The organism is Pseudomonas sp. FSL R10-0056, from assembly GCF_009600105.1.
Taxonomy (GTDB): domain Bacteria; phylum Pseudomonadota; class Gammaproteobacteria; order Pseudomonadales; family Pseudomonadaceae; genus Aquipseudomonas; species Aquipseudomonas bubulae.
In genome coordinates this window covers 1-57671 of the sequence record NZ_WIWL01000033.1, presented here as the reverse complement: position 1 = coordinate 57671, position 57671 = coordinate 1, and the positions used below count along the sequence as shown (strand labels likewise).

Sequence of the window (57671 nt, the reverse complement as noted above, 5' to 3'; positions counted from 1 at the left end):
CAACTCTTTCGCATGCGCTAATCGTAACGAAGGACGCCAGCCAGTACCTTCAAATGCCTTTTCTAGATACACCTCAGAACATGAACCGGAAAAAGCAGGTACACCGCGCGCGACCATCTCGTTGAGAATGCGATCACGGGACCAACTAGTCTTAAGGGCTTGCGGACGTACAAATACATAGCACTTGTAGGCCGCGTGCACATCAGCGACCGGCAACACGGGTACACGAAGTGCAGGCAACTGCCGGGCCTGGGCCCAAATACGTGAAGCATTTTTCAGCCGAGCGGCATGCCACTCTTGCATCCGGCGCAACTGGATGCGTCCGATAACAGCCTGAACCTCAAGCATCCGCCAGTTCGTGCCGAAGCTTTCGTGCAGCCAGCGGAAACCTGGTGCATGCTCACGCTCGTAAACCGCTTCCCAGCTCTTGCCATGATCCTTGTAGGCCCACATGTCGGCCCACAGCTGGCGATCATTGGTGGTGACCATGCCGCCTTCACCGCCCGTGGTCATGATCTTGTCCTGGCAGAACGACCAGGCGGCGATATGACCGATGGAGCCGACAGGACGGCCTTTGTAATGAGCTCCATGAGCTTGGGCGCAATCTTCGATCACCTTCAGGTCATGCTCAGCCGCCAAATCCATGATCGGATCCATGTCACATGGCCATCCAGCCAGATGAACACAAATGAGGGCTTTGGTACGGGGCGTCAACACTGCACTAATGGTTTCAGCAGTGAAGTTCTGCGAGTCAAGGTCGACATCTGCAAATATCGGCACAGCCCCAGCATTAACAATGCTTGAAACCGAAGCCAGGAAGGTACGAGAAGTAACAACAACTTCATCACCCGGACCGATATCAAGTGCCTTCAACGCCACATCCAGTGCTACCGTACCATTGGCTAGGGCCACGGCATATTCCGTGCCTGACCAGGCGGCAAATTCTTTTTCAAAAGAGCGGGTTTCTTGTCCAGTCCAATAGTTGACCTTGTTCGACAAAATTACCGCACGGACAGCGTCGGCTTCTTCTTCCGTGAAGGAGGGCCAAGGAGAAAATGGTGTATTCAGCACGATTCAGTACCCATGATTTGAATGATAAAAAGTTTGTCCGTGCACGCAGGGTGTTCAAAATCTTATATAAATTAAAGATCACTATAAACCATTAATTTCCCAGAGTTTTAGCTGGAACACCCACAACTGTTGTGTCGTCGCCAATATCACTCACCACTGCAGCTCCTGCCCCGACTCGCACGTTGCAGCCAATATGGATCGACTGCTTTACAGACGCACCGATGCCGATCCAGCTTAACTGGCCCACACTGACTGTGCCCGCAAGCCTGGCCCCGGGACTGACATGGACACATTCGTCCAAAAGACAATCGTGATCGATGCTACACCCGGTATTGAGGATGACTCCATCACCAATGGTCGCTCCCGGATTGACCACAACACCCGCAAAGGCCACAACACCTTTGCCTACTTTGGCATGTCGGCTAATGGTGGCAGAAGGATGAATCAAGGTGATGAGCTTTGCCCCAGCGTTGGCCAAATCAGCCAGTTTCGAGCGTCGGATTTCATTATTGCCAATTGCAACTATGACGCCGTCAAATTCCTGCAAGCGCGCCAACAAGCCATTGGTGTCACCGACAACGGGCCAATGGCCAACCAGCCGTGCAGTGGGCCAGTGGTCATCAAACACCTCGATAGATTCCCAGTGGCAGCATTCAGCGGTGTCAGCAACGACCTTGGCATGACCTCCTGCGCCCAGAATTGCAAGCTTCTTGGTTGTGGGGAGACTGCCTGCGAACTTCGACATCGTCACTTCACCGGCAGCACTGATACCTTCACGTATAAAGACTTTCTTGACGGTCAGCGCGATGATCTTCAAATCCAACCAGAATGACTGGTTTTCGACATACCAAATATCATACTGAAATTTCTGCTCCCAGCTGATTGCATTACGGCCATTAACTTGCGCCCACCCTGTAATCCCGGGCTTGACATCATGTCGGCGCGCCTGCTCAGGGCTGTAAAGGGGCAGGTATTCCATCAATAGAGGTCGTGGACCCACCAGACTCATATCGCCTTTGAGCACGTTCCAGAGCCCTGGGAGTTCATCAAGACTGCTGGAGCGTAAAAAAGCGCCGAAGGGTGTCATGCGCTCCGAATCAGGCAAAGGATTGCCATGGGCATCAACAGCATCTTTCATTGTACGGAATTTATACATTTTGAAAGGTTTGCCATAAAGACCTGGGCGAACCTGGGAAAAAATAATAGGCCGTCCCAAACGGCGACTGACCATGTAAGAGACGATAACAATGACAGGCAACAATGCCAGGAGCCCAAAAAAAGACAAACACACGTCAACCACACGCTTAAACATTAAGCTCTTCCTTATAAAAATTCGCCATCCGTAACAAATGGTCTTTGCGGTTGAAACGACTGACAACACGCTGTCTGGCGTTTCTCCCCATACGAGAGAGTAGATCCGGAGGTGAACTTAATGATTCAAGCATGGCATCGGTCAGTCCCTGATGATCCTGGGGAGGTACCAGCCAGCCATTGAAGCCAGGCTCTATTATTTCATTACAACCGCTAATGTCCGTCACGATACAGGGAAGCCCCATCGCACCGCCTTGCAATACGACATTGGGAAAGCCTTCACGATAACTGGGAAGTACCAGAATATCAGAGCTGAGCAAGGCAGTGCGGATATCCTGTTGAAAACCCAACAAATGAACTCTTGGATGGGACTGAAAAAAATTCATTGATGCACCATCAATCGGTGCGGAGTCGTCCATATCCCCGACGATGATCAAATGTGCGTGGGCTGGCAAGGCAGAGAACGCCAAGGCCAATTCCTTTAGCCCTTTATCTTTATTGAGCCGTCCTACAAAACAGTACACAACGTCGCCGGAAGTGATGTTTAATGAAGACTTTAATGTCGATGAACTTTCTGCAAGGGATAGACTGCCTGGATCGAAGAAGGAAACGTCTACTCCAGCTATGTTTCCATGACCAATAACAGATAGTGGCCGACGGGTTATTTTGTACTGCACCAGGTCCTTCTTGACACCCTCTCCCTCAGGCACGACTCGTGTAGCACATGCGCAAATCAAGCGATCAATCCAGATCAATAACGACTTTTTGAATCCTTTTTGAGTTGGAAATATCAAACCTGTAAACGTGTGAATCCTGACCGGAACACGACAAATCCAGGCCGCCAACATAGTGACCAAACCCGCTTTTGGAGTGTAGGAATGTACGGCCAATGGACGTTCTCTGGAAAGCAGGAAAACCATTTTCAGAACAGACACAATATCCTTTAACGGATTAATCCCTCGTACCATTGGAACATAATGAACCTTAACCCCCTCATCAATACTCCGTGATTTAGCATCTGGCGAGGTAACAATTTCAACATTGTTCTGAATATTTAGATAATTCGGCTGCCCTTTAAGAATACTGGTAAAGGTCTCGGGTACAGTCGCCACTATCAATATTTTATTTCGCACGTTGGTAACCTTAATGAGGTAATATTTACAAAATGCGAAAGAAATCCGCAATATAATAGGGCATGAACGGCGCCCCTCCTTGGCCATATTCAAATGTGAAGTTCCTATACAAACTAAATGCGGATAAAAGCCCTGCACACACGAACGACATTTTTAATGGAAGATTAAACGCCTGCTTGCTTTTGCCGTGAAGAATCATAATTGAAACAGGCAAAGCAAATGACATCAAATCAAGAAAGCGCAAGCCCGCATAGGAAACACTGGAAAGTAACCAAAATAATACGATGCCACCTAACCCCATGAAACAAGACTTACTTTTATCGCCCCACTGCAAACCGGAAAAAAACAACCCTCCTAAAAAAACCAGACACACCACAACCTTACTAAGTCCCGACAGAATGTTAGGCGACTCTGCCCCCTGATACGACAAAAGTTTGACGTTAAAATAATCGATATTTATGTAAAGTAGAACCGGCACCAACATAGTAGCGAACAACGCGAAGGTCAGACTTCTCTTGTTGATTAAATCCGTGCTGGTCAGCCAAATATAGACGATTGAAAACAACGATGAATAGTGAAACATCACGGCCGAAAACAGATAAGCAAAACGGCTTTTACTCTGAGCCCTGACCATTTGGAATGCCAACAAAATAGCCATGGAAGCAAACCCTATCCGTACTGCATTCATGCTGTACGAGTAAATGAACGCCGGAATAAAATAAGACAACATGGCAAATCGCTCATTATCATCAGATTTCCATATAAACAACAATGCCATGGCGACGACAAGAAAGCTTATGATACGCATGACCAAAAATGGAGAATCCGTAATCTGAAACAATATCCAGCTGACACCTACAAATCCCGGCTCCATGCCTGAAAACTGGAAACCTTGCTGAAATAAACCGACGATGGACTCGTAATTTTCTGTGTCCGTGCCTACTGAACCTCGCATCACAGCCAAAAACAAAAAATAAACCAGTGCCAAACAAGCCGGTAGACGACTTTTGTGGTCGACAGCACTGGATATGATCAGCAAATAATAAACCACCCCCCAACCTATCAAGTACTCCATATTAAGAACCAGCCAGATATACTTTTATGCACCGACGAAAGTAACGCAACATCGACCAGGCAGAATAAAACATGTAATCAGGCAAACCAATTTTACTCTGCTTGTAAAGTTTACGATAAACAAGCAGTTCTCCTTGCTCCATCTTCCACAGATTACTACTTAGTCCAGAAACACCAAATATAGCTTTATGCGTATAAGTGAGTGCTTGATTCATGACGTGACACTGACCGCTGTCAAACGCAACATCACACCATAACTCATAATCTTCAGAGTAACTTCTGGAGTCAACAAAACGGTAGGCCAAAGCCACCTTGACCATCACCGACGAGGTGGAAAATTTATTAGACAGTAGCAGCTCTTTTCTCTGAATGATCCGAAAGCTTACCGTGCTGCATGGATTTGCAAATACGGGAGCTGGGTCCAGAGAATCATGGAGTGTGCTTTGTTGCCCGGTCAGTGAAACTTCAGTATTCTTTAGCATCCATGAGTACTGCTGCTCTGTTTTGCACGGATGCCAACTATCATCCGCGTCGAGAAATGCCACGTAATCCCCTTTGGCAGACGCCCATCCCATATTGCGTGCGTTACCTGGCCCACCATTGGTTTTAATTTCGACTATTCTGACCCAACCTTCTGGGTATTGCGCTTTAATCGCTTTTAATGCTTCCAGCGTTTGATCCGGGCTGCAATCATCAACCAGAATAACTTCCAGAGGACGCCATGTCTGTTTATAGACAGAGTCTACGGCTCTTCGAATGGTTTCCTCGCAACGGTAACATGGTATTACCACACTGACACTTGCACTGTGTAGATTGACATCTGTTTCGCTCATATACAGCCCCACGCAAACTCACGGTACAGGGCCATTATCTGGCCCTTATTTCAACCACTGCGACTGTTGATGTATTAGTTATCCTCAAGAGCGCCTTTAATATAATCCAACTTCAAAAGCAACTCTTTAATTTCCGGAACACTCAAACGGGCTGTATTGTGCGACGTGTAATCATCCATTAAAGAAACATTTTCCTCTCCATTGGAAGAATACTTCTCGTAGTTCAAGTCACGGTTATCTGCTGGAATTCTGTAGTACCGCCCCATGTCTTCGGACTTAGCCATCTCTTCGCGAGAAATAAGCGATTCGTATAATTTTTCACCGTGGCGCGTGCCGATTATCTTTATGCTTTGCTCGCTGGCAAACAACTCTTTGAGCGCCTCTGCCAAGTCAGCAACTGTCGATGCCGGCGCTTTCTGTACAAACACATCCCCTTGCTTGGAATGTTCAAAAGCATGTAAAACCAAGTCGACAGAGTCTTCTAATGACATCAAAAATCTTGTCATATTAGGATCCGTAACGGTCAACTGCTGCCCATTTTTCAATTGATTGACGAACAATGGAATGACCGACCCGCGAGAAGCCATCACATTCCCATAACGTGTAGAACAGATCACAGTATCCGACGTGGTGGGGATCATTCTTGATTTGGCAATTACCAATTTCTCTGCCATCGCCTTCGAAATGCCCATGGCATTGATAGGATAAACAGCCTTATCGGTGCTCAGTACCACCACGCGCTTTACACCTGCAGCGATAGCTGCATTCAATACGTTTTCAGTACCAATTACATTTGTTTTCACGGCTTCCATAGGGAAAAACTCACACGACGGAACTTGCTTAAGAGCCGCCGCATGGAAAACATAATCTACACCAACCATTGCCTGACTAATGCTTGCGTAGTCTCTTACATCACCGATATGGAATTTTACTTTGTCGTTAGACAGAAGGATACGCATGTCCTCCTGCTTTTTCTCATCACGACTGAAAATCCGGATTTCTTTAACTGCCGTATCCAAAAAACGGTTCAGAACTGTATTACCAAAAGAACCCGTACCGCCGGTGATCATTAAAACCTTATCATCAAACATTGCTGCGACCTCTAAATTATTTATTATCAAACATCTGCTTAATCAAAACATCCCAAGCGGGTGCTGTATACCCTGTTGCACGTTTGAATTTATTAGATATTAACGACCTATCAATAACCAATGAATCATCAGGTACTATATTGATTGTTTTCTCATATTGATTGGCCACGAGACGCAGCAACGCCTCCTTGTTAATTGGCTCTGAAGACACATGATAGAGACCGTGCAACTCAGGATTAGGCAAAACATAATCCATGATCACTCTGGCAAGCTCAACGGTCGGTAATCCGGAGAATACGGCTTTCGAGTATCCTTTGATACTGCCTTGCTGACTCAAGAACCAGTCTATCAGCGATTTATTACTCGACAATTCATGCCCAATAATGGAAGTTCTAAGGGTTATCGCCGACGACGACTCTATCACTTCACCAATGAATTTCGACTTCCCATAAAGATCCTCAGAGTCCGAAATAGAATCTTCCGTGTACCCACCAATATGACCTGAAAAAACGCAATCAGTGCTAATGTGGATCAGCCTGGCACCTATCAATTCACAGAGGTTACACAACCTGTGAGGAAGCAACGAATTTACTGGCAGCACTTTGAGCGGGTCATTCGCGGTTGCGACTTGCTTTATGAGCCCTACACAATTGATGACCACATCCGGCCTGACGTCATTCAACAACGACAACAAACTATCAGACTCTAATACATCAACCCCATATATTAACTTTGATAGCTCCTTGTCGTTGAAATACTTTTTCACGGCACTGCTTCGTACCGTCCCCGCCACATCATATCTAACATCAGTAACAAGCTGCTTATATAACATGCTACCTAACATGCCAGAAGCACCGAGCAGAAGCACTTTCATTGACAACCTCACCGACATTAATTTACTTGAAATTCATGATATCTTTTTTAATAAAATAGAGCCCAAAAAACAAGGTCAACATTATACTCAGCACTTGTAGCGATAGCGCCAGGTAGATATTTTCAACCTGCGCAGTCAACGAACTTACACCGTAGTGAACAACACATAGCATCGCCATAATACCTGCAACAGCGACTACTTTTCCAAGCAGCGCAGGCTTCAAGAACTCAAATCTTTGAGCCACATAGTAGAAGGTACAACCCAAAGAAACCATGTTATAACCCAACCAGATATAAGCCCCTCCATTCACCCCCCACTCACGTACCATAACAGGAAGCAAGCCTATAATAAGAGGGATGCACACCAGGTTGATACGCAGAGAAAGGGATGTCCACTTCGCGGCTAGTTGTAAGGCAAATGGCACTACCAAAAGGCACTGTATGCTTGTCGCTATCACCAGCACAGGCAAAATACTATTAACTTCATCCGCTATCGTCTTAGCAAAAATTAGCTCGACGACAGCAGGAGAGTAAAAATATACCGCCACGATGAAAAGCATCATGAGCAAAAAGATAATACTGACAGAAGATACAAATATTTTTGATACTCGCTCATTGTCACCTTTCGTAATATCTATTGAAAACCGGGGAAAGAGAACAGAACTAAAAGCGGATGAAAAAATATAGGGTAATCCTGCAAGTGTGCAGGCGAGGGTATATGAAGCATATGTGCTCAATGGCACGCTACCACTCAAATAGATTTTGTCATACTGAACAACCAACATAGAGGACAGCGATATAAACAATACCCCCCGACTGAACGCCACTCCCTTCTTAAGATACCAGACACGAAACAATTTAACCGCAGGAACGATCAATTGTTCTTTGTGCAAGGCATAAAAGAGCCCACACACATAGACAATCTGAACAACTAACTGCAATTCAAAATAAGCGACAACCGTTGCAATATTAAAAACGAACTTTAATAACAACCACGCCCCCATGGTCCTGATAAAAGCGTAGGGAAGGAAAAACACATTCAAAATTTTCTGACTCTCCCTCCCTACCAAAACGCCTTGCAGAGCCATGACTACAAAGTTCAGGCCTATAAACAATGCCATTAATTCAATACAGCGCGCTACTTCAGATTTAGTGACACTTTCGAACTGTAACCAATGGTCCGCTATATATCCCGACAACAAGAGAATAACAACAGCGACCACAACACCTATGACTACAAATATGGACACATACGTGAAGACAAGGCATTTGGTCGCCATTGCATAACGCTGATAGGCATGAACAGATCTTGACTTATAGCTGGCCAACTGCTGAATTAAATTACTCGTCAGTCCACCTTCCAACACCATCATGACCATCAATAAAGTTGTAAAAAAACCAATCAACCCGATTGATTCAGCTCCCAACAATTTTGTCAGCAACGGCAAAGAAACCAAACTCGATAAGGCATACACAATCTTTCCAGATACGCTTGCTGCCAGCAAAGACTTCAGACTTGCAAGCTTATTATTCTTCATTATAACGGCAAACCTTATAGGTTAATGTAAGGCAGGTTCAACGCTTTCAATTTTATGTCTAAATTATCATCCAGATTTTTTCTAGCCTCGTACACTGTAGGTGCTGTCGAGACCACTTCCCTCCCATTACTAGGACTTGGATTTGCCAGTCGCTTTATCCGAGAAAATATATGATTTGAAGCAACAGTGAGAAATTCTGTAGATAATTCAAACATACTGCTTTTCGCTTTATTTACTTCTCTTGAGGCGTTCCATGCCTGAAAAATATAACGCCGTGAGTCCCAATGATTGAATAAGCACTGCGCATATAACCTTGATAAACCAAAACGATTAAACTCATTTTGCGACGGGCTATTTCTCAATGTTTCCCAAGCAGCATGCGCCCACACGGTTTCGACACTAAAGAATTTGGGTATTTCATCGGCCCACACCAGATTTTTGAATGGCGCCAAATGCGGATCCGTTTTCAGATCACCCTTGTGCTTCCCAAGTGCACTACGGCCGCTGTTGCTGCCGGCACTCCCGCCCGGTATGGTGAAGGGAAAATCAATCATGCAGTAATTATCACCACCGACTAGACAGATAGACAGGGATGCGGAGATATCGGGGCTGGTGCCATAAAGCAACACACCGTTATTGACCTGCCTTATTTTTTCTATAACCGTTTTATGAACCAAGCCATGATAAAGTTTTGGTAGACGGTCCGTCCCCTGACAAGCTTGAGCCAGAGAAAGATTCAAGCGATCACTCAGATTTATGTAAGTCACCTCGCCGGAAAAGTTATCCAGATAGACTTTACCTGCGTGCTTGTCGCCGTAAAATTTCGTCCTAAAATCGGGCCAGTAGTAGGTTGCCTTGACAGGCGGGGTAATAATCTTAATATCGTTAGCTTGAGCAAATTTTGCTACATCCACAATTCTCTTTGAAACAGAATCATCATCTCCAATAAGGCAAATATATTCTCCATCAGCCAGCTTGAGCGCCTTCTCATGGTTCTCAGTCATTGACAGACGCTCGTTACTGTGAACATATTTCAGACGTGCATCATCTAGTCCGGCAGCCCAGTTTTTTAGTTCACAGCTATCATTGCTTGTGTCATGAACAGCAACTTGCAGATCAGAACCTGCAATCTCCAGGACACTTCGAAGACAATCAATTGCATACTTAGACCGGTTGTGAGTAGCGACCACCACACTGACCAAAAATTTTGAACCTACGCTCACACTGCCCCCTGACTTACTCATTTATTATAAATACCCTGACAAATAGCTGTACCGGGGTTGGATTATCAAAACTCAAGCTTTCACTTCATAGATAGCCGTGCCCTAAGACCTTTGACATCAATACCTTCATTGCTCATGTTGCAGCAGAGACAAGCAAGGAGCCTCTTGGTCTTTGGTATTTACTAGATACTTACTAAACATTGGCCACTTTACATCTATTATTGGGTCATTCCAAAAAACACTGCGTTCCGACGCCTGATGATAAAAATTCGTCGTCTTGTAACTAAATACCGTATTGTCTTCCAGCGCAAGAAAACCGTGCGCAAACCCAGCGGGTATCCACAGCATTTTTTTATTCTCTGCATTCAATTCAAGTCCGAACCATTTGCCATACGCCTGGGACTCTGGACGAATATCTACAGCAACATCAAACGCTGCCCCGCTGCTAACACTGACCAATTTCCCTTGTGCAAAAGGCTCGATTTGATAATGCAATCCACGTAGCACGCCCTTTCTGGAGCAAGACTGATTGTCTTGTACAAAGGGATCAGGAATCGGCAGCCCCAATTGCTGCAAGCCGTCTTCAAACTTGCGAGCATTGAAACTTTCCATGAACCAGCCGCGTTCATCTTCGTAAACGTCCGGCTCGATTATCACTACGCCAGGCAATGTTGATGGCATGAATTTCATGCACCGCTCCCCTCAGATAACAGCTTGCCCAGGTATTGTCCGTAACCGGTTTTTTTAAATCTTTCGGCCTGCTCAGCCAACACCTGAGAGGTTATCCAGCCATTGTTGAATGCAATTTCTTCCAGGCAAGCAACCTTCAATCCCTGGCGCTTCTCAATGGTATGGACAAAATGACTCGCCTCCAGCAGTGATTCATGGGTCCCAGTGTCAAGCCAGGCAAACCCGCGCCCCAATATTTCAACGCTCAGTTCTTTCTGTTCTAGATATGCCTGGTTGACATCGGTAATCTCAAGCTCGCCCCTTGCCGAAGGTTTGATCTTCTTCGCTATCTCAACAATCTGGTTGTCGTAGAAATACAGCCCGGTCACAGCATAGTTCGATTTGGGTTTAGGCGGTTTCTCCTCGATGCTAAGCGCCTGGCCAGAGCTGTCAAACTCCACGACGCCAAAACGCTCAGGGTCACTGACGTGATAACCAAAAACTGTAGCACCTACCGTCTTTGACATTGCTGAGCGCAAGTTGTCCGAGAAGTGCTGTCCATAGAAAATATTATCACCCAGAATCAGGCAGACCGGATCTTGACCAATAAAGGCCTCACCAATAATAAAGGCTTGTGCCAGTCCGTCGGGACTAGGTTGTTCGGCATAACTGAGCTCAATACCATAATGACCGCCATTACCTAGCAATTTTTCAAAACTTGGCAGATCTTCCGGAGTAGAAATAATCAGAATTTCCTGTATCCCCGCCAGCATCAAAACAGACAGCGGGTAAAAGATCATCGGCTTGTCGTAGATCGGCAGCATCTGTTTAGAGACTCCCAGCGTGAGCGGATGCAGGCGCGTACCTGAGCCACCAGCAAGAATGATGCCTTTACGCTTGATCGAGATCATGTTTCAAGCACTTCCTTAATTATTCGAATGCACCACTCGCAGCGCTGGCCGGTGATGAGATAAATTTGAGTTTTAAAAAAGTACGCTACCGCCCCAGGATTCTTCGTCGATTTCCTGAGAACGGTTGTAAGACTATTGATAGCCCCGGCTTCAGTCTGCGTTTATTCAACGATTGGCGATACTCGCCAAAGGCAAGCTGATCTGTTGCTGACGATTCATCAAGTTAATAAGCAGGATGACCCGCTCTTCGCCGTCCATTGTCATGAAAATGGACTCAATACCTGCGAAACCTTGATCAAGGATGGTGACTTTATCGCCAGGGCTAAATTTGGCGATAATATGAGTACTCGCGCGACTCTGCAGCTGCATAATCAGCTCGTGATCGACTGCCAGCGGCCGACCACCAAAGGCCACCACGCGAGCTACGCCACGGGTGGAACGTAGAGGAGCCCAGTTGGCACCTTCAGGCATATGTATAAACAAGTAGCCAGGAAACAGCGATTCCTCAGCGTAGTGCATCTGGCCACGCAGGGTTCGCTCACGCCTGCATGTGGGCCGTGAACACCCATAACCCTGGCGTATAAGGTTTTCTTCTGCACGCTCGTCCTGTCTGGGCTTGCATTGCACCAGATACCACTCGCCGGTTGTGGCCACTGTCGATTCCTGAGCTGCTGCGGTGCTGATCATGGGCATGGATAATTCATTTAGTAAGTTCTTCCGTGTTTTACCATCGTACAGTGCATGTGCCAATAACAGGGTGGCCTTCAGCTCGCCGGGATGACTGCCTCAACGAATCTGTTTTGAGTTTGATACAGGTTTGACAATTTCACTGCCACCACCCGTTCCGCCACTATTTCGCCATACCCCAAGCATATATCTCGGCCCAATGCTTCATACCTGAAACAAAGCCGAGCAAACCATGCTGATCGGCATGGGAAAATTGCCACCCAAGGTGCTGATGCCTGCGCGAATGATACAGCGCTTGCCCTCCAATTCAACATAACCGCTTGGGTGGCCGTACTTTTGTATCTGGTCTGCGTCTGCAGAGTGTCATTCTTGACTTATGCAGAACCACTGATGAGCAGGCATCTCGGTCATGTGCTGCTTCAGCCGTCTCAGACAAGGATCAATGTGTGCCGACTCTCTGCTCAATTCCAGGCGCAATTAGCCTTAAAGCACCAACGCCAATAATTTCGGCGAGGGAGCATCACTGCACACAATCGGATCCTTGAGACCTGCCGCCAAAAAATTATGGAATGCATCCGACATGATCAGCTTGGACATGGGTAAGCATCAGCACTTTGATACCGGCAAGTACAAAGTTTTCGCGGATGCAATGCACCGATGACACCGCTGACAGTGCGCTCATTGCCCTGAAACAGACCGCCGTCGATTAACAGATTACTCAGGGTGCCCATCTGCAACTGATGGTGCGAACCCATGACGCCGTTGACGGCGCCATGTTGAAACATGAGCTGATAAGGTACAGGTTGCTCTCAGTACAGCTCCATGAAGAAGCAATTAATCCATCAACTAGTGGCTTGCAATGTGTCAGCCCAGCCCCCTATCAGCGCAGATCCTTTTGTAAAAGGTTACCAGCACCCGTCGTTTCAGTCGGATCTCTTCGGCTTTGCACCGAGAGAGGCTGGTGAAGCCCGTCACGACGCTGAGCTACAAAGTACTTGGCGATAACGATCAAGATGCCAAACAGAGCGCCCAGCACCAACCCCAACAAGGTAATCAAGGCTTTTTTTGGCTTGATTGGAGCCACGGGTTCCAGAGCCTTGCGGTCAATGGATACCAGCTTCAAATTAGTAAAATCGAGATTGCTAACCCCACCCAAACGGACAATTTCTGCACGCAGTGGCTCGACACCACTTAAAAAGAGGTCTTCATTTTGACGCAGCTTAAGAACTTCGACTTCACGGTTGCTTTGCAACAACAACAGTTCACGAGCGATCTGGGCGATACGGTTTTCGGTAAAATCGTCGTTACTACGATTCTTCAAAGCAGCACGCTCTGCCTCTAGCGCCTCTACACCAAGAAAGTACAAGGGGATCTGTTGATTGTTTATTTCGGTGCGCATAAGACTGGAATCAGCCGGTCGCGCAGAATCGCCCAAAGCGGAGGGGGTTGTAGGCTTTTGTATACCCAGCGCCTTGGCAATGCCAATGGCCTCACTCAACTGGGCCATACGATCCATGCGTCCAGTCTTGAGCTGTTGACGCAAAGCCTTGAGTTCGTCCTGCAATTGCGCGCGCTTGAGATTATCCGTCTCGAGCAAGGTAGCAATCCGCGCCTGCTTTTCGGTCTCATAGTTGGAGCGAGCAGCGTCGATCTTACCCTTGAGCTCGGTTAAACGATTATTGACGATAACCTTCAGATCGGCGGAAATTTGATCACGCTCAGCTGTAATGGCGTGATCCACAAATCCGTTAAGAATTTGCACACCGTCCACACCCTTGGGGTAGTTCAGCTCCAAGCCTATGGAAACATTCAGCGAATCAGCTTTTGTTGGATCAGGCAGAATCAGCTTCAGCGAGTCACGATTGAAATCTTCAAAACTCTGTTCCAAGGTCCGGCCCGGACGCTTGAATTGGCTGAACAGAGCCTGATTAGCTTTGAAAAAGCTCAGGCGCGTCTCATAGGACTCAAGTGATGAACCGACTTTTAACAAAGCTTCTTTAGGCGGCAAGGTGTAAACACCCGAACGATTGAGGGCATCCAGTTCGTTGATCGCGGCAGGCCGCAAGATGCTGCTCACCTGGTACTCAGGCGTCACGAAATAGGCATAACCCAATGCTGCAATGCCACAAAGCGCGCTCGTTGCAATGATGATGGATTTTTTGTTCCAGACCGCCTGAAATAAAGTGAACAGGTCCACTTCAAACGACGGATTTCCAGCGGGGATACGGGATTTGCTATTCACAACCGGGGCCTGCCTTCTAAAAGAAACTGCGGGCTCGTTATGCAGGAATTCTTACATACGCTTAACTGGCTTTTATTGTTTTAATCATCAGGCTTGAGCATCAATGCGCACCTGATAAAGCATAAAAATCACTGGCAATCGAGAGCAGCCCGCATTTTGCCAGCATTCCAGAACATTTCAATATAAGAGTGGCACAATGATGTTATTTCCGGCTCAACGGAATGTTTGAGGCTTAAACCATTCTTTAAATACCAACTATCCAAACATTCCTTTCCCTGCCTAATGCGCCATCCATGGTGCAAATGGGATCCAGACGCGCCTAAATTGCTGGCTTGGCTTGCACCATCAGCTCGAGCTTCAGCTTGCGGGCTTTGCGACTGTAGGCTAGCCAACCCAGAACAGGGCCGATAGCCATACCTAGCAGCAGTGCGCAGATGATCAACAACGACCCAGGTAATTCGGGTGTGCGCCAGCCCAAAAACACCAATGCTACAGGCTGTTGATTTTCCAGGATAAAAATAAGCACCCCAAAAATGACAATCAGCCCAAATACCACTGACGCAGCACGCTTAAAGGTACGCATCGGCAACTCCTGTTCCCTGAAGGTTAAATGTCGTCTTCCTCATCCTCGTTCACCCGGTCTCGCAGCTCTTTGCCCGGTTTGAAATGAGGCACAAATTTTCCATCCAGGCTGACCGACTGGCCTGTCTTGGGGTTGCGGCCTACACGAGGGGCGCGGTAATGCAGGGAGAAGCTGCCAAAACCACGGATTTCAATACGATCCCCGGTCGCGAGGCATTGAGACATTTGTTCAAGCATGGTCTTGATGGCCAACTCCACATCCTTGGATGAGAGTAGCCCTTGATGGGTGACAATTCGTTCGATCAACTCCGACTTCGTCATATTTTTCCCTTCTTTTTCAAGCAGCTAGATCAGCGCTCCCAAGGTTTTAGCATGATCGAATGAATTTGAACAGCCCAGGGATTGACTTATCTTTACAACCCGCATAAGCACTGTAAAAAATTGATTCCACCACCCACCATCATAGCCATCAGGCCCAAACAGCCCATGATCGATCACAGGCCGCACAACGACAGCACTCACCCTGCCCCACAGCCAGCTCCCTGACGTGCAGCAAACCGACCTACACAAGATCTTGCCAAGCACCATCACAAATCGCAGGCACAAAAAAGGGCGACCTAAGTCGCCCTTTTTCTATGGTCAATCAGAACTTAGTTCTGTTTTTCCATTTGTGCACGCAGCAGGTCGCCCAAAGTGGTCGGACCAGCAGCAATGTCAGAGGTAGCTGGCTTGTCGCGCAGGCTCTGGATTGCTTCTTTCTCTTCAGCATCATCTTTCGACTTGATGGAGAGTTGGATTACGCGGCTCTTGCGATCAACGCTGATGATCTTGGCTTCTACTTCTTCGCCTTCTTTCAGAACGTTGCGCGCGTCTTCAACGCGGTCACGGCTGATTTCGGAGGCTTTCAGAGTCGCTTCGATATCGTTGGCCAGAGTGATGATGGCGCCTTTAGCGTCAACTTCTTTCACGATGCCCTTAACGATTGCGCCTTTGTCGTTCTCTTGTACGTACTCGGAGAACGGATCGCTTTCCAGCTGCTTGATACCCAGGGAGATGCGCTCGCGCTCTGGATCAACAGACAGGATAACGGTGTCCAGCTCGTCGCCCTTCTTGAAACGACGTACGGCTTCTTCGCCAACTTCGTTCCAGGAGATGTCGGACAGGTGAACCAGGCCGTCGATGCCGCCGTCCAGACCAATGAAGATACCGAAATCGGTGATCGACTTGATGGTGCCGGAGATTTTATCGCCCTTGTTGAACTGGCCAGAGAAATCTTCCCATGGGTTAGATTTGCACTGCTTGATGCCCAGGGAGATACGACGACGCTCTTCGTCGATGTCCAGAACCATAACTTCCACTTCGTCGCCGACTTGTACGACTTTCGAAGGGTGGATGTTTTTGTTGGTCCAGTCCATTTCCGAAACGTGTACCAGGCCTTCAACGCCTTCTTCCAGCTCTGCGAAGCAGCCGTAGTCAGTCAGGTTGGTTACACGAGCGGTAACGCGAGTGCTTTCTGGGTAACGGGCTTTGATAGCAACCCATGGATCTTCGCCCAGTTGCTTCAGGCCCAGGGAAACACGATTGCGTTCGCGATCATATTTCAGAACCTTGACATCGATCTCGTCGCCAACGTTGACGATTTCGGAAGGATGCTTGATACGCTTCCAAGCCATGTCAGTGATGTGCAGCAGGCCATCAACGCCACCCAGATCGACGAATGCGCCGTAATCGGTGAGGTTTTTGACGATACCTTTAACTTGCTGACCTTCTTGCAGCGATTCCAGCAGAGCTTCACGCTCGGCGGAGTTCTCTGCTTCCAGCACGCTGCGACGCGAAACAACTACGTTGTTGCGCTTCTGGTCCAGCTTGATGACCTTGAATTCCAGCTCTTTGCCTTCCAGGTGCGTAGTATCGCGCACTGGACGAACGTCAACCAGAGAACCTGGCAGGAACGCACGGATGCCGTTAACGTCGACAGTGAAGCCGCCTTTAACCTTACCGTTGATAACGCCCTTGACCACTTCTTCTGCTGCGAAGGCTGCTTCCAGAACGATCCAGCATTCAGCGCGCTTGGCTTTTTCACGGGACAGTTTGGTTTCGCCAAAGCCGTCTTCGACTGCGTCCAGCGCAACGTGAACTTCATCACCGATGTTGATGTTCAGTTCGCCAGCGTCGTTGTGGAACTGCTCCAGCGGGATGAGGCCTTCCGACTTCAAACCAGCGTGAACGGTAACCCAACCAGCTTGGTAATCGATATCAACGATGATAGCGGTGATGATCGAGCCAGCCTGAAGATTCAGGGTTTTTAGGCTTTCTTCAAAGAGTTCTGCAAAGCTTTCGCTCATTTTAATTCCTGTTGTTCAAGGGCGAAGGAATACGCCCATCAGCCACATTCCAGACAATGTGGGTTACGTTCATATAAAAGAAGGCATGCAGGACTATTTCTGGTCTCCTGCACGCTTTCTTGGTCATCCAGCGATATCGCGAAGTGCGATTTCGCTCATGATGCGTTCCAGCACCTGCTCGATGGACAACTCCGTGGAGTCCAGCTGTATGGCATCAGCCGCCGGCTTGAGCGGGGCTATTGCACGCTGCGTGTCACGCTCGTCGCGGGCACGAATCTCATCTAGCAGACCCGAGAGACTAACATCATCGCCCTTGGCCTTCAACTGCAAGTAACGGCGGCGGGCCCGTTCCTCAGCGCTAGCGGTCAGAAAAACCTTCAATGGCGCGTCAGGAAAGACCACGGTACCCATGTCCCGACCATCTGCAACCAGCCCCGGGAACTCAAGGAAAGCACGCTGACGCTGCAGCAACGCATCGCGAACAGCCGGCAAAGCCGCGACTTTCGAGGCTCCGGCCGCTACGGTCTCACTGCGGATGGCGTGAGTCACGTCATCACCTTCCAGAATGATCCGCGCCGGCTTACCGTCCGTCGCGCCGATGAACTGCACATCAAGATGCGCAGCCAGTTTTTCCAGCAACGCCTCGTTATCCAGGGCCACACCATGGTTACCTGCGGCAAACGCCAGCAGGCGGTACAGAGCACCGGAGTCGAGCAAATTCCACCCCAGGCGCTTGGCCAGGATGCCAGCAACCGTGCCTTTACCTGAACCGCTTGGGCCGTCGATGGTGATAACCGGTGCCGAAACCATCACGAGTTTGCCTCTTGAGCAACACGCATGCCCACTTGCTTGCACAGAGCAAGGAAGTTGGGGAAAGAAGTCGCCACGTTGGCGCAATCATGGATACGGATGGGTGCGGTTGCGCGCAACGAAGCCACACTGAAGGCCATTGCGATACGGTGATCGCCATGACCATGAACCTCACCACCGCCAATAGTGCCACCATCAATGATGATGCCATCCGGTGTCGGCTCGCACTTCACACCCAGGGTCAGCAAGCCATCTGCCATTACCTGGATCCGGTCGGACTCCTTGACCCGCAGCTCTTCAGCACCCCGAAGGATCGTACGACCCTCAGCCACGGCCGCGGCCACAAAGAGTACCGGGAACTCGTCAATCGCCAGCGGCACCAGCTCTTCAGGAATCTCGATACCCTTGAGTTTAGCAGCCCGCACGCGCAGGTCCGCCACCGGCTCACCGCCCACTTCACGTTGATTTTCCAGGGTGATATCCGCCCCCATCAGACGCAAGATGTCGATAACGCCGGTACGGGTCGGATTGATGCCCACATGCTCAAGCAGCAGGTCCGAGCCTTCTGCGATCGAAGCGGCGACCAGGAAGAACGCCGACGAGGAAATATCCCCCGGCACTTCGATATGGGTCGCCGTCAGCTTGTGGCCCGACTCAACCGAAGCAGTAGGACCATTAACAGTTACCGGGTATCCGAACCCTTGCAGCATGCGCTCGGTATGGTCACGAGTCGGTGCAGGCTCGGTTACCGAGGTCTTGCCTTCTGCATACAGGCCCGCCAGCAACAGGCAGGATTTAACCTGGGCACTGGCCATCGGCAAGGTGTAATCCATGCCCTTGAGCGCATGACCACCACGAATGGTCATCGGCGGGCGACCTTCGGCAGCGGTCTCAATCACGGCACCCATTTCACGCAATGGATTGGCCACACGGTTCATCGGGCGCTTGGTCAGGGACGCATCGCCGGTCAGGGTGGTGTCGAAGCTCTGAGCTGCCAGCAGGCCGGACAACAGGCGCATCGAAGTACCCGAGTTGCCCAGGTAGATCGGGCCAGGTGGCGCTTTCAGACCGTGCAGGCCAACGCCATGAATGGTCACGCGACCATGATGCGGGCCCTCAATCACCACGCCCATGTCACGGAACGCCTGCAGCGTCGCCAGGGCGTCTTCACCCTCAAGGAAACCTTCCACTTCGGTCGTACCTTCAGCCAGCGAGCCGAGCATGATCGAGCGGTGGGAAATGGATTTGTCGCCTGGTACGCGAATTCGGCCAGTTACTTGACCACCAGGATTTGCCAAAAAAATCAGATCGTTGGAATTCATAGCGTCCACATATGCCCGGCGGGCCAGGATTTTACTGAAATGCTCGCGGGCAACCCGGGCGCGAGTGAAAACGCCCAGCAATTGATGCCCATCCCCTGCATCGACCGCGTCGCGCAAAGCGTCGAGATCACTGCGAAATGTATCCAATGTGCGCAGCACTGCCTCGCGATTAGCGAGAAAAATGTCATGCCACATTACCGGGTCGCTGCCGGCGATTCTTGTGAAATCACGGAAGCCACCCGCTGCGTAACGGAAGATGTCCAGATTCTCGTTGCGCTTGGCAAGAGAGTCCACCAACCCGAAAGCCAGCAAATGAGGTAAATGGCTGGTTGCAGCCAGTACCTCGTCATGTCGCTCGACCTGCATATGCTCGACGTCTGCCCCCAGGGCGCGCCACATCGCATCAACCAGAGCCAGCGCATCGGCATCGGTCTGAGCCACAGGCGTCAAAATCACCTTGTGCCGCTCAAACAGACTGGCATTCGAAGCTTCTACACCACTCTGTTCAGACCCGGCAATCGGATGGCCAGGTACAAAGCGCGCAGGCATGCCACCAAAGGCTTGTGCCGCTGCCCGCACAACATTGCCTTTGGCACTGCCCACATCGGTCAGCACCGCGTTACCCAGATCCATGCCCGCCAGAAGGCCGAGCATTTTTTCCATGGCCAGAATCGGCACGGCCAACTGAATCACATCTGCGCCCACGCAAGCAGCGGCCAGATTTGCTTCACAGCGATCGACCACTCCCAGCTCAACGGCCAGAACACAGGATTCGGGATCGAGATCCACACCGACCACTTCGTCGCACAGACCGCTCTCACGCATGCCCTTGGCGAAAGACCCGCCAATCAGACCCAACCCGACAACGACCAGCCGCCCTATTACAGGCCTTACAGATTGCACAGACATTACATCAACCACGAGCAAGAACCTTGGACAGCGCTTCAAGCAGGCGAGTGTTTTCCGCCGGCAAACCAATAGTGACACGCAGATGGTCAGGCATACCGTAGTTGGCCACCGGACGCACTATGACACCTTCACGCAACAGCCCCTGATAGACGGGAGCCGCTACCTGACCGAGATCCAGCGCGATAAAATTGCCGCGCGACGGGATCCAGCCCAGGCCCAACTCACGAAAACCGTCCTGCAACTGCTGCATGCCGGCCTCGTTCAGGCGGCGGCTTTGCTCCAGGTAATCGCTGTCTTTCAGCGCCGCGCAAGCCGCAGCCAGCGCCAGGCTGTTGACGTTGAACGGCTGGCGAACGCGGTTCAGCACATCGGCCACCACCGCCGTTGACAACCCATAACCCACCCGCAACGCGGCCAGGCCGTAGGCCTTGGAGAACGTGCGGGAAACCAGCAGGTTGGGATACCCCGACAAAAACTCCAGACCATCGGGCAGATCACCGCCCTCTGCGTACTCGATATAAGCTTCATCCAGCACCACAAGCACGTGCTCGGGCACGTCCTGCAAAAACTCGTTCAGCGCATCGACGCCAAACCAGGTACCGGTCGGGTTGTTCGGGTTGGCAATAAAGACCACCCGGGTATCACTGTCGATGGCAGCCAGCATGGCAGGCAGGTCATGCCCCCAGTCCTTGGCCGGCACAACGCGGGCCTGGGCACCTACCGCCTGGGTCACAATCGGATACACGGCAAATGCATGCTCACTGAACACGGCATTTAGCCCCGGCGCCAGGTAGGCACGCGCCACCAGCTCCAGAATATCGTTAGAACCGTTGCCCAGTGTTACCTGGTCAAGCTGTACGCCACACTGCTCAGCCAACAGGCTTTTCAGGGCAAAGCCATTGCCATCCGGGTAGCGGGTCAATTCGGCCAGCTCGGCACGAATGGCTTCCAGCGCCTTGGGGCTCGCACCCAAAGGGTTTTCGTTGCTGGCCAGCTTGACGATCGTGGCCGGATCCAGATCCAGTTCACGCGCCAGCTCATCCACAGGTTTACCCGGGACATAAGGCGAAAGTTGTTGTACGCCCGGCTGTGCCAGGGCGAGGAAATCACCGCTCATGTTTTATCGCCTCAGAGAACCGCTTTCGGGTAGGAACCCAATACTTTAAGCGCTACGGCTTCTTGACTGATCTGCTCCAGGACACTTTTGACCAACGGGTCGCGGTGATGACCAGCAAAGTCGATGAAAAACACATAGGTCCATTTACCGCTACGCGAAGGACGCGTCTCAATACGCGTCAGATCGATCCCGTTCTCATGGAACGGCACCAGCAGCTCATGCAGGGCGCCAGGACGGTTGCTCATGGACACAATGATCGACGTCTTGTCATCGCCAGTGGGTGGCACTTCCTGACTGCCAATCATCAAGAACCGCGTGGAGTTGTCCGGGCGGTCTTCAATTTTTTCGGCCAGTCGGGTCAAGCCGTACAGGCCAGCAGCCATATCACCGGCAATGGCAGCGGAGTTCCACTCACCCTTGACCCGTTTGGCCGCTTCGGCATTGCTCGACACCGCAATACGCTCGACATTCGGGTAGTGTGCATCCAGCCATTTGCGGCACTGAGCCAGCGACTGGGCGTGGGAGTAAATGCGGCTGATACTGTCCGTTTTGGTGTTTTCGCCGACCAGCAGGTGATGGTGGATGCGCAGCTCTACTTCACCGCAGATCACCATGTCATGCTCAAGGAAGCTGTCGAGAGTGTGGTTGACTGCGCCTTCTGTGGAGTTTTCCACTGGCACCACGCCAAAATTCACTGCACCGGCAGCCACTTCGCGGAATACTTCGTCAATGGCAGCCATCGGCTTGCTGATCACGGCATGGCCAAAGTGCTTCATGGCCGCAGCCTGGGTAAAGGTACCCTCGGGGCCGAGATAAGCCACTTTCAGCGGCTGCTCCAGCGCCAGGCACGAGGACATGATTTCGCGGAACAACCGCGCCATCTCTTCGTTGCCCAACGGGCCTTTATTGCGCTCCATAACGCGCTTGAGCACCTGAGCCTCACGCTCAGGCCGGTAAAATACCGGCACTTCACCCTCAGCCAGGGAAGCCATCTTGACCCGCGCCACTTCCTGGGCACAACGCGCCCGCTCGCTGATAAGCTCCAGGACTTTTTCGTCCAGACTGTCGATACGCAGGCGCAGCGCCTTGAGTTCTTGCTCGGACATTAGCCGTGTTCCTTTTCGAACTCTGCCATGTAAGCCACCAGCGCGTTAACCGCGTTGATATCCACAGCGTTATAGATCGATGCGCGCATGCCACCAACGGAGCGGTGCCCCTTGAGGTTCAGCAGCCCGCGTGCTTCAGCGCCTGCCAGGAATGGCTTGTCGAGGCGATCGTCCGCCAGACGGAACGGGACGTTCATCCACGAGCGATCAGAAAGGTTGATCGGGTTGCTGTACAGGCCACTGGCGTCGATAAAGTCGTACAAAGTACGTTTTTTCACTTCATTGAGCTTGCCGATTGCCTCGACACCGCCCTGCTCCTTGAGCCATTCGAATACCAGACCTGACAGGTACCAGGCCAGGGTCGGCGGCGTGTTGTACATCGAGCCGTTGTCAGCCGCGACCTTGTAATCGAGCATGGTCGGGCAGATCGAACGCGCACGACCCAGCAGATCTTCGCGAATGATATTGACCACGATGCCACTTGGGCCGATGTTTTTCTGGGCACCCGCGTAGATCATGCCAAAACGGGACACATCAACCGGGCGCGACAGAATATCCGAAGACATGTCAGCGACCAATGGCACATCGCCAGTCTCAGGGATCCAGTTGAATTCCAGACCGCCGATGGTTTCGTTTGGCGCGTAATGAACGTAGGCCGCGTCTTTCGACAGATTCCACTCATTCTGACCAGGAATCGCGAAGTAATCGTAAGGTTTGGCGGTTGCTGCCACGTTGACGTGACCGAAACGCGACGCCTCTTCAATGGCCTTCTGCGACCAGATACCGGTATCGATGTAATCCGCCTTGCCATTTTCAGGCAAAAGATTCAGCGGGATCTGGGCAAACTGTTGGCTGGCACCGCCTTGCAGAAACAGGACTTTGTAGTTCGAGGGAATAGACAGCAGGTCACGCAGATCCTGCTCAGCCTTGGTCGCAATGGACACGAACTCATCGCTGCGATGGCTCATTTCCATGACCGAGAGGCCCTTGCCATGCCAGTCGAGCAACTCGGACTGGGCACGCAACAGAACAGCTTCAGGTAGCGCAGCAGGACCTGCGCAGAAGTTATAGGCTCGTTTGCTCACTTCCACTCTCACTCTGATTTGGTGGTCACGCAATAAATCAACTCTCGACACATTGTTGCTTGTAGAAGCGGGCTTGCTAGCGATACGGGCAGTAATGTCTATCTGACATACCGCGCTGATGCCATCGCGAGCAGGCTCGCTCCCACAGTGTCGCAAACTTTCATACTGGACATACAACAAGGGGGCGAATTCTCATCCGCCCCCTGTGTGTCCGCTTATTCCTGCGGCTCTTCGTCAGCGCCAGCCTCTAGCGGCTGCTCGTCGTCTGCGCCATCCTGGATGGCCTCACCGTCGAACTCTGCACCGCCTTCATCTTCGAGCTCTTCGCCTTCAACTTCAGAAGGCTCCTGAACCCGCTCAAGCCCTACCAGCGTTTCGTCACTGGCCAGCTTGATCAAGGTGACACCCTGGGTATTACGACCCAGGCTCGACACTTCGTCGACACGCGTACGTACCAGAGTGCCCTGATCCGAAATCAACATGATTTCTTCACCGTCCTGCACCTGAACCGCACCGACCAGACGGCCATTACGCTCGTTGCTGACCATGGCGATAACACCCTGGCCGCCACGCTTGTACTCTGGGAACTCGCTGATCGCCGTACGCTTGCCATAGCCACGCGCCGAAGCGGTAAGGATCTGGCTACCCTCCTCAGGGATCAGCATGGAAATCAGCTTCTGCCCTTCTGGCAGACGCATGCCGCGTACACCGCGGGCAGTACGGCCCATGGCACGGACATCGGACTCTTTGAAGCGAGTCACCTTGCCACCGTCGGAGAACAGCATGACTTCACGCTCGCCATCGGTGATCGCAGCGCTGATCAGCACGTCGCCTTCGTCCAGTTCCAGCGCGATCAAGCCTACGCTGCGCTGACGACTGAAGGCTTCCAGAGGGGTCTTCTTCACGGTGCCGTTGGCGGTCGCCATAAAGATGAAGTGACCCTCGGTGTACTCTTCGACCGGCAGCATGGTGGTGATGTATTCACCCTCATCCAGCGGCAGCAGGTTCACCAGCGGACGACCACGGGCAGCGCGGGACGCCTCAGGAATTTCATAGGTCTTCAGCCAGTACACCTTGCCCTTGCTGGAGAACAGCAGCAGCGTGGTGTGACTGTTGGCAACCAGCAGGTGAGCGATGTAGTCCTCATCCTTGACGCCAGTAGCCGACTTGCCTTTACCGCCACGACGCTGGGCCTGGTACGCAGCCAATGGCTGGGTCTTGGCATAGCCACCGTGGGAAATGGTCACGACGCGCTCTTCTTCCGGGATCATGTCACCCAGGGTCAGATCAAGACGGTGATCCAGGATTTCGGTACGACGCACATCGCCGTATTCGGCGCGAATGACTTCCAGCTCTTCGCGGATCACTTCCATCAGGCGCACGGCGCTATTGAGGATGCGGATCAGCTCACCGATCTGGTTGAGAATTTCCTGGTACTCGGCCAGCAGCTTTTCGTGCTCCAGACCGGTCAAGCGGTGCAGGCGCAACTCAAGAATGGCCTGGGCCTGCTCCGGCGACAGGAAGTATTTGCCATCACGCAGACCGTATTGCGGATCGAGGTTTTCCGGACGGCACGAATCGGCACCGGCGCGCTCAACCATGGCCACTACCGCTGTCGACTCCCAAGGGGTGTTGATCAGCGCTTCCTTGGCTTCGGACGGGGTTGGCGAGGCCTTGATCAGTGCAATGACCGGATCGATGTTGGACAGGGCTACGGCCTGGCCTTCAAGGATATGGCCTCGCTCGCGGGCTTTGCGCAGCTCGAAAACAGTACGACGGGTAACCACTTCACGACGGTGACGTACGAAAGCTTCGAGCAGGTCCTTGAGGTTCAGGATGCGCGGGCGGCCATCGATCAGGGCAACGATGTTGATACCGAAAACACTTTGCAGCTGGGTCTGGGCATAAAGGTTATTGAGAATAACCTCCGGCACCTCACCACGGCGCAGCTCGATCACAACGCGCATGCCGTCTTTGTCGGACTCGTCACGCAGCTCGGTGATGCCTTCAAGCTTCTTCTCTTTTACCAGCTCGGCGATCTTTTCGATCAGGCGAGCCTTGTTCAGCTGGTACGGCAGCTCGGTGATGACGATCTGTTGACGACCACCGACCTTGTCGATGTCTTCGATCATCGAGCGGGCGCGCATGTAAATGCGGCCACGGCCCGTGCGATAGGCTTCGATGATACCGGCACGGCCGTTGATGATGGCGGCAGTCGGGAAGTCCGGGCCCGGGATGAACTGCATCAGTTCATCGATGCTCAGTTCCGGGTTGTCGATCAGCGCCAGGCAGCCGTCGATGACTTCACCCAGGTTATGCGGCGGAATATTGGTGGCCATACCCACGGCGATACCGCTTGAGCCGTTGACCAGCAAATTGGGAATTCGTGTCGGCATGACGGCCGGGATCATTTCCGTGCCGTCGTAGTTCGGCACCCAGTCCACGGTCTCTTTGTGCAAGTCGGCCAGCAATTCGTGGGCCAGCTTGGTCATGCGCACTTCGGTGTATCGCATGGCCGCAGCGTTGTCGCCGTCGACCGAACCGAAGTTGCCCTGACCGTCTACCAGCAGGTAGCGCAGGGAGAATGGCTGAGCCATTCGAACGATGGTGTCGTAAACAGCAGTATCACCATGCGGGTGATACTTACCGATTACGTCACCGACCACACGGGCAGATTTCTTGTACGGCTTGTTCCAGTCGTTGTTCAGTTCGCTCATCGCAAACAGCACACGCCTGTGCACGGGCTTCAAGCCATCGCGCGCATCAGGCAGTGCCCGCCCGACAATTACGCTCATTGCGTAGTCGAGGTAGGACTGTTTCAGCTCGTCTTCGATATTGACCGGGAGGATTTCTTTGGCCAGTTCGCCCATGAGAAGCCTGATTCCTTTTTCGGGTGAAACTTCGCCACATCCATTCGGGACGAACGAAGCTCGCCGCCGCTGGCCACGTGCCACGCAACGACTTACGACAAATCAACAAGTTATGTCACGGATTTGCGCAGTAAGGGCAACCCTTGCGGGTCACCCTGGAAACCGCCGAATGTTATCACAATCGCCGCCACGCACCTATCCCTCAGATGCGCATGGAGCGTAGTAATTACGACGTTTATCGGCCTGAAGGGCCCCAGAGGGACTCTGAAGGCGATTTGAAGCACCCGCGTTCCTCTTCGCGGCCTTCGGCAGCGACGACAGGCTTGCGTTTCAATGCAAGCGCTTGCGGCACATCAATTGCGCCATCTTTGCCGCATCCGGGCGTTCAATCACACCCTTCTCGGTGACAATCACATCGATCAGGTCCGCCGGCGTCACATCAAACACCGGGTTGAAGGCCTGCACATCCGCGCCGACCCGCTTGCCACCCACTTCCAGCAGTTCGCGGCCGTCACGCTCCTCAATCGGGATGTCATCACCCGAGGCCAGATCCATGTCGATGGTCGAGCTCGGGGCCACCACCATAAAGCGCACGCCGTGGTGCATGGCGTTGACCGCCAGTTGGTAGGTGCCGATCTTGTTCGCCACATCGCCATTGGCAGTGATGCGGTCAGCGCCCACGATCACCCAGGTGACGCCTTTGGTTTTCATGATATGCGCTGCTGCCGAATCGACATTGAGCACCACCGGGATGCCTTCATTGGCCAGCTCCCACGCAGTCAGGCGCGAACCCTGCAGCCAGGGCCGGGTTTCGTCGGCATAGACCTGCTCGATCATGCCTTCGAGCCAGGCCGCCCGGATGACCCCCAGCGCCGTACCAAAGCCGCCTGTGGCCAGGGCTCCGGTGTTGCAGTGGGTCAGCACCGCCTGGGCATTGCCCTGATGGCGGCGAATGACATCGACACCCAACTGCGCCATGGTCAGATTGGCCTCGCGATCACTTTCGTGGATGGCAACAGCCTCTGCCTCAAGCACCTGCAATACATCCGCGCGGTTTTGGCTTCGAGCCAGACGTTCGCGCATGCGATTCAAGGCCCAGAACAGGTTCACTGCCGTAGGACGCGAGTCCGCCAGCAGGGTGAAGTCCTCTTCCAGCGCTGCCAGCCAGTCACCACCTGCAGCCTTGCGCACACGCGCAGCCAGCACCACGCCATAGGCCGCCGCGATACCGATTGCCGGGGCGCCGCGCACGACCATGTCGCGAATCGCTTGCGCCACACCGTCAACGCCGGTGTACGCCAACCAGCTCTCTTCAAAGGGCAGAATGCGTTGATCCAGCAGATACAGGGCGTCATCCCGCCAATCGATGGCCTTAACCTTTTCCGCAGCCAACAGTCGATCGCGCATGCCTTCCCCCATTACCTGGTAACAAAGCGGCCGATTATAGCGAGCCCACCCCCAAGACGCTCGGGTATACTTCGCCTCCTTTTATAACGCACTGGAATCAGTTTTCGATGCCGACCCCAACCACGCCCCTGGACTTACTGCTGTTACCCACCTGGCTGGTGCCTGTAGAACCGGCCGGTGTCGTACTCAAGGATCACGGCGTGGGCATTCGCGACGGCTGCATTGTGTTCATCGGCCCGCGCGAACAGGCGCTGAAGCTCACCGCCACGCAAACCCGCGAGCTGCCGGACATGCTGCTCAGCCCGGGGCTGATCAACGCGCACGGGCATGCGGCCATGACGCTGTTCCGCGGCATGGCCGACGACCTGCCCCTGATGACCTGGCTCGAACAGCATATCTGGCCGGCCGAGGGCAAATGGGTCGATGAGCAGTTCGTGCGCGACGGCACCAACCTGGCCATCGCCGAACAGCTCAAGGGCGGCATCACCTGCTTCAGTGACATGTATTTTTTCCCGAAAGTTGCCAGCGAGTGCGTGCACAAGAGCGGTATCCGTGCACAAATCGCCATTCCGATTCTCGACTTTCCGATTCCCGGCGCCAGCAGCGCAGACGAATCCCTGCGCCAGGCCGTCGAACTGTTTGCCGACCTGAAGTTTCACCCGCGGATCAAAATTGCCTTCGGTCCCCATGCGCCTTACACCGTAAGCGACGACAACCTGGAGAAAATCCGGGTCATCGCCGACGAGCTGGATGCCGCCATTCATATGCACGTTCACGAAACCGCCTTCGAAGTGCATCAGGCCGTCGAGCAACACGCCGAACGCCCGATGGCCCGCCTCGCCCGCCTGGGCTTGCTGGGCCCGCGCTTCCAGGCCGTACACATGACCCAGATCAGCGATGACGACCTGGCCATGCTGGTAGAAAGCAACTCCAGCGTGGTTCATTGCCCCGAGTCCAACCTCAAACTGGCCAGTGGCTTCTGCCCGGTGGAGCGCCTGTGGCAAGCCGGGGTCAATGTGGCGGTGGGTACCGACGGAGCGGCCAGCAACAATGACCTCGATCTGCTCGGCGAAACCCGCACCGCCGCCTTGCTGGCCAAGGCCGTTGCAGGCTCTGCCACCGCGCTGGACGCCCACCGCGCACTGCGCATGGCCACCCTCAATGGCGCGCGCGCCCTGGGCATTGAAAGCGACACCGGCTCGATCGAAATCGGCAAGGCCGCCGACCTGGTAGCCTTTGACCTCAGCGGCCTGGCCCAGCAACCGGTTTACGACCCCGTTTCGCAGTTGATCTACGCCACTGGCCGCGATTGCGTTAAACATGTGTGGGTCGCAGGCAAGCAGCTGCTCGAGGATCGACACCTGACCCGCCTGGACGAGCAGCAACTCTGCGCAACCGCAAGAGCCTGGGGCGAGCGCATAAGCGGCCATACTCATTGATTCAGTACCTTCGGGCCTGCGCCCGGAGCTTTACCAGATTATTCAGCTTTAGAGGATTTACCCATGAGCAACGTTGACCACGCCGAGATCGCCAAATTCGAAGCGCTAGCCCATCGCTGGTGGGACCGTGAGAGCGAGTTCAAGCCGCTGCACGACATCAACCCGCTGCGCGTCAACTGGATTGACGAGCGCGTACAACTGGCTGGCAAAAAAGTCCTCGACGTCGGCTGCGGCGGCGGCATTCTCAGCGAGTCGATGGCTCAGCGCGGCGCCACCGTAATGGGCATCGACATGGGCGAAGCCCCGCTGGCCGTGGCACAGCTGCATCAGCTCGAGTCCGGCGTAAACGTTGAGTACCGCCAGGTCACTGCTGAAGATCTGGCTGAAGAAATGCCCGGGCAGTTCGATGTAGTCACCTGCCTCGAAATGCTTGAGCATGTACCCGACCCGTCGTCGGTGATCCGCGCCTGCTACAAAATGGTCAAGCCCGGTGGCCAGGTGTTCTTCTCGACCATCAACCGCAACCCCAAGTCCTATCTGTTCGCTATCCTCGGTGCGGAATACATACTCAAGTTGATCCCCCGTGGCACCCATGACTTCAAAAAATTCATTCGCCCTTCCGAGCTGGGCGCCTGGAGCCGCCAGGCCGGATTGAGCGTCAAGGACATCATCGGCCTGACCTACAACCCGCTGACCAAGCACTACAAGCTGGCCGCCGATGTTGACGTCAACTACATGATCCAGACCCTTCGCGAGGAGTAACACATGCGTTTAAGAGCAGTTCTTTTTGACATGGACGGCACCCTGCTCGACACCGCGCCGGACTTTATCGCCATCTGCCAGGCCATGCGCGCCGATCGCGACCTGCCTCCCGTCGCAGACAAACTTATCCGCGACGAGATTTCCGGCGGTGCACGCGCCATGGTGGCTGCGACCTTCAACATGGACCCTGACGCACCTGGCTTTGAAGAGCTGCGTCAGGAGTTCCTGGAGCGCTATCAGCGCGATTGCGCAGTCCATACCAAGCTGTTTGATGGCATGGAAGAGTTGCTCGCCGATATCGAAAAGGCCCATCTGGTGTGGGGCGTCGTCACCAACAAACCGGTGCGGTTCGCCCAGCCAATCATGGAACGCCTGGGCCTGGCCGAGCGCTCGGCGCTGCTGATTTGCCCCGACCACGTCAAAAACAGCAAGCCAGACCCCGAGCCGCTGATTCTGGCCTGCAAAATGCTCGACCTTGACCCGGCCAGCGTACTGTTTGTAGGCGATGACCTGCGCGATATCGAGTCCGGGCGCGATGCCGGGACCAAAACTGCAGCCGTGCGCTTTGGTTATATCCACCCTGACGACAACCCTGATCACTGGGGTGCGGACGTGGTGGTCGATCATCCGGCCGAACTGCGCAAAGTGCTGGATAACGCGATGTGCAGCTGCTAACGATGACCGATTTTGTTGAGGTTTTTTATGTTTGATTATTCAGCCCGCCCCAACCTGCTCCAGGATCGGGTGATCCTGGTTACCGGCGCCGGTCGCGGCATCGGCGCTGCTGCAGCCAGGACCTATGCCGCACACGGCGCAACCGTATTGCTGCTGGGCAAGACCGAAGCCAACCTAAGCCAGGTCTACGACGAAATCGAAGCTGCGGGCCATCCGCAGCCAGTGGTTATCCCGTTCAACCTCGAAACCGCCCAACCCCATCAATACGATGAGCTGGCCGCCATGATCGAGACCGAGTTCGGCCGCCTTGACGGGCTGCTGCACAACGCTTCGATCATTGGTCCGCGCACGCCGCTGGAGCAGCTGTCGGGGGAAAATTTCATGCGCGTGATGCATATCAACGTCAATGCCATGTTTATGCTCACCAGCACCCTGCTACCCCTGCTCAAGCTGTCGCAGGACCCCTCGGTGATCTTCACTTCCAGCAGTGTCGGGCGCAAAGGCCGTGCTTACTGGGGTGCCTATGGCGTCTCCAAGTTCGCCACCGAAGGCTTGATGCAAACCCTGGCCGACGAAGTCGACGGCGTGGCCCCGGTACGTGCCAACAGCATCAACCCCGGCGCGACCCGCACCAGCATGCGCGCCCTGGCCTATCCGGGTGAAAACCCCGAGAACAATCCAGAGCCACACGAAATCATGCCGGTTTACCTGTACCTGATGGGCCCGGACAGTACCGGGATCAACGGGCAGGCTTTCAACGCACAGTAACAGGGCTACAAACAAAAACCGCGGGCTGCATCCCATGCAGCCCGCGGTTTTTTTATGCACTGAAAAGCCGGTGTTCAGCTCTCGACCAGTTCCCGATGCTCACGCGCCACAGCGGCCTTGTCGAACAACAGGCAACTTTGCAGAAACAAATACATATAGTCGTAGCTCTTGCAGATGGCTTTGCGCAGTTCAGTGATCTGCTCCTGGCTCGGATTCATTCCCACGAGGGTACAGACAATTTCCAGCGCCTCCCAGGGATGCTCGTCATCGTACTGGGCGTGCATCTTCAGCCACTTCATCGCGCGCTTGCGTTGATCGACCGCAAACGACTCTTCATAGACATCGGCCGAGCAGACAATCGCCGCCCACTCACCCACGGCACCCTCGATGGCGTAGTTGGTGGCAGCCATCGCCACGGCCAGCGAATCCTTGGAACAGCTATGCCAGCACCAGTCGTTCAGCGCCTGAAACTCGGCAGGCAGGTCCTGGGCATTGAGGTCTTCAAGGCTGACCCCGTGCGCCAGCGCCCAGTTCACCCAATAGTCGGCATGATTAAGCTCGACCCGGATATTGCGAATCAACCAGCGGCGAGCCATGTCTTCGCCAGGGTGACGCCCGTAGCGGGTCTTGCCCAGGTTATGGCCCATGTACAACGAAAACTGCTCGACTACCGGCCAGCCGCCCACGAGAAACATGCGCATTGCTCTGGGGCTCAAGGTGTTGTCACGCATGCGCTTGTAAATTTCGTGTTTGACTGCCCGACGTTTGCTTTCGCTACAGTCCCGAATCAACTGCCGGGCCCACTGGGGGTAACTGGCTTCCTCCATAAGAGGCCCCGTTCGGTTGAAGACTTCACTCACAATCCAAATCCTTTTTGATAATAGACTTTAGAAATGTAGAACAGATCAACGCAACGTGCCCGGGGACTTCAATGTCAACGCCCGGGCACGCTGAGGACGCTGCAACAAACTATCGAACGTGAATAACTGTGGCCGCTGGACAATATAGCCCTGCGCATAATCAACGCCGATTTCAATCAAGGCCTCTTCAATCTGCGTGCTTTCAACAAACTCGGCAATCGTGCGTTTGCCCATGACATGGCCAATATGATTAATGACTTCAACCATGGCACGATTGATCGGGTCGTCCAACATGTCCTTGACGAAACTGCCGTCGATCTTCAAAAAGTCGACAGGAAGATGTTTCAAATAGGCAAATGAGGACATCCCGGCACAAAAGTCATCCAGCGAAAAGTGACAACCCAGGGTTTTAAGATCATTGATAAAACGGATGGCATTACCCAGGTTGGCAATTGCACTGGTTTCAGTAATTTCAAAACAGATGAGTTTTGGCGACACGCCGTAACAGTCAAATTGTTCATGCAAAAACGCAAGAAAGTCATCATCGCCAATGGTTGACCCAGACAGGTTGATCGCACACATGGCCATTGGCCGCCCACCCGCCTGGGCTGAACATTCCGCAATGATCCTGAACACATTTTCGACCACCCAGCGGTCTATCGAACTCATCAAGCCATAACGTTCCGCCGCAGGAATAAAACTGTCGGGGAATACAATACGACCGTTTTCATCTTGCAGGCGCAACAGAATCTCGATATGCCCGCCCCCGTCCTGCACAGGTCCCAGGGGGGTTATTTCCTGGGCATACAGACTGAAGCGGTTTTCTTCCAGTGCGACATGCAAGCGCTGCACCCAGGCCATTTCACCAAAGCGCAATGACAACTCCGTGTCATCCACATGATAAACCTGCACCCGGTTACGGCCCTTTTCCTTGGCCATATAACAGGCCATGTCCGCAGCCCGCATCAAAGACTCAAGGGTGACTGGCGCTTTATGGATATGCACAAGGCCGATGCTGATGGTGCTCATGAACGGGCGCCCTTTCCAGGCAAAATGCAGGCTTTGCACCGCCTGACGCAAACCGCCGGCGATTTTTTCCGCCATGTCCACCGGGCAGTTTTCCAGCAGGATGCCAAACTCATCCCCACCCAGCCGGGCCAGGGTATCGCCTTCACGCAGGCCGGTACGCAGCAACGTACAAATATGCCGCAACAGCTCATCACCCGCCGCGTGACCGCAGGTGTCATTGACCAGCTTGAACTGGTCCAGATCAAGAAACATCAGGGCATGCCGGCCCTGCTGGCGCCCCAGGTTCTTCAGTACCAACTCCAGGCGGTATTCGAACTCACGTCGGTTGGCCAGCCCGGTCAGTGCATCATGGGTCGCCTGCCAGGACAGGTTGGCAATGTACTGGCGCTCCTGGGTCATGTCATGCAGCACCAGCACTGCGCCACTGACATCGCCATCGTGAAGGATTGGCGCACCCACAAGGGTTACCGCAACGGTACTGCCATCCATGCGTTGAATCTGCCGGGAGTGCTCGCGACTGTTACCCAGCTCGCCAGTGAGAATACGCTCGACCAGCCTGGGGCCTTCGTCCTGATCGTTGTCATCAAGCAACTTGAACAGCGCAGCCAGGGAAATGCCTTGCGCCTGCTCGGACTTCCACTGGGTCAAGTTCTCGGCCGCAGGGTTCATATAGGCAATCGCGCCATTGACGTCGGTGGTGATAACACCGTCGCCAATCGACTGCAGGGTGATTTGCGCCCGCTCTTTTTCCAGCTGCAGCGCCTCGGCAAAAGCACGGCTCTGCTTGAGCACTTTATGGGTGCGCTTGAGTACCAGCAGGATCAGCGCCACCGCCGTGACCAGGTTTATGACCACCAGCAACCGCCAGATAAAGCGCGAGCCTTCACCCAGCGCATCACTGAAAGCCTTGGCAGAAGGCGCAATACCCTCGTTGATGGCGAAAATCTCGTCTTCCCAGCGTTGGGACTCCGCAGCATCGGCATTGCCGGCGAGGATGGCCTTGTGCATCTCCTGGGCCAGATTGTCGAGCTTGAGCAGGTAAGCATCACCTATGGCCCACTTCTCGATGGCGGTTTCCATATAGCTTACATGGCGGAAGTAGCGGTAAAACCAGATAATGCTCGAGGCATCTTGCGCGCTGTTGCCGCCCTGCAGAATGCCTTCGCGGGCAGCGACTTCATTGGGTGGGGACTCATCCATCGCCAGGCGTAACTTATGGTCGCCCTGGGGAACACTTATGGCCTGTGTGTATTTTTCGTAATAAACCGGGTCATGGGTATCGGAATACAGATAGAGAAAGTAGATGGCGTCCTTCTGCCCCTTGGACCATAAACTTTCGCCACCGACATAACTCCTCACGGCAGAAAGCATATACAGACTCACGCACCCCAATAACGCCTGGAACAGCACGACAACAATAAAAGGCCAAACAATGCCCAATAAGCGTGGTGTACCAAGGGGGCGTTTAGATTTCATGAGTTCCCTTTGCTTCATGGAGTCAAATGAAAACCAGAGAGAAAATCTCACTACAAGTCAGCCTAGGCCAATTTTTCAAAAATTGAGTAGTCTGAGCCGATCTAAATCTTCAATAAGCGTGCAGCCGCATCATTATGTTCATTGAAGCAAGCAATGCGCCTGTGCAAAAGAACCTGCTCGAGAAGATCGTGAGCAATACCGTGTATTGGCCGGATAACTGCGATGTTCATGGGCTTTCGCGTGCAGGCTCGCCCCCACAACCCTGCGACATCACGTCTGCTGCAGATGCCCGTAGAGCCTGGCATAGAGCCCACCCTCTGCAATCAACTGCTGGTGATCGCCCTCTTCGGCAATGCACCCACCATCAAACACCAGCACCCGGTCAGCCTGTTTTACCGCAGATAAACGGTGAGCGATGATTAAAGTTGTGCGCCCGCTCAAAAATTTTCCCAAAGCGTGATGCAGGTTGTATTCGGTGGCAGCATCCAGGGCACTGGTGGCCTCGTCGAGGATCACCACCTTGGGTTCGGCCAATACCATGCGCGCAATCGCCAGGCGCTGACGCTGACCGCCGGACAAACGCACCCCCGAACGCCCCACGATGCTGTCCAGGCCCTGGGGCAGCGCATCAATGGTGCCATCGAGCTGAGCGATTTGCAGGGCGTGCCAGCACGCTTCATCGGTTCGTTCACGGCCCATGGTCAGATTGGCACGCACGGTATCGTTGAACAATGCCGGGTGTTGCAGCACCACCGCCACATGCTCGCGAATGGTCTGCAGGCCGATTTCGGGCTGGCTGGCATCAGCAAAGCGGATACTCCCCGACTGCGGCGTGTATAAGCCCAGCAACAGTTGCACAAGGGTGCTTTTACCACCACCGCTAGTGCCGACAATGGCCACCTTCTCACCAGGAGCAATGGTCAGGTTAAGGTGATCGAGTACCTTTTCGTCGCCATAGCTGAAGCTAAGGTCACGCACTTCGATGCCGACCGTCTGTCGCCCCACAAATGGATTGGCGCCGCCGGGGTATTGTGGCTCGTCGTTGCGCGCCAATAACTGATTGATCCGCGTAACGGCTCCATCAGCGGCATAGAAGGCATATTGCAAATTGAGCAACTGCTCAACCGGCCCGATCATGAACCACAGATAACTGAACACTGCGAGCATCTGACCGATCGACAGATCCGAAAACAATACCGTCAACATCGCGGCGGCTCGAAAAATATCGATCCCGAACTGGAACAACAAACCGCTGGCGCGATTGGAGGCATCGCTCTTCCACTGTGAAGCCACGGCAAAGTCCCGCACTTCTCGCGCCCGTAACCCTAGACGGCCCAGGAAAAAGCCCTGACGGTTACCTGCACGCACTTCCTGGATGGAATCCAGCGTCTCGGTAAGGGCCTGGGTAAAGCGCGCCGTGCTGTCGTTTTCAAGCTTTTTCAGGTGCTTGACCCGCTTGCCCAACTGCACCGTGGCGTAAATCACCAGCGGGTTGAACAGCAAAATCAGCAGCGCCAGCTGCCAGTGCATCCACAACAAAATCGCCGAAGTGCCCACCAGAGTGAGCATCGCCACCAAAAATCGGCTCAGGGTTTCTCCGACAAACTTGTCGAGCGTATCGAGGTCGGTGACCAGATGAGTCGTCACCGTGCCGCTGCCCAGGCTTTCGTACTCGGCCAGTGATATTCGCTTCAAGCGTTCGATCAGGCGCAGGCGAATGCGAAACACAATGTCCTTGGCCAGCCGCGAAAACAGCCGCGCCTGCAGCACGTTAAACAGCAAAGCACCGCAGCGCAGCAACAGGGTAATCGCCAGCATCAGGCCGATATAGCCTGCCGCGCTTTGCCACGCAGTCGGCAGCCAGTGGTTCATGATCTTCAGCGCAGCGTCCCCGTTACCCAACAGCACCTCGTCCACCAGCAAAGGCAGAAGCAAGGGGATCGGCACACTGCACAGGGTCGCCAGCACGGCAACGCCGTTGGCAAGCCACAGGGCTTTTTTATGGCGCAGGGCTAGGCGGCGGATTTCGGCCCAGGTCAGGCGATCCGTCACCGCAGCCGCAGGCGGTACAGCAGAGGGATCAAACACGTGCAGCGCGTTCAAGCCAGCGAGCAAGCAAGTCAGACAAGGGCGCAAGCGGCTGATAGCCGTTGGTCAACAACGCCAGCTGGCCGTTGCGCTCGGCAAGCAAGGTCGGAAAACCGGCAATCCCCAGATCCTGCACCCAGGTAAAATCCGCGGCTGTCGCTGCATGCTGCTCGGCAGAGTCAAAAGCGGCAGCAAATTCGATACGCGGCACTCCCGCGATTTCAGCCAGTTCGACCAGCACACTGGCCTGGGTCACATCACGGCCTTGTACGTAAAACGCCTGCTGTATCAGTTTGACCAGCTTCCAGGCGCAATCGGGGGCAAGGCTGCGTACCGCGACAATAGCCCGGCAGGCAGGTTCGGTGTCGTAGATAAAGCCGTCGGGCAAGGCCCCCTCGAAGTTGAAAGGTTGCCCGGTGGCCTCTGTGACCGCCTGCCAGTGCTCAAGAATATAGCGCCGCGTAGCAGGCTCAAGCGCCGAGCCACTGCCGGTGCGCAAACCTCCCACTACCAGATGCAACTCAACGCCTGCGGCCTGCGCCTGCTCAACCAGCGCCTGGGCGATGGGCGAAAAACCCCAGCACCAGGAGCACATTGGATCCATCACATAGAGCAGGCGCGCTGTCATATCAGGCCTCGGCAGCTTTACGGTAGTTGTGACCGATCGGGTGCGGCTGATTACGCTCCTTGGCCAGCTCGATCTGCTTTTGGCGATCAATGGCGCTGCGACGGGTTTTCTCGCTCAAGTTGTCCCAGCAATACGGGCAACTGATACCGGGCTGATAGTGCTCGGACTCGCGATCAGCGAGGCTGATCGGGGTGCGGCAGGCATGGCACTGATCGTATTCGCCGGCGCTGAGGTCATGGCGCACGGTAACGCGGTTATCAAATACAAAGCAGTCGCCCTGCCATTTGGTTTCTTCCTGGGGTACCTCTTCGAGGTACTTCAGGATACCGCCCTTGAGGTGATAAACCTCGTCAAAACCCTGGCTGAGCATATAGCTCGAAGCCTTTTCACAGCGAATGCCGCCGGTGCAGAACATCGCGACTTTCTTGTGCCTGGCAGGGTCGAAATTGGCTTTGATATAGTCGGGAAATTCGCGAAAGCTGGTCGTTTTCGGGTCGATAGCGCCTTCAAACGTACCGATCGAAACCTCGTAATCGTTGCGGGTGTCGATCAACAACACCTCTGGATCGCTGATCAGCGCATTCCAGTTCTCGGGGTCGACATAGGTCCCGACCTTCTTGTTCGGGTCCACGCCTTCAACACCGAGGGTGACGATTTCTTTCTTGAGCTTGACCTTGGTCCGATAGAACGGCTGGTCATCGCAGTAGGATTCCTTGTGATCGATATCGACCATGCGCGGATCAGTCTTGAGCCAGGCCATCAGCCCGTCAATACCTTCACGGCTGCCGGATACCGTACCGTTGATGCCTTCTTCGGCGATCAGCAAGGTGCCCTTGATACCGTTGTCGACCATGGCCTTGAGCAGTGGCTCACGCAGCTCGACGTAGTCCTCAAGGGTGACGAATTTATACAGTGCAGCTACAACAACAGGCGAAGTCATCGCATCAATCTCCAGGTGGCTACCCTCGTAAAGGGTGAACCGGGCGCAAAAAAAAACGCGCCGACGAAGCGGCGCGTTGCGGATTCTAACAAAAAGCAGGCGGATTACGCCAACTCAGTGCCCACCGCCAGCACAGGTCGGCGATGCCGGGGCCGTGCCGATTTTCGCCCATTCCTCAGGCGTGTACGTGTGCAAAGCCAGCGCATGGAACTCGCCCATCAGGTCACCCAGGGTGGCATAGACCTTTTGATGACGCTTGACGCTGTTAAGCCCGGCGAACTGCTCGCTGACCACCACTGCCTTGAAGTGGGTCTGCAACCCACGACTGTGCATATGGCTTTCATCCAGCACGCTCAGGTGCTCGGGTTGCAAAGCGCCTAGCGCCGCTTCAATACGCTGTTGCATGCTCATTCAGGCTCCGCTTACTTCTTTTTGGCCGGGGCCGCTTTTGGCTCCAGCTCGGCTGTCATGTCTTCTAGCAGCTTGTTGACAACCGGCACTGCACTTTCCAGTTTGGCCTGGGTCATTTGTGCCGATTGCTGGGTCAGTTGCGGCATTTTTTCCAGCACTTTCTTGCCCAGAGGCGACTGGTAGAACGCTACCAGGTCCTTGAGCTCAGACTCGGTGAAATTGGTGGTGTAGAGCTTGACCATGTCCGGCTTCAGCTTGTTCCAGCCAATGGCTTGATCCAGAGCGGTGTTGGCTTTGGCCTGGTAAGTTTCCAGCAGGGCTTTCTTGGAGGCTGGTGCTTTGGTTTGCTCGAAACGCTGAGCGAACATTTGCTGCACTTGCATATACACCGGGGTACCCAGCTTATCGGCATGTGCCAGTTTCAGGAACGTTTCAGCACTGGCAGCGTGGCTAGCTGCATCGGCGAAAACCTGGCCGCTGGCGCAAACCAGAGCTACCGCTGTACAGATGGCGCGAAGACGGGTCATCGAGTTTCCTTTTCTAGCAAGCGAGGTTTAACCCCAAGGGCGGCCATTCTGCGCCTAATAAAGTGTGTCACTCAACCCCGACACTGATAGACGTTCTCATCAGCCGACCAAAAGCACCGAAAACGCAAGATTGAACCCTTAGTGTGAATCAACGCCTAAGCTGTCAGGTCAGACTTCAAGGAGAAAGAGCCGATGAGCCGTATCGAAACCGACAGCCTGGGTGAAGTAAGCGTGGCCGATGAGGCTTATTGGGGGGCGCAGACACAGCGGTCACTGATCAACTTTGCCATCGGCAACGAAAAAATGCCGCTGGCGGTTCTGCATGCCCTGGTCTTGATCAAAAAGGCTGCCTCGCGGGTCAATGACCGCAACGGTGATTTGCCTGCCGATATCGCCCGCCTGATCGAACAGGCCGCCGATGAAGTGCTCAACGGTGAACACGACGACCAGTTCCCGCTGGTGGTGTGGCAGACAGGCAGCGGTACACAGAGCAACATGAACGCCAACGAAGTCATTGCAGGACGCGCCAATGAACTGGCGGGCAAAGGCCGTGGCGGCAAGTCGCCAGTCCACCCCAATGACCATGTCAACCGCTCGCAAAGCTCCAACGACTGCTTCCCCACCGCCATGCATATCGCCGCCGCCAAGGCTGTGCACAATCATTTGCTGCCCGCGATCAATGAACTGGCAGGAGGCCTGGCCGAGTTGTCGGCACGGCATATGAAACTGGTCAAGACCGGCCGCACCCATATGATGGACGCCACGCCGATCACCTTCGGCCAGGAGCTGTCAGCCTATATCGCGCAGCTGGACTACGCCGAGCAAGCCATACGTTCGGCCTTGCCCGCAGTGTGCGAGCTGGCACAGGGGGGTACCGCGGTGGGCACCGGGCTGAATGCACCCCACGGTTTCGCCGAAGCGATTGCCGCTGAACTGGCTGCGTTATCTGGCCTGCCATTTGTGACCGCGCCGAACAAATTTGCCGCGCTGGCCGGCCACGAGCCCTTGACCACCTTGTCAGGCGCCCTCAAAACACTGGCCGTGACCCTCATGAAACTGGCCAATGACTTCCGCCTGCTGGGTTCCGGCCCCCGCGCCGGGCTGGCCGAAATCAAACTGCCCGCCAATGAGCCGGGCAGTTCGATCATGCCGGGCAAGGTTAATCCGACCCAGTGCGAAGCCTTGTCGATGCTGGCGTGCCAGGTGATGGGCAACGATGTTGCCATCGGCTTTGCTGCAAGCCAGGGGCATTTGCAACTGAACGTCTATAAACCGGTGATCATTCACAACCTGCTGCAATCCATCCAGTTGCTGGGAGACGGTTGCAGCAACTTTTTCAAACACTGCGTCACCGGGCTTGAGGTCGATGCCGCCAAAATGGCCGAACACCTGGAGCGCGGCCTGATGCTGGTGACCGCACTCAACCCCCATATCGGCTATGACAAGTCAGCCGAGATTGCCAAAAAGGCCTACGCCGAAGGTTTGACCCTGCGCGAAGCAGCACTGGAACTGGGCTACCTCACGGACGCCGAGTTTGACCAGTGGGTTCGTCCTGAAAACATGCTGGGCGCGGGCAAGCACGGCTAGGCGGTTTTTTACAATCCTGGGCCCGGGGTTGCAACCTTGAACACCATCACTTCCTTGTCGGGGGTGATGGTGCCAACCAGTTTGAACAAGCGGCCATCTGCCCTGGCTTGCTGTACTGCCACAGCTGCAGGATTGAATGGCACTTCCTCCAGGGATTTTCGCACGACGATATCGACCCATTCGTCAGACATCATGACTAGTTTGCTCGCGGATCCACGATCAAAAAAAACATGCCCCCAGGTGTTGCCGGTAGCCCGTATATGCCTGACTTCCATCAGATACAGATCACCGTTGGGACCACGTAGCACCATACCGAAACCGGCAGCCCCCACTTTGTAGCGACCGCCATCAAGTAATGTGTAGCCACGCTTTTTCAAGACCAACTGCATGACGCTTTTGGCCAGAGTGGTTCTCATATTGGACGTAGAGATCAATCCGGCACGCATTGCTGCATAGTTGTCAATAAGGGCGGCAACCTCCACATCCAGATCGCGGATCGACATATGACTGCGCAATTGACGCACGGCATCAATGTTGTAATACCTTCCGGATGTCGTCGGGAATACCGAGCGCATACCCTGCAGTTCGTCATAGACCGGTGCCCAGATCGGCAGGGGCTGCTTGTTGGCCATGGCCGTCAAGGCTTCGTCCAGCCTGCCCACCGGGAATTGCTTGCGGCGCAGGCTCTGCTCACACAGACGCTCCAGCTCCAGCACATCAGGTGCCCGTATCACCTGTGTGTCGACAGACTGGATGATCTGGCGCGTGTAGTTGCGCAAAAATGCATAGACTTCGTGGTCAAGACCAGTTGCAGGCAAGTCAAGCGCCTGGCGCACCAGGGCCTCCAGACTGGGATGTTCTCCGAGCCTTGGCATCAGGTGCCAGTTGCTGATGACCAACCGTTGTGTGACCGGATCAAATACCCCATCACTTTCGATAAACAGCGTGCTGCTACCCTCATCACCCGTGCGCACCACTTTCCAGGAAAACTGCTCAGTATCCAGTTGCACCCGATAGAACTTGTTGTCCATAAAGACAAAATCTTCGGCGACTTCTTCAAACAGATCGCTACCGGAGACTAGAGGCTGATCGGTGAGGCGATATACCCCTTCGGGCGTTAATACACCCTGAGCCTGCAGTCGGGTCGGATCAGCAGGATCAATACGATAGATTCCAAAATTGCCTGCACTATCAAGTTCGCTGGAAACAAACAAATCCCGATGGCCGATAACCACCCTGTCCATCGACTCGACGCCTTGAGGATGTACGGCAGGAATTGGCGCCGGGGTAACCGCGGCCGTCACAGCGTATCCATCAGGAACCTTGCGCGTGGATGTAACGGGGGTTGAATCAACAATCAGCTCTTCCAGCTCCGGAAACGGCGCCCCTCCCTTGCCCCCGACATCGGCGTGATACTCCCAGCGCCCCCGTGCATCCATCCTGATCGGCGGTTCATAGTTCTTGGGCGGGCGCGCCTTGAGGCGAAGGGTTTTCTCACCTGAGCGACGATACACTTCGTACACTTTTTCATCGATCTGAATGTACATCTTGTTATTCAAGAGATAGACATTTTCGTTTTTCCCCCTGAGCCTCACGGCGTCATAGAGCGGGACTTTGACCTCATAGCCCTCGAATGCCTTGGTACGCCAGGGCTTGCGGGAAGTGACAGACGGCAATAGATCCTTCAGGCGTTTTTTCTGCAACGATTTACTGGCTCTCCACCCTGCGTCATATAGGGTTGCTACGGCCTTGGTCACCGTTTCATCCAGGCTGCCCAGCACTGCGCTTACTGCTCTGGGGCGCGCCACCAGAGGTGCGAGCGTAAGAACCGCCTCGCCCAAATTAAGCGCGGCAGAGAAAGCCAGCCACGCTCCCGCCTTGTAATCGCCTCGGGCAAACGCACTGATGGCCGCAGATGCGTCATTCCAGCCGTCATAGACACCAATGGTTGTGCCAATACCCGGAATAACCGACAGGCCAATCTTTATGTAGCTCAGATCCCGCTGCGCAATACGCTCCATCTGACGGCGCTCGATATCCAGCGCCGATCTGGAGGAACCATAGACCTGCTCCTTGAGCCGCCCCATGCGTGCCAGGTACTGCATGTCAGTCAGCGACACATGGGACGCCTTGACCGGGTCAATCACGAGAAAACCGTAAGTTCCGACACGCAAAATGGCATTGATGTTCTGAATATTCCGCGCAACGCTCGAACCGGTCTCTGTACTGTTTGCGAAGTAGGTGAGCAGCTCCCTGTTGAGCAGCACATGATTGGAGAGACGTTCAATCAGATGCTGGAACCCGGAACCTTCGAAGAACTTCTGATTACCCGGAGCGCCCGCCAGATACATCAGCGCCAGCCCCGAGGTTTTGTCATGCACCACAGACACCCCGATCAAGGCTTGTTCGGTATAGGAACTGTCCCCCCGGTCTGGTGAGCGTAACCAGGTATAACGGTATTCGATGTCGAATTCGGCGTCAGGTTTGTGATTACCATTGCCGGGTGCGGTCGCTGCCTGCGCCAGCCTGTACCCCCGCTCTGACAGGTGGCTGCGCTGACGTGCGACCCAGGCCTCAAGGTTGATGGCTTGCCTGAACACTCCCAGTCGCCTGGCAATATCGGGAGCTCCGGGCTGGCTACCCCCTACTGTGCGACCCAGAAAAGCACGGGTGATCCTCATGCTGTAAAGCATGGCAACATCCAGATCCGGAATGGTTTTGAGCAGATACTTAAGGTCAATACCCAGCGCCTTGGTATCCACGCCATCCAGAGTGAAGTAGCTGTGCTTGAGACGCAGCATCTGCTGTTCGTCATTCACATCAATATTCTTGCGAGCAAGCTCGGACAAGCTGAAGGTGTGACGCGCAAGACTGACGTCATCCCAGGTTGAAAAGCCGGTGATCGCTATGCTTTCCGACGTATCGCCCGCCAGATGCGGACGCTCGGCCCTCTCGCTCGTTTGCAACACCTCAACGATGACCCGATCGGGCATATCGACCCTGACCGCATCCGGATCGATATCTCGTTTTAAATCGGCCTTGAGCCGCTCAGCCAGCTTATCGCGGGTAAACACCTCGAATGACGGCAGATGACGGTTAAGATCGTCCTCCAGCCAAAGGGCATTACGTGCGTAAACCACAAGTCCCTTGGCATATTCGGCCCGCTCTTCGACCGATGCCCGCAGCAACCAGTCCGGCAAGTCCTGCGTAGCCTGTGCCGTACGCAATTGTTCCGCCACAAGGTCAATGCCCTGTTCACGGGCCTCATTGCCCGGTGCCAGCAGGTTTTGTGCGGTTTCCAGACGCAAGCGCTCAAGAGACTGCGCAACCGTCGATTCGCTGTACAACAACTGGCCCCTGGCTATAAGCGAAGCAATTTCTTTATAACCGGCGATTTGATCCTCAACCCCCAGACTGAAGGCATGACCATCGAGCACACGCAGGATAACGGGGCTTTCAGTACCCTCGAGCATTATCGCTGCCCGAGCAGCAGCGCGGTTTTTCAGCGAAACATGGCCGAGCCAGAACCCGTCCGGATCGGCCCGAACGCTGCGGGCCAGTTGGGTCTTGAGCTGAGCCACGGAAGTGAATGCTTGCAAACCGCCCGCATTGCCCGGAACGAACAGAAATACGGGCTCCGGATGTTGATGGTCATCAAGCGCAGGCTGACGAGTTATCACCATCGCCCCCTGCAGCAAATAAGAGCGTTGCGAGGTGCCCAGGGACAGGTCGCAAACGCAGCTGACACTTTGCCCGCGGAGTGAAGACCAGGGTTCGCTGACAACTTCTTTTATCTGTTGATACGCAGATTCGCTCAACCGGCCTTCATACACTTGCAACTGTGCTTCGGCCAGCAAGCTGCGCGACCTGCCCGTAGACAAACGCTGCAACAGACTAAGCCCGCCGGCATCCAGCCGGGTCCAGAAGTCGGTGCCCTGAGATTCGGCCCCCTCGAGCAGCCTGTCCGTTGCCTGTTGAGTTTCGGCACACTGGGTCAGAGCCTGCTCATGAGTATCCCGGTAAGCGGCCAAGCGAGTCATCGCCTGATCAGCAGTGCCTATAAATGACTGCAGGCTTGCTTCGTAGCGTGAGACTTTTCGCTCTCGCAGAGTACCGGGCAAATTGATAGACAGGCTGCCAAATGAAAGGTACTGGTCAGCGTTAAGGGTGTGGCTGTTTTCGGACATGAAAGCGTTCATCCCAAGTGATCGACAGTCACCTGATCTGAACAGAAACCCGGAGTGCATCAGTGGTAGATATATAGTCGCAGGCTAACCCCGTGTTGCCGCGCACAAGCGAAGCACCACAGGGTAAGTACCGTGTTACTTCTTCTTGCGCTTTTTTTCCTGCCTGTCGCGTTTCTCGAAGGCTGCTTCCAGAGCCTCGTTGATCGTGCGTAGCACCTTTACCCGTGCCCAGCGCTTGTCATTGGCTTCAACCAGGGTCCAGGGCGAGATTTCGGTGCTGGTGCGATCCACCATGTCGCATACCGCACTGCGGTACACATCCCACTTTTCGCGATTACGCCAATCTTCCTCGGTAATCTTGAAGCGTTTGAACGGGATTTCTTCACGCTCCTGAAAACGCTCAAGCTGGGTGTCCTTGTCGATTGCCAGCCAGAATTTGACGACAATCGCGCCTGCTGCCGTAAGTTGCTCTTCGAAATCGTTGATCTCGCCATAAGCGCGCATCCAGTCCGCTTTCGTGCAAAAACCCTCGACCCGTTCAACCAGCACCCGGCCATACCAGGAGCGGTCAAAAATGGTGAATTTGCTCCGCGCCGGTATATGTCGCCAAAAACGCCAAAGATAAGGTTGTGCTCGCTCATCCTCGGAAGGCGCAGCAATAGGCACAATGATGTACTGACGCGGGTCCAGCGCTGCCGCCACCCGCCGGATAGAGCCGCCTTTGCCTGCGGCATCATTGCCTTCAAATACGGCAATCAATGAATGCCGGCGCATCCGTTTGTCACGCATCAGGCCCGATAGACGCGCCTGCTCAGTGATCAATTGCTCCTGGTAATCCTCTTTTTCAAGATGCCGGGTCAGGTCCAGGCAATCGAGCAGGGTCAATTCGCCTTGCTTGTCCGGTAACGGCGGCACACCCGCCGGGCGGGCTGCAACCTTGGGGGTATGCAACGCCGCCTGCAACCCTTCAAGAAGGATTTTGCCCACAGTCAGACTGCGGTAATAGGGGTCAATACCTTCGACGATATTCCACGGTGCGTAATCACGACTGGTGCGGCGGATCGCCCGCTCGCCATAGCGTACGAACTTGTCATAAGTTTTGGACTGCTGCCAGTCCAGCGGGCTGATGCGCCAGCTGTGCAATGGGTCATCCTTGAGGGTTTGCAGGCGTTCCTTCATTTGTTTTTTGGACAGGTGGAACCAGAACTTGAAGATCACTGCGCCCTCATTGCACAGCATCTTTTCCAGACGTTCGGCGCCCGTGATCGCCTGATCAAGCACGGCATTCTTGAACAGGCCGTGAACCCGGCCCTGGAGCATCTGGCTGTACCAATTGCCAAAAAACACGCCCATCCGCCCCTTGGCGGGCAATTGACGCCAGTAACGCCAGGCCGGCGGATGAGCCAGCTCTTCATCGGTCTGGCTATCAAAAGTCCGCACTTCGATCAGGCGCGGATCCATCCATTCACTAAGCAGTTTGACCGTTTCACCCTTGCCGGCGCCTTCAATGCCATTGATCAGCACAATGACCGAAGCACGCTTTTGCTGATGGAGCTCAAACTGGGCTTCAAGCAACGCTTCACGTAAAGCGGGGGCTTCCCTGTCGTAGGTTTCTTTATCGATGAAATGGCCGATTTCAGCTGATTCGAACATGGAATGCTCCCTGGCAAGATGAACCAAGCCTAGCGGATTGCTCTGCAATATGCAGGAAGAAACCGAGCAAACCTGTCATGGATCAGTCCCGGCCTGACTGATCGGCTAGAATGGCTGCCTTGCCGTTGCCGAGCCACACATGACTACTGAAACTGCCAATGCCCAGATCGACTGGGATGACCAAGGTCGCCCCCATTCACGGGTGTTTGATGACGTGTATTTTTCGGACAAGTCGGGGCTTGAAGAAACCCGCTATGTCTTTATCGAACAGAACGCCCTTGCAGAGCGTTTCGCCGCCCTGCCCGCTGACGGCCATCTGGTTATTGGCGAAACCGGTTTCGGCACCGGGCTGAATTTTTTGTGCGCATGGCAGCTGTTCGAGCAACATGCCCACCCCGATGCGCGCCTGCAGTTCATCAGCGTCGAAAAATACCCGCTGACCCGCACCGACCTACAACGCGCGCTGGCCCTGTGGCCGGAGCTGACGCCCCTCTGCGAACAATTGCTGGCCGTGTATTTTGCAATCCATCCGGGCTTTCAGACCCTGACCCTGGCCAATGGCCGGGTCACGCTCACGTTGTTGATCGGCGATGCACTTGAACAGTTGCCGCAACTCGACGCCAAAGTTGATGCATGGTTTCTCGACGGTTTTGCCCCGGCGAAAAACCCCGACATGTGGACCCCGGAACTGTTCGCGCAATTGGCACGTCTGGCGGCACCCGATTCGACAATCAGCACATTCACCAGCACCGGCTGGGTACGCCGCGCGCTGAATGACGCCGGATTCAAGATGCGCCGCACGCCAGGCATAGGCCATAAGTGGGAAATCCTGCGCGGCACCTTTGTCGGCTTGCCGGACACCGCTTCAACAGCACCCACAGTCAAACCCTGGTTTGCCCGCCCGCCCCGGGTCAAAGGCCCGCGTACAGCACTGGTCATCGGTGGCGGCCTGTCGGGTTGCGCCAGCGCCAATAGCCTGGCCCGCCGCGGCTGGACGGTGATATTGCTGGAGCGCCACGAAAGACTGGCCAAGGAAGCGTCGGGCAACCCGCAAGGCGTTCTGTACCTCAAGCTCTCGGCACACGGTACGACTTTGTCGCAGATGATCGTCAGCGGCTTTGGCTACACCCGTCGTCTGCTGGAACACCTGCAGCGCGGGCGCGACTGGGATGATTGCGGGGTCCTGCAATTGGCTTTCAACGCCAAGGAAGCCGCACGACAGGCCCAACTGGCCGCAGCCTTTCCCCCGGCGCTGGTGCATCTGCTTGACCAACCCCAGGCACAAGCCCTGGCCGGGATCGAACTGGCCCACGGCGGCCTGTTCTACCCCGAAGGCGGCTGGGTTCACCCTCCAGCGCTTTGCCACTACCAGGCCTTGCACCCCAAGGTTCGGGTGCTGACCCACCATGACGTTTTGCAACTGCACAAGGTCAATGACCAATGGCAGGCGTGCCATAACGACCAGGTACTGGCCAGCGCTCCGGTTGTCATTCTGGCTGGCGCTGCCGAGGTCAAGCGCTTCCCGGCCAGCAGCGGCCTGCCACTCAAACGGATTCGCGGGCAAATCACTCAACTGGTAGAAACCCCTGCCAGCGCCGTATTGAAAACCGTAGTGTGTGCCGAGGGCTATGTGGCTCCTGGCCGCCTCGGTGAGCACACGCTGGGCGCCAGCTTCGACTTTGATAACGAAGACCTGACCACCACCCCGCAGGGGCATCAAGGTAACCTCGAGCTGCTCGAGGAAATCTCACCGGACCTGGCCCATCGGCTCGGTGACGAACAACTCAACCCTGACACCCTGCGTGGATGGGCAGCGTTCCGCTGCACCAGCCCGGACTACTTGCCAATTGTAGGCCCGCTCGCGGATCCGGAGCAGTTCGCCAGCGCCTATGGCGTGTTGCGCAAGGATGCCCGACAGGTGCCTGACGTCCCCTGCCCGTGGCTTGATGGCTTGTACGTCAACAGCGGCCACGGCTCTCGCGGGCTCATCACCGCACCCCTGTCTGGCGAAATACTCGCCGCCTGGATCAACGATGAACCCCTGCCCGTATCCAGAGCAGTGGCCGAAGCCTGCCTGCCGAACCGGTTCGGGCTGCGGGCCCTGATCAAAGGGCTGTAGAGGGCGACCCCTCAAGGGACTTGGGCGCCAGCAGCGCCTCGGTCTTTTGCAGGCTCCAGACATCGACAGCCGCGTCCATCTGATGGCGAACTTCGCTGACCTCGCGCAGATAGCGCTCACTGTTCATTTCTGGAGATCTTTTAAGCAAGTTGCTTAACGCCTCGAAGTACGGCTCGGTCAGCGCGCCATATTGCGTCCTGTGGGTACGTATCAAGTACTCCCGCCAAAACTGGCGGGTGCTGATAAAGATGTTCAGCGAGGCCGTTTTCTCGGCCTTTTCGACTTCCAGCCGCGCAATGTCCAGATCTGCCTGAGTCACCCCGGCCAGTGATTTAAACACCATGCTTTCAGGCTGCCCCGGCAGCTCAAGGGCTCGCGCCAGGCCCACACGGTAAGCCAGGTGCATTTCAAGCTCGTCCGGTGCCGGGCCTGCCCCCTCAAGGCGTAACAAAAAGTGCTCTTGGGCGATTCTGGCGAGCCTGTCGAGCCTGAAAAGCCCTTTGCCCAAAGTCAGCAGTTGCTGCTTCTGAGACGAGCCCGCGCCTGAAAGCCCGGACAGTTCCATTTGCACTTCCATCTCGCTGAAGGTAAAAGCCACACTGTCTGTACAGCTACGCGGCGAAGCCGCAATATCCAGCACATCACGGCGCAAGGAGGAGCTCTCGTTGGCCGCTTCAATCATTTCCCAGACACGTCGACTGAGATCCTGACGCACTTCATGGGCGTCCGCAGTCGATGTCAAACGGCTGAGCACCGTAAAAAAATCGTCTGAAGCCGCATCGGCTCGCAAGCTGTTCCATAACAGCTCTCTTCTTCGCAATTCCTGAGCGGTAATACCCGCCGTCCAGAACTCGAACGCCGCCGCCTCGCTCATCAACTGTTCGCTGTTGATGCCCATGCTGCTGCCACCCTGCATGGCATAGCGGGCCAGACGCAGGCGGCTGGTGGCGGACAACGGGTTGCCGGCCAGGGAAATATTGCGCGTCACAGTGGGCGAGGCCTGATAGACATGTTCAGGTATGTCGATAATACGGTTTTCCCGCAGATCGGCCGACTCAAGAAACGGGCGGGATATCAGGTCTTGCGGCCATTGGTCGATCCAGGTACGACGCAAATAGACCCGACGCAAAAAACCCAGATTACTGAGGCTAAGGTTCGGACCCAGCAGGTTGTCATTGAGGTTGAGCACTTGCAGCTTGCCCAGCGAGTTCAATACCGACAGGTTGCCCGGGTTCAGATACAACAGGTTACGGGCCAGGGACAAACGCTGCAGATTGGGCATGCGCTCCAACTGCCTGGGCAGGTTGACCATGCGATTGTTATCCATTTCAAGGGCAACCAGCCCGCTGAAATGTTCAAGGAATGCATTGGCCGTGTCCCGGCAATTCATGTTGCTGAGTTTCAATTCCCGCACATGGCTGAAGTCGGCAATGGCTGGCAGATCCGGAAAGTTGCCCAATCGAAAGCCGTCCAGGCTCAGGCTGTGCAACTCTTCGTTGTGAGCCCAGGGAATATGAGCGGGGTTTTTACGCCAGCAACGCTCAATCAGCCCTGCAGCCTGATATCGGTTCTCGGGGTAGTCATATAGGGTATCGGTCGGAACAACTTCACCCGGAGTGGCATCGATCCAGGCTTGCAGGCTCGTTAGCAAGGCCCTTCTCTCGCGCTTGCGCTCACGCAGGATATTGAGCGGTTCAAGCCCCCGCTCGACCAGGGTGTCGAGGTATTCAATGACTTGCTCATCTTCAAAGTCGGAGTAAATCCTGCGCACACGGCGCTGCAATTCCCAGGAGTGCTCACCGGATGTCATTCCGCACAGGGGGTAGCCCACCTGACCATCTGCCAGGGTAATCGGCGGTTTGAACCCCGGTTTGATCGGCTGTATGCGCAACACCTGGGCGGACTCCTGACGGGCATTGGCCGCCCGCTTTGCCAGGGCCGCATTGAACGCCGGGGCATCCGTGTTTGCAGCAAAGCCCATGGCATCGCGCTCAAGATCGGTCAGGGATTCAAACACGGCAGTGGATAATGGCAGAGGACCGCCAGGCTCAAGCAAATGGACATGACCGCGTGGCCGGTAACGCTCGTAGCCCCGCAGCGTTTTGACCAGCACGTGCGGTGGGGTCGTCTGTACGCCGCCCCAATAATGAGTCATGGCGCCTGAAATCGAATCTTCGCGAATCTCCAGCGCCTTGTCAGCAGGCCAGCCGGGCAGTTGATCCAGATAATGCAAGGCCAGCCGCTCAGTGTCGTCATTGGCCTGATGCTCAAGATAAAAGCCTTCGATCGCCCGGTTTATCCTGGCCTCACGCAGGTGCATGCGCGCCAGCTCGGCCAGTTCCAGCGGCACTCTGCCCCTGCGCAAATGTTCAAGCTGCGGATTACTGGCCGACTCAACCAACGCTTGCGCTACCGTACGGGGCAACCCCGGAAAGTCACGTTCGATGGGCAAGGCTTCTGCCGCAGACGAGATATTGAAAAGCCCATACAACCTCTCGAAGACCTGACGTTTGTTATCCCGCGCATGACTGCCCAATACCAGGGCCAGTCTGCGGGCCAGTGCCCCCGGAGCAGGCAGGTCATTGCCCAGCAGTTCCCTGACCTGTGAGTCGGACAAGGCCGCAAGAACAGCATCCAGCAACTTGCCTTGCTCAACGACAGAGCTTGTCAGGTTGATATGGGACGTAGCCGGCCACATCACACTGGCATAGTGCGCAAGGCGGTTTCCCGTATCGTCGGCAACCGTCAACACCTTGCCCGCTGGCCATTTCGGCAATGCCGGCAAGAGCTGTAATTGCAGCTCGCTCCAGCGCCGGGAGGCATACTGGTCGGTACTCATCTGTGCGACAAAGGTGTCGATAAGCTGGTTGATTTCAAAGCGCTTGAGGCTGACTTTCAGCAAGGAAGGCGGCGCCAGACTTTCCAGATGCATGCGGCGCAGGACGCCCGGTGCCGTGTCAGTCAGTTCCCGAATCCGTTCCAGTGTCTGCCTGTCCAGTGCTGCTGTTGCCGATCCCAAACGGCCCAGCAGCGTCGCACTGTCTTGCCACTCCAGTGGCCGCTCATGGGCATGCTGCCAGGCCCCTTCGTTGTTATGTAGCAAGGCAGGCCTGAAAGCATCGGCCCTGCGCGGATGAGGTATGCGCCATTGCCTGCGCTCGCTGTCGAATTCGACAGGATAGTGCTTGCCGTCCACGTCTACATACTGCCTGCCATGAAGGCTGAGTAAACCTTGGGCATCAGCTGTATAGCGATGCTCGCCCATTACTTTATGCTCGTAGTGCTGCAGGTTTTTATTCCATAACCGGGTGGTGCCATCATCACGACTGACGGGTTGAAAGCCTTCAAAGTGCGCCCGGGTGGTTGCGCTCAAACGACTGGCAGCGGCTTTGACAGCTCCCAGCCCGACCACTACCCCTGCGTTGACGGCCAGATCCGTGGCGACATTGAGCAAGTGCTCGCGAGCATGGTCAACATCGCCCTGGGCCCAGTCTTCCACCCCCTCATAGACTTCTTTGAGCATCTCCCCAATGGCCACCGCCAGCATCAGATCGCCCAGCACCGGCACAAAAAGGGCCGCGACGTTTACCAGAAACAACCCTGCCGTTTTGTACATCTGCCAGCGCTCTTCGCGTTCGCGCTCGTCCAGCACGCCGGTGGGCACGGCCAGTTGCCGGGCATCGGCAAACATGTTCCTGAGCTGCACCGTGCACAGGTAATGCGCTGCGCTGATGGTCAGAGGGGTTGCGGTAAGGGCCAGATGCTCGGGCCTGCCAGCGACCTTTTGCATAAACAGCGGCCGTACATTCAAGGCGGTGAAGCGGGAGAAAAACCTGGCATACGCCGGATCCAGCAGGCGATGCTTCAACTCATCGGTGAATACCTGCAATGAACTGAACTCGAACAAGGGTGCCCGCGGGTCATTGGGGATATAGGCAATCAAGCGGTTGCCGGGGTGCAACAACAAGGTGTCGGAAGAGAAGACCACCACCCCGTCAATTGCCGTGTCCAGTATCGACAAGGAACTTGGCACCATCGGCTTGCCGTCCAGTTGCACCCCGTGCACCTGGGCAGTACTGGCGGGCAGAGCCAGGGCGGCAAGCAGTGTGGTATAGGCTGCCTGACTGATTTGTTTCTTGAGGTAGGCGACATGCGCGTCGACCGCCATGTCATGGGTTTTTAAAAGCCTGAGGTTCGACTCTGTCGCCAAATGCCTGGGCCCGGGAGTTCCCGACGCCGTAACGCCCAAAGCGTGCTCCAGATACTGTTGATACTTGAGCCCCAGATCCAGCCTGCGGCATAGCGCGGCAAAGTGGCAGGGCTCAAGAGGGCTGATCTGCTGAGGATGGCCACCGTAGCGGATATGGCTTTGCGGATTAAAGCCGTTTGCAAGGGCCTCGTCGGCCGAAAAATTCTGCAGGGCTGCCCACAGCAGGGTTTTCGGCTCGTCATGCACCAGGTAATGGCGAACGGAACTGAACAACGTGATATTGGGGATCAGGTGAACATGCACCACCGCCAGATAGTCACGGTGAATATTCAGTGACGACCCGAACTCACGCCTGACCTCGGCTGCCAGCAATGCCCCGCAGTACACCTCGACACTTTGCAGCTCACCGAACTTCTTGCCGAACAGGCCATGATAGAAACGGCTACTGGCCATGGATGCATTCATGGCCGCAATGACCTGTGGATCAGCGCCCAACAACCATTTGGGCATATGGCTGTGGACCAGCTCCAGGGGTTCCAGGTCACTGAGCGTGGTATCGCGAGCATCCAGCGGGGGCATATGGCGGGGCATATCCGGTCTTCTGCAGGTCAGAGAGCGCCTAACCTAACGTGGCGTCGCAGGGGATGTGACATAGATAAATAGTGCTCTTCAGCCAAAACCCTGCTGGCCTCCCAAGCCCCGACAAAACAACCACTTGTAACTTTTATTGAACGATCCGGGCACAGGTCACTCGATAAAACACGGTCATTTATGCCGGAGCGAGTGCCTTGTGCCTTGCACCGCAAGGGCTGGCGATGCAGTCAAAAACTGCATCGCCCTTTAAAACCGGGCCCAAAGCGCTACCAGGCGTCCTGCAAAGACGCTGACTCATCCCTGTAGCACCACATGCCGAAAGACCAAGGATTTACACACCATGTGCGGATTAGCTGGCGAGTTACGTTTTGATCAACACCCTGCCGACCTGGCAGCCATCGAACGCATCACCCACCACCTTGCACCACGTGGCCCCGATGCCTGGGGTTTTCACAGCCAGGGGCCGATAGCCCTGGGCCATCGCCGCCTGAAAATCATGGATTTGTCGGATGGTTCAGCCCAACCGATGATCGACAGCCAGCTGGGTTTGTCGCTGGCCTTCAACGGCGCAATCTATAACTTCCCCGAGCTGCGCGCCGAGCTTGAAGCCCTGGGCTACAGCTTTTATTCGGGTGGCGATACCGAAGTTCTGCTCAAGGGCTATCACGCCTGGGGCGAAGCGCTGCTGCCCAAGCTCAATGGCATGTTTGCCTTTGCCATCTGGGAACGCGATGCCCAGCGCCTGTTTCTGGCCCGCGATCGTCTGGGGGTCAAGCCGCTGTATCTGTCGCGTACCGGTGAGCGCTTGCGCTTTGCCTCGACCCTGCCGGCGCTGCTCAAGGGCGGTGATATCAGCCCCATGCTCGACCCGGTGGCGCTTAATCACTACCTGAATTTTCATGCCGTTGTACCAGCGCCACGCACGCTGATTGCCGGTATCGAAAAGCTGCCACCCGCGACCTGGTTGCGTATTGACGCCAATGGCCACACCGAGCAAAAAACCTGGTGGACCCTGCCCTACGGCCCCCGTGCCGATGAAGTCAATCTGACCCTGGAAGATTGGCGCGATCGTGTCCTCGACAGCACCCGCGAAGCCGTGGCTATCCGCCAACGGGCGGCGGTGGATGTCGGCGTGCTGCTCTCTGGCGGTGTCGACTCCAGTTTGTTGGTGGGGTTGTTGCGCGATGTGGGCGTACAGGATCTGTCGACTTTCTCCATCGGCTTTGAGGACGCAGGCGGCGAGCGCGGGGATGAATTCCAGTATTCGGATTTGATTGCCCGGCATTACGGCACGCGCCATCACCAACTGCGCATTGGCGAGCACGAAATCATCGAGCAACTGCCAGCGGCCTTCCGCGCCATGAGCGAGCCGATGGTCAGTCATGACTGCATCGCCTTTTATCTGTTGTCGCGTGAAGTGGCCAAGCATTGCAAGGTGGTGCAAAGCGGCCAGGGCGCTGACGAACTGTTTGCCGGCTATCACTGGTATCCACAAGTAGATGGCGCCAGCGATCCTTATGCCGCGTACCGCGAAGCCTTTTTCGACCGCAGTTACGACGAGTACAAGGCCACCGTCCAGCCACAATGGCTGACAGCCAATGACGCCGCTGGCGACTTTGTGCGTGAGCATTTCGCACAGCCGGGGGCCCAGGCCGGGGTGGACAAGGCCTTGCGCCTGGACAGCACCGTGATGCTGGTGGATGACCCGGTCAAACGGGTGGACAACATGACCATGGCCTGGGGCCTGGAAGCCCGCACGCCGTTTCTCGATTACCGCCTGGCCGAGCTGTCAGCGCGGATTCCAGCGCGCTTCAAACTGCCCGACGGCGGTAAGCAGGTACTCAAGGAAGCCGCACGACTGGTGATCCCCAGCGAAGTCATCGACCGCAAAAAAGGCTATTTCCCGGTGCCGGGGCTCAAGCACTTGCAGGGCAACACCCTCAACTGGGTGCGCGACCTGCTGCTGGACCCGAGCCAGGATCGCGGCCTGTTCCAGCCAGCCATGCTTGACCAGTTGCTGACCAACCCGCAAAGCCAGCTGACCCCCCTCAACGGCTCCAAGCTGTGGCAACTGGCCGCCCTGAACCTGTGGCTGAGCGAACAAGGAATCTGATCGATGAAACCTCTCGCTACGGCTTATAGCCAGCGTTTACTGCGTGGCCAGACGCCTTCCTATGAACGCCTGCAAGCCCGCTTTGCCGAGGATGGCAGCGAACTGAATGCCTGCCCCGTGGCCGTACACTGCGGCTGGGGCCGGCTGTTGATCGGGCATACCTTTCCCGATCCCGTCACCCTGGCCGAAGAGCTGCTCAACGAGCAGCCCGGCGAGCGCGATATTGCCCTGTATGTCGCCGCGCCCCAGCAGGTGCTGGCGCAGTCGCCGCAACAACTGTTTCTCGACCCCTCGGATACGCTGCGCCTGTGGTTTACCGATTACCGCCAGGCCACCCGAGTGTTTCGCGGCTTCCGTATCCGCCGCGCACAAAGCGAGGCGGACTGGAACGCGATCAACACACTGTACCTGTCACGCTCCATGCTGCCCATCGACCCGACCCTGCTGACCTCGCGCCACGACGGCGGCCCGGTGTACTGGATGGCCGAAGACGAGGACAGCGGCGCGGTGATCGGCAGTGTCATGGGCTTGAACCATCACACCGCATTCAACGACCCCGAAAATGGCAGCAGCCTCTGGTGCCTGGCGGTCGACCCGCTCTGTTCACGCCCGGGAGTGGGTGAAGTGCTGGTGCGGCATTTGGTCGAGCACTTTATGAGCCGCGGCCTGAGCTATCTCGACCTGTCGGTGCTGCATGACAATGCCCAGGCCAAGAACCTGTATGCCAAACTGGGGTTTCGCACCCTGTCGACCTTTGCCATCAAGCGCAAGAACGGCATCAACCAGCCGCTGTTTCTGGGGCCTGGTCCCGAGGTCGGACTCAACCCCTATGCCAGCATCCTCGTTGAAGAAGCCTACAAACGTGGCATCGACGTGCAAATTGACGACGCGGCCGCCGGCCTGTTCACCCTTAGCCACGGCGGGCGACGGATTCGTTGCCGCGAGTCCCTCAGCGACCTGACCAGCGCCATCAGCATGAGCCTGTGCCAGGACAAGTGCCTGACCCACAAGGTGCTCAGCCAGGCCGGCCTGAACGTGCCGACCCAGCAACTGGCGGGCAATGCCGATGACAACCTGGCGTTTGTCGAAGAGCACGGCCGGGTGGTGGTCAAACCGGTGGATGGCGAGCAAGGCAATGGCGTAGCGGTGGACCTGGACAGCATCGAACAGGTGCAACAGGCCATCGAGGCAGCGCGGGCGTTCGACAGCCGGGTGCTGCTCGAGAGCTTTCACGAAGGCCTCGACCTGCGCATCGTGGTGATCGGCTTTGAGGTGGTGGCTGCCGCCATCCGCCGTCCCGCGCAAGTGATCGGCGACGGTCAGCACCGCATTCAGCGCCTGATCGAGGCGCAAAGCCGCCGACGCCAGGCCGCCACCGGTGGCGAAAGCCGAATCC

Annotated in this window: 40 protein-coding genes and 2 pseudogenes (1 of these 42 running past the window's edge); 8 read left to right on the top strand and 34 right to left on the bottom strand. The window is 55.0% G+C overall.

Annotated features, from left to right (window positions below):
* The 24 genes and pseudogenes from GHO42_RS02190 to mtnA form a co-directional block, all read right to left on the bottom strand.
* A protein-coding gene (locus tag GHO42_RS02190) for a DegT/DnrJ/EryC1/StrS aminotransferase family protein (RefSeq protein WP_178126939.1) crosses the window boundary here: on the bottom strand, positions 1-1071 show its 5' portion. 108 nt of this gene lie to the left of the window's left edge; only the first 1071 of its 1179 coding nucleotides appear in the window; it begins with the start codon at positions 1069-1071; its stop codon lies beyond the left edge, outside the window.
* A 91-nt stretch (positions 1072-1162) separates the two neighbouring features.
* Positions 1163-1768 (bottom strand): annotated as a pseudogene (locus GHO42_RS25970) (acetyltransferase); the annotation flags it as partial.
* Between the two features lie 27 nt (positions 1769-1795).
* Positions 1796-2383 (bottom strand): annotated as a pseudogene (locus GHO42_RS25965) (sugar transferase); the annotation flags it as partial.
* Positions 2376-3602, bottom strand: a complete 1227-nt coding sequence (locus GHO42_RS02180; protein ID WP_153326612.1) for a glycosyltransferase family 4 protein — start codon at positions 3600-3602, stop codon at positions 2376-2378. The pseudogene GHO42_RS25965 and the gene GHO42_RS02180, both read right to left, overlap by 8 nt.
* A complete protein-coding gene (locus tag GHO42_RS02175; protein WP_153326577.1) occupies positions 3541-4590 on the bottom strand; it encodes an EpsG family protein in 1050 nt (349 codons plus the stop codon). Before GHO42_RS02175 ends, GHO42_RS02180 begins: the two co-directional genes overlap by 62 nt.
* 1 nt (position 4591) lies before the next feature.
* Entirely contained in the window at positions 4592-5422 is an 831-nt protein-coding gene (locus tag GHO42_RS02170) for a glycosyltransferase family A protein (protein WP_095032185.1), read from the bottom strand.
* A 74-nt stretch (positions 5423-5496) separates the two neighbouring features.
* Complete coding sequence (locus GHO42_RS02165; protein ID WP_095020234.1) at positions 5497-6513, bottom strand: polysaccharide biosynthesis protein; 1017 nt, start codon at positions 6511-6513, stop codon at positions 5497-5499.
* A 16-nt stretch (positions 6514-6529) separates the two neighbouring features.
* Complete coding sequence (locus GHO42_RS02160; RefSeq protein ID WP_095020235.1) at positions 6530-7387, bottom strand: SDR family oxidoreductase; 858 nt, start codon at positions 7385-7387, stop codon at positions 6530-6532.
* 22 nt (positions 7388-7409) lie between these two features.
* The gene (locus GHO42_RS02155; protein ID WP_153326579.1) at positions 7410-8924 is read right to left on the bottom strand and encodes a lipopolysaccharide biosynthesis protein; all 1515 of its coding nucleotides are present in this window, start codon (positions 8922-8924) and stop codon (positions 7410-7412) included.
* A gap of 14 nt (positions 8925-8938) precedes the next feature.
* Complete coding sequence (locus tag GHO42_RS02150) at positions 8939-10168, bottom strand: glycosyltransferase family 2 protein (RefSeq protein ID WP_095032184.1); 1230 nt, start codon at positions 10166-10168, stop codon at positions 8939-8941.
* A gap of 105 nt (positions 10169-10273) precedes the next feature.
* A complete protein-coding gene (rfbC, locus tag GHO42_RS02145; protein WP_095020238.1) occupies positions 10274-10837 on the bottom strand; it encodes a dTDP-4-dehydrorhamnose 3,5-epimerase in 564 nt (187 codons plus the stop codon).
* Entirely contained in the window at positions 10834-11727 is an 894-nt protein-coding gene (gene rfbA / locus GHO42_RS02140) for a glucose-1-phosphate thymidylyltransferase RfbA (protein WP_153326581.1), read from the bottom strand. Before rfbA ends, rfbC begins: the two co-directional genes overlap by 4 nt.
* Before the next feature lie 165 nt (positions 11728-11892).
* Positions 11893-12420: a transcription/translation regulatory transformer protein RfaH gene (gene rfaH, locus GHO42_RS02135; protein ID WP_095031748.1), complete on the bottom strand. Its 528-nt coding sequence runs from the start codon at positions 12418-12420 to the stop codon at positions 11893-11895.
* Positions 12421-13294: 874 nt separating this feature from the next.
* Positions 13295-14656, bottom strand: coding sequence for a Wzz/FepE/Etk N-terminal domain-containing protein (locus GHO42_RS02130; protein WP_178084398.1), 1362 nt, complete (start codon positions 14654-14656; stop codon positions 13295-13297).
* Positions 14657-14975: 319 nt separating this feature from the next.
* A complete protein-coding gene (locus tag GHO42_RS02125; protein WP_095019026.1) occupies positions 14976-15239 on the bottom strand; it encodes a lipopolysaccharide assembly protein LapA domain-containing protein in 264 nt (87 codons plus the stop codon).
* Positions 15240-15262: 23 nt separating this feature from the next.
* Positions 15263-15559, bottom strand: a complete 297-nt coding sequence (gene ihfB / locus GHO42_RS02120) for an integration host factor subunit beta (protein WP_003447108.1) — start codon at positions 15557-15559, stop codon at positions 15263-15265.
* Positions 15560-15888: 329 nt separating this feature from the next.
* Positions 15889-17583, bottom strand: coding sequence for a 30S ribosomal protein S1 (gene rpsA / locus GHO42_RS02115; protein WP_016780248.1), 1695 nt, complete (start codon positions 17581-17583; stop codon positions 15889-15891).
* 123 nt (positions 17584-17706) lie between these two features.
* On the bottom strand, positions 17707-18393 hold the full coding sequence (cmk, locus tag GHO42_RS02110; RefSeq protein ID WP_083369851.1) for a (d)CMP kinase: 687 nt from the start codon (positions 18391-18393) through the stop codon (positions 17707-17709).
* Positions 18393-20624: a bifunctional prephenate dehydrogenase/3-phosphoshikimate 1-carboxyvinyltransferase gene (locus GHO42_RS02105; protein ID WP_095002825.1), complete on the bottom strand. Its 2232-nt coding sequence runs from the start codon at positions 20622-20624 to the stop codon at positions 18393-18395. The genes cmk and GHO42_RS02105 overlap by 1 nt, the downstream gene beginning before the upstream one ends.
* Before the next feature lie 4 nt (positions 20625-20628).
* Positions 20629-21741 carry a histidinol-phosphate transaminase gene (hisC, locus tag GHO42_RS02100; protein WP_153326583.1) on the bottom strand — a complete coding sequence of 371 codons (1113 nt, stop codon included), beginning with the start codon at positions 21739-21741 and terminating at the stop codon, positions 20629-20631.
* Positions 21742-21752: 11 nt separating this feature from the next.
* Complete coding sequence (gene pheA, locus GHO42_RS02095) at positions 21753-22847, bottom strand: prephenate dehydratase (RefSeq protein WP_016780245.1); 1095 nt, start codon at positions 22845-22847, stop codon at positions 21753-21755.
* Complete coding sequence (gene serC, locus GHO42_RS02090) at positions 22847-23932, bottom strand: 3-phosphoserine/phosphohydroxythreonine transaminase (protein ID WP_095002826.1); 1086 nt, start codon at positions 23930-23932, stop codon at positions 22847-22849. Before serC ends, pheA begins: the two co-directional genes overlap by 1 nt.
* Before the next feature lie 215 nt (positions 23933-24147).
* Positions 24148-26802, bottom strand: a complete 2655-nt coding sequence (gyrA, locus tag GHO42_RS02085; RefSeq protein ID WP_095019027.1) for a DNA gyrase subunit A — start codon at positions 26800-26802, stop codon at positions 24148-24150.
* A gap of 330 nt (positions 26803-27132) precedes the next feature.
* Positions 27133-28209 carry an S-methyl-5-thioribose-1-phosphate isomerase gene (gene mtnA / locus GHO42_RS02080; protein ID WP_095002807.1) on the bottom strand — a complete coding sequence of 359 codons (1077 nt, stop codon included), beginning with the start codon at positions 28207-28209 and terminating at the stop codon, positions 27133-27135.
* 107 nt (positions 28210-28316) lie between these two features.
* Between mtnA and GHO42_RS02075 the strand changes: the two genes are divergently transcribed.
* From GHO42_RS02075 to GHO42_RS02060, 4 genes are all read left to right on the top strand, one after another.
* The gene (locus GHO42_RS02075; RefSeq protein ID WP_095019028.1) at positions 28317-29648 is read left to right on the top strand and encodes a TRZ/ATZ family hydrolase; all 1332 of its coding nucleotides are present in this window, start codon (positions 28317-28319) and stop codon (positions 29646-29648) included.
* A 63-nt stretch (positions 29649-29711) separates the two neighbouring features.
* Complete coding sequence (gene ubiG / locus GHO42_RS02070) at positions 29712-30410, top strand: bifunctional 2-polyprenyl-6-hydroxyphenol methylase/3-demethylubiquinol 3-O-methyltransferase UbiG (RefSeq protein WP_095002809.1); 699 nt, start codon at positions 29712-29714, stop codon at positions 30408-30410.
* 3 nt (positions 30411-30413) lie between these two features.
* Positions 30414-31085 (top strand): N-acetylmuramic acid 6-phosphate phosphatase MupP, encoded by a 672-nt coding sequence (gene mupP, locus GHO42_RS02065; protein ID WP_095002810.1) that lies wholly within the window; start codon positions 30414-30416, stop codon positions 31083-31085.
* 27 nt (positions 31086-31112) lie between these two features.
* Positions 31113-31853, top strand: a complete 741-nt coding sequence (locus tag GHO42_RS02060; protein ID WP_153326588.1) for a YciK family oxidoreductase — start codon at positions 31113-31115, stop codon at positions 31851-31853.
* Between the two features lie 74 nt (positions 31854-31927).
* On the opposite strand, the gene GHO42_RS02055 is transcribed toward GHO42_RS02060, so the two are convergent.
* The 7 genes from GHO42_RS02055 to GHO42_RS02025 form a co-directional block, all read right to left on the bottom strand.
* The gene (locus GHO42_RS02055; RefSeq protein WP_178126940.1) at positions 31928-32713 is read right to left on the bottom strand and encodes a TenA family transcriptional regulator; all 786 of its coding nucleotides are present in this window, start codon (positions 32711-32713) and stop codon (positions 31928-31930) included.
* A gap of 45 nt (positions 32714-32758) precedes the next feature.
* Positions 32759-35218, bottom strand: a complete 2460-nt coding sequence (locus tag GHO42_RS02050) for an EAL domain-containing protein (protein WP_153326590.1) — start codon at positions 35216-35218, stop codon at positions 32759-32761.
* Between the two features lie 270 nt (positions 35219-35488).
* Complete coding sequence (locus GHO42_RS02045) at positions 35489-37270, bottom strand: ABC transporter ATP-binding protein (RefSeq protein ID WP_169872734.1); 1782 nt, start codon at positions 37268-37270, stop codon at positions 35489-35491.
* Positions 37271-37298: 28 nt separating this feature from the next.
* Complete coding sequence (locus GHO42_RS02040) at positions 37299-37934, bottom strand: DsbA family protein (protein WP_095002815.1); 636 nt, start codon at positions 37932-37934, stop codon at positions 37299-37301.
* Position 37935: 1 nt separating this feature from the next.
* A complete protein-coding gene (locus GHO42_RS02035; protein WP_153326592.1) occupies positions 37936-38874 on the bottom strand; it encodes a rhodanese-related sulfurtransferase in 939 nt (312 codons plus the stop codon).
* Between the two features lie 114 nt (positions 38875-38988).
* Entirely contained in the window at positions 38989-39285 is a 297-nt protein-coding gene (locus GHO42_RS02030) for a BolA family transcriptional regulator (RefSeq protein WP_095002817.1), read from the bottom strand.
* Between the two features lie 11 nt (positions 39286-39296).
* Entirely contained in the window at positions 39297-39812 is a 516-nt protein-coding gene (locus tag GHO42_RS02025) for a DUF2059 domain-containing protein (RefSeq protein ID WP_095002818.1), read from the bottom strand.
* Between the two features lie 192 nt (positions 39813-40004).
* Here GHO42_RS02025 and GHO42_RS02020 point away from each other — a divergent pair, with 192 nt between their 5' ends.
* Positions 40005-41399, top strand: coding sequence for a class II fumarate hydratase (locus tag GHO42_RS02020; protein ID WP_095002819.1), 1395 nt, complete (start codon positions 40005-40007; stop codon positions 41397-41399).
* An 8-nt stretch (positions 41400-41407) separates the two neighbouring features.
* Here GHO42_RS02020 and GHO42_RS02015 read toward each other — a convergent pair whose 3' ends face one another.
* Both GHO42_RS02015 and pap read right to left on the bottom strand, forming a co-directional pair.
* A complete protein-coding gene (locus GHO42_RS02015; RefSeq protein WP_153326594.1) occupies positions 41408-45586 on the bottom strand; it encodes a dermonecrotic toxin domain-containing protein in 4179 nt (1392 codons plus the stop codon).
* Between the two features lie 135 nt (positions 45587-45721).
* Positions 45722-47239, bottom strand: coding sequence for a polyphosphate:AMP phosphotransferase (pap, locus tag GHO42_RS02010; RefSeq protein WP_153326596.1), 1518 nt, complete (start codon positions 47237-47239; stop codon positions 45722-45724).
* A gap of 139 nt (positions 47240-47378) precedes the next feature.
* Between pap and mnmC the strand changes: the two genes are divergently transcribed.
* On the top strand, positions 47379-49358 hold the full coding sequence (mnmC, locus tag GHO42_RS02005) for a bifunctional tRNA (5-methylaminomethyl-2-thiouridine)(34)-methyltransferase MnmD/FAD-dependent 5-carboxymethylaminomethyl-2-thiouridine(34) oxidoreductase MnmC (protein ID WP_146541166.1): 1980 nt from the start codon (positions 47379-47381) through the stop codon (positions 49356-49358).
* On the opposite strand, the gene GHO42_RS02000 is transcribed toward mnmC, so the two are convergent.
* Positions 49345-54159, bottom strand: a complete 4815-nt coding sequence (locus GHO42_RS02000; protein ID WP_153326598.1) for an NEL-type E3 ubiquitin ligase domain-containing protein — start codon at positions 54157-54159, stop codon at positions 49345-49347. The genes mnmC and GHO42_RS02000 overlap by 14 nt on opposite strands.
* 343 nt (positions 54160-54502) lie before the next feature.
* Between GHO42_RS02000 and GHO42_RS01995 the strand changes: the two genes are divergently transcribed.
* Both GHO42_RS01995 and ngg read left to right on the top strand, forming a co-directional pair.
* Positions 54503-56275 (top strand): N-acetylglutaminylglutamine amidotransferase, encoded by a 1773-nt coding sequence (locus GHO42_RS01995; protein ID WP_095019129.1) that lies wholly within the window; start codon positions 54503-54505, stop codon positions 56273-56275.
* A gap of 3 nt (positions 56276-56278) precedes the next feature.
* Positions 56279-57671, top strand: a 1393-nt coding sequence (gene ngg / locus GHO42_RS01990) for an N-acetylglutaminylglutamine synthetase (protein ID WP_153326600.1), incomplete at its 3' end; no start/stop codon positions are given.

What these genes read in the sequence shown, in the direction of transcription:
- GHO42_RS02180 (WP_153326612.1), bottom strand. Translation starts at nt 3,602, where the DNA reads ATGGCCAAGGAGGGGCGCCGTTCATGCCCTATTATATTGCGGATTTCT.
- GHO42_RS02175 (WP_153326577.1), bottom strand. Translation starts at nt 4,590, where the DNA reads ATGGAGTACTTGATAGGTTGGGGGGTGGTTTATTATTTGCTGATCATA.
- GHO42_RS02170 (WP_095032185.1), bottom strand. Translation starts at nt 5,422, where the DNA reads ATGAGCGAAACAGATGTCAATCTACACAGTGCAAGTGTCAGTGTGGTA.
- GHO42_RS02165 (WP_095020234.1), bottom strand. Translation starts at nt 6,513, where the DNA reads ATGTTTGATGATAAGGTTTTAATGATCACCGGCGGTACGGGTTCTTTT.
- GHO42_RS02160 (WP_095020235.1), bottom strand. Translation starts at nt 7,387, where the DNA reads ATGAAAGTGCTTCTGCTCGGTGCTTCTGGCATGTTAGGTAGCATGTTA.
- GHO42_RS02155 (WP_153326579.1), bottom strand. Translation starts at nt 8,924, where the DNA reads ATGAAGAATAATAAGCTTGCAAGTCTGAAGTCTTTGCTGGCAGCAAGC.
- GHO42_RS02150 (WP_095032184.1), bottom strand. Translation starts at nt 10,168, where the DNA reads ATGAGTAAGTCAGGGGGCAGTGTGAGCGTAGGTTCAAAATTTTTGGTC.
- rfbC (WP_095020238.1), bottom strand. Translation starts at nt 10,837, where the DNA reads ATGAAATTCATGCCATCAACATTGCCTGGCGTAGTGATAATCGAGCCG.
- rfbA (WP_153326581.1), bottom strand. Translation starts at nt 11,727, where the DNA reads ATGATCTCGATCAAGCGTAAAGGCATCATTCTTGCTGGTGGCTCAGGT.
- rfaH (WP_095031748.1), bottom strand. Translation starts at nt 12,420, where the DNA reads ATGCCCATGATCAGCACCGCAGCAGCTCAGGAATCGACAGTGGCCACA.
- GHO42_RS02125 (WP_095019026.1), bottom strand. Translation starts at nt 15,239, where the DNA reads ATGCGTACCTTTAAGCGTGCTGCGTCAGTGGTATTTGGGCTGATTGTC.
- ihfB (WP_003447108.1), bottom strand. Translation starts at nt 15,559, where the DNA reads ATGACGAAGTCGGAGTTGATCGAACGAATTGTCACCCATCAAGGGCTA.
- rpsA (WP_016780248.1), bottom strand. Translation starts at nt 17,583, where the DNA reads ATGAGCGAAAGCTTTGCAGAACTCTTTGAAGAAAGCCTAAAAACCCTG.
- cmk (WP_083369851.1), bottom strand. Translation starts at nt 18,393, where the DNA reads ATGGTTTCGGCACCGGTTATCACCATCGACGGCCCAAGCGGTTCAGGT.
- GHO42_RS02105 (WP_095002825.1), bottom strand. Translation starts at nt 20,624, where the DNA reads ATGTCTGTGCAATCTGTAAGGCCTGTAATAGGGCGGCTGGTCGTTGTC.
- hisC (WP_153326583.1), bottom strand. Translation starts at nt 21,741, where the DNA reads ATGAGCGGTGATTTCCTCGCCCTGGCACAGCCGGGCGTACAACAACTT.
- pheA (WP_016780245.1), bottom strand. Translation starts at nt 22,847, where the DNA reads ATGTCCGAGCAAGAACTCAAGGCGCTGCGCCTGCGTATCGACAGTCTG.
- gyrA (WP_095019027.1), bottom strand. Translation starts at nt 26,802, where the DNA reads ATGGGCGAACTGGCCAAAGAAATCCTCCCGGTCAATATCGAAGACGAG.
- mtnA (WP_095002807.1), bottom strand. Translation starts at nt 28,209, where the DNA reads ATGCGCGATCGACTGTTGGCTGCGGAAAAGGTTAAGGCCATCGATTGG.
- GHO42_RS02075 (WP_095019028.1), top strand. Translation starts at nt 28,317, where the DNA reads ATGCCGACCCCAACCACGCCCCTGGACTTACTGCTGTTACCCACCTGG.
- ubiG (WP_095002809.1), top strand. Translation starts at nt 29,712, where the DNA reads ATGAGCAACGTTGACCACGCCGAGATCGCCAAATTCGAAGCGCTAGCC.
- mupP (WP_095002810.1), top strand. Translation starts at nt 30,414, where the DNA reads ATGCGTTTAAGAGCAGTTCTTTTTGACATGGACGGCACCCTGCTCGAC.
- GHO42_RS02060 (WP_153326588.1), top strand. Translation starts at nt 31,113, where the DNA reads ATGTTTGATTATTCAGCCCGCCCCAACCTGCTCCAGGATCGGGTGATC.
- GHO42_RS02050 (WP_153326590.1), bottom strand. Translation starts at nt 35,218, where the DNA reads ATGAAATCTAAACGCCCCCTTGGTACACCACGCTTATTGGGCATTGTT.
- GHO42_RS02040 (WP_095002815.1), bottom strand. Translation starts at nt 37,934, where the DNA reads ATGACAGCGCGCCTGCTCTATGTGATGGATCCAATGTGCTCCTGGTGC.
- GHO42_RS02035 (WP_153326592.1), bottom strand. Translation starts at nt 38,874, where the DNA reads ATGACTTCGCCTGTTGTTGTAGCTGCACTGTATAAATTCGTCACCCTT.
- GHO42_RS02030 (WP_095002817.1), bottom strand. Translation starts at nt 39,285, where the DNA reads ATGAGCATGCAACAGCGTATTGAAGCGGCGCTAGGCGCTTTGCAACCC.
- GHO42_RS02025 (WP_095002818.1), bottom strand. Translation starts at nt 39,812, where the DNA reads ATGACCCGTCTTCGCGCCATCTGTACAGCGGTAGCTCTGGTTTGCGCC.
- GHO42_RS02020 (WP_095002819.1), top strand. Translation starts at nt 40,005, where the DNA reads ATGAGCCGTATCGAAACCGACAGCCTGGGTGAAGTAAGCGTGGCCGAT.
- GHO42_RS02015 (WP_153326594.1), bottom strand. Translation starts at nt 45,586, where the DNA reads ATGTCCGAAAACAGCCACACCCTTAACGCTGACCAGTACCTTTCATTT.
- pap (WP_153326596.1), bottom strand. Translation starts at nt 47,239, where the DNA reads ATGTTCGAATCAGCTGAAATCGGCCATTTCATCGATAAAGAAACCTAC.
- mnmC (WP_146541166.1), top strand. Translation starts at nt 47,379, where the DNA reads ATGACTACTGAAACTGCCAATGCCCAGATCGACTGGGATGACCAAGGT.
- GHO42_RS02000 (WP_153326598.1), bottom strand. Translation starts at nt 54,159, where the DNA reads ATGCCCCGCCATATGCCCCCGCTGGATGCTCGCGATACCACGCTCAGT.
- GHO42_RS01995 (WP_095019129.1), top strand. Translation starts at nt 54,503, where the DNA reads ATGTGCGGATTAGCTGGCGAGTTACGTTTTGATCAACACCCTGCCGAC.